Raw genomic sequence first — 54,622 nt, 5'->3', positions numbered from 1 at the left:
AGGTCTGCCTGGACGTAGGTCACGCGCCGCACCCGGGCGACCGGGATCCGTACCGGTGGGTACGGGAGCTCGGCAAGGCGTCGCCGATCATTCATATCCAGCAGACGGAGAAGGACCACAGCCGCCATTGGCCGTTCACCGAGGAATACAACCGCATCGGCATCATTCACGGCGAGCCGCTGCTGGCCGCGTTAGAAAAATCCGGCGCCGAGGAAGCCGAGATCGTGTTCGAGATCTCCCACCGGGAGGCGTGGGGTACGGAATTCCGGATCGTTCAGGACCATATCGAATCGGTGAATTACTGGCGGCAGTTCATTCAGGCATAAGTGCCCAAGGAGGAGAGCGCCATGAAGGCGGCAGTCTTGCATGCGGTCGGCGATCTGCGGACGGAGGAGGTGGCGCGTCCCGCGCCGGGTCCCGGCGAGGTACTTCTCCAGGTACGCGCCTGCGGCGTGTGCGGCTCGGATATCCCCCCGCGTATTCCGTAAGGGCACCTATACGTTCCCGACGATCCCCGGCCATGAGTTCGCGGGCCGCATCGTGGAACTCGGCGAAGGGGCGGATCCGGCGCTTCTGGGACGCAAGGCGGCGGTATTCCCGCTGATCCCCTGCTTCCGCTGTCCGTCCTGCGAGGTCGGCGAATACGCGCAGTGCGAGAATTACGATTATATGGGCTCGCGGCGGGACGGCGCATTCGCCGAATATATCTGCGTGCCCGTATGGAACGTGCTTCCCGCGCCGGATCATTTGAGTTACGAGGAGCTTGCCATGACGGAGCCTGCGGCGGTCGCCGTCCATGCGCTCCGGCAAGCGACGGTCGATATCGGCGACCAGGTGTTTATCAGCGGCGCGGGACCGATCGGCATGATGCTGGCCGCCTGGGCCAAAGCCTGGGGTGCCTCGCGGGTGCTGCTGTCCGACATCGATCCCGATAAGCTGGCGTTCGCGAACGCGCTGGGGTTCGCGGATACGGTCAATGCGCGCGAGGAGGACGCGGCGGCGTGGGTTCGGCGCGTTACCCGCCGGGGCGCCGACGTCTGCGTCGAGGGAGCGGGGAACGCGGTCTCCTGGGAGACCTGCCTCAACGCCGCGCGGACATCCGGGCGCGTCGTGCTCATGGGCAACCCCGAGGGCGAGATGAAGCTCACCCAGAACGGGTACTGGGACATTTTGCGCAAGCAGCTGACGCTCAAAGGCACCTGGAATTCCGCTTATGCCGACCTGCCCAAGAATGAATGGCGGCTCGTGCTGGACAGCATGGCGTCCGGCCAGATCGACCTGAAGCCGCTGACGACGCACCGGGTTACGCTCGACGGGCTGCAGGGCGCCATGGCGATGATGCGGGACCGCAGCGCATTTTACAACAAAGTGATGGTCGTAAATCCAACGGAGGAGGATGAGGCATGAAAGCAGCCGTATTGGAGGAGCTTGGCCGGATGGCGGTGAAGGAGGTACCGCTGCCGGAGCCCGATGACGACGGCATCCTGATGAAGGTCGAGGCGGTCGGCATCTGCGGCTCCGATATCCGCATATACCGCCACGGCAACAACCGGGTGTCGCTGCCGCAGATTCTCGGTCACGAGGCAGCGGGCCGCGTGGTGAAGACGGGACGCAACGTGAGCCGGTTTCAGCCGGGCGACCGGATCTCGCTCGGGGCGGACGTGCCGTGCGGGGAATGTGTCTTTTGCGAAGCGGGGATGGGCAACAACTGCCAGATCAACTATGCCATGGGCTATCAGTTCGCGGGCAGCTTCGCGGACTATGTGCTGCTCAACAAGACGGTCGTGCAGTACGGACCGATCCACAAGATCGCGGACCGCATCTCCTACGAGGAGGCCGCGCTCGCGGAGCCGCTCGCCTGCGTGCTGAACGGGCTTGAGCTGTCCGATGTGCGAATCGGCGATACGGTGGTCGTCATCGGCGCGGGGCCGATCGGCTGCATGCTGGTTGAGGTGTGCCTCAAAATGGGCGCGCGGGTTGTCCTGGTCAACCGGTCGCGCCCCCCGACTGGAGATGGCGAAGCCGCTCGGCGCCCACGCATATGTCTGCTCGTCCGAGGAGAATGCGATCGAGCGGGTGCTGCAGGAAACGGGCGGCCTCGGCGCGGACGTCGTCATTACATGCAATCCATCGCCGGATGCCCAGGTCGACGCGATTCATATGGCGAAGAACCGGGCGCGGGTGAACTTCTTCGGCGGGCTGCCGAAGGGGCAGTCGCTCGTCGCGCTGGACACGAACATCATCCATTACAAAGAGCTCTTCGTGCACGGCGCGCACGGTTCGCTGCCGCGCCATCACCGGAAGGCGGTGGAGCTGATCAATACCGGGACGATCGACATGAAGAAGTACATTTCTCACCGGTTCGCGCTTGCGGATATCGAGGAGGCGATCCGGACGGCGGAAAGCCACGCTGGCATGCGCGTCATCGTGAAGCCATAACCACGGGCAAGGAGGAGATCGCTATGGCAGGCAAAATCGCGCCTTCCATCATGTGCGCGGATTTTCTTCATCTGGGTCAAACGCTGGAAGCGCTCGACCGGGCGCAGGTGGACTACCTGCATATCGACATTATGGACGGCGCGTTCGTCCCGAACTTTACGCTGGGTCCCGACTTCGTGCGGGCGGTCCGGCAGGCGACGCGCACGCCGCTCGATCTTCATCTGATGGTCGAGCATCCGGAACGGCACCTCGGCCTGTTCGCGCTGCGCGAGGGCGACATCGTGTCGGTCCATCAAGAGGCGACGCCGCATCTGCAGCGCACGCTTCAGGAGATTAAGGCGGCTGGCGCCAAGGCGTCGGTGGCGCTGAATCCCTCGACGCCGATTCTATCGCTTGAGGACGTTCTGGACGATCTCGATATGGTGCTGATTATGACGGTCAATCCTGGCTTTGCGGGACAGAAGCTGGTGCCGGCCACACTGGCCAAAATCACGAGGCTCCGCTCCTGGCTTGCCGAGCGAGGCTATGACCGCGTCGAGATCGAGGTCGACGGCAACGTCAGCTTCGAGAACGCGGGGGCGATGCGGCGGGCCGGGGCGGATATTTTCGTGGCGGGCACATCCAGCATCTTCGGGCCGGGACGGGATCTGTACGGGCTGACGCAGCAGCTGAGGGAAGTTATTGCGTAGCGGGCGGATCACCATAGCTTTCAAGGCGGAAAGGGTGTCTCGACATGACCGACAAGGCCTATACTGTTTTTGAAGAACGCCAGAAGGAGCGGGGCATCGACCTCCAAGAGGTGCGGCGCAGGTTGAAAGCGCTTGAGATCGAAACGCCTTCCTGGGGCTATGCCGATCAAGGCACCCGGTTCAGGACGTTTCCTTACAAGGGGGCGGCCCGCACCACGCTCGAGAAAATCGACGACGCCGCGGCCGTGCACCGGTTCACCGGCGCGTGTCCCGCCGTCGCTATCCATATTCCATGGGACAAGGTTGACGATTATGGGACGTTGACCGGCTACGCCGAGGAACGCGGTATCCGGATCGGGGCGATCAATCCGAATCTGTTTCAGGAGCCGGAATATATGCTCGGCAGCGTCACCAACACCGACGCCGCGATCCGCCGGAAGGCGACGGAGCATCTGCTCGAATGCGTCGATATCGCCAGGGCCGTCGATTCCAAGGTGCTGAGCCTGTGGTTCTCCGACGGCACGAACTACCCCGGCCAGGCGCCGATCCGGCAGCGGGTGAACTGGATGCGCGAATGTCTGCAGACGACGTACGGCGCGATGGCGCCGGATATGCGCATGCTGATCGAGTACAAGTTTTACGAGCCCGCCTTCTACCATACCGACCTCGCCGATTGGGGGATGGCGTTCAATATGGCGAACAAGCTCGGCCCGCAGGCCCAGGTGCTCGTCGATACGGGCCACCACCCGCAGGGGACGAACATCGAGCACCTGGTGGCTTATCTGCTGAACGAACGGAAGCTCGGCGGCTTCCATTTCAACAGCCGCAAATACGGTGACGACGACCTGATCGCCGGGGCGATCAACCCGTACGAGCTGTTCCTGATCTTCTACCAGATTGTCGACGCCATGCGCGATCCGGATCCGGCCATCGCGGCGACGGCGAACCGAATCGCCTATATGATCGACCAGAGCCACAACATCGAAGAGAAAATTCCCGCGATGATCCGTTCCGTGCTGAACGTCCAGGTCCAGTACGCGAAGGCGCTGCTGATCAACTTCGACGAGGTGCGCGAGGCACAGGAGAAGCAGGACGTGCTGGCGGCGGAAGACGCGGTACGCTCTGCTTTCGAGCAGGACGTAACGCCGCTGCTGCGCGCGTTCCGGGAGGAGGACGGACTGCCGGTCGACCCGATGCGGGCATACAAGGAGAGCGGGCTGCACGAGAAGGTGCTCGGCAGGGTTAGCAAGCAGGAAACGACGCCCTCCGGATTGAAGTAAAGGGATGATATGCGGACCGTTCTGACGATGTTTAAGATAACGGAAGGAGACCATCATGCTGCAAAGTGAAGCGTTGCTTGCCCACGATACCCGCGACTGGCGCGGACAATGGATCTGGACGGAGGGGCCGGTTCGGGAGATCCGGCCGGGCCGCCATACGATGGCGCTGTTTCGCCGGACGTTCCAGGCGGCCCGCGGTGAGCGATTGACCGTCCTGGTCAGCGCGAACAGCCGATACCGGCTGTTCTTAAACGGCGTATCGGTGTCGATCGGCCCCTGCAAGGGCGACGCGAACCGGCGCTTTTACGAGACGGTGGAACTCGGCGGGTTGCTGCGCGACGGCACGAACGTGCTCGCGGCCCAAGTTGTGCATTATGCCGGGACGGAGCCTTGGACGATGGGCGTCTCGGGGCCGATCTCGATCTGGAGCGAATGGAACGGCGGCTTCCTGCTGGACGGCGCGTTGACGGACGCCGGAGGCCGCATCAGAGAGGAGCTGCATACGGGCGACAGCTGGCGGTGCTTTGCCGCGGAGGGATACGCCAACGAGCCGAGCGAGCTCATCCAGTGGCTGGGCGGGCTGGAGCGTGTCGATGGCTCGAAGCTTCCGCACGGCTGGACGCAGCCGGAATTCGACGAAGCCGGCTGGCCGCAGGCGGTTCCGTTCGCGCCCCTGCGCAATCCGTATGGAGAACGCGTGGGCTGGGCGCTTCAGCCCCGTCCGATTCCACCGCTTTACGAACGGGAGACCGCGTTCGCCGGTATCGTACGTGCCGAGGGATGCGCGATTGAACCGCTTGACGCGATGCGCGGTCCGGAGCGGGCACCCGTGATCGTGCCTGCGGCGGCAAAGATCCGGTTCGAGCTGGACGCCGGCCTGCTCACGACCGGGTATCTGCATGCGGCCTTCAGCGGCGGCGCCGGCGCCGAGATTCGCTTGATCTGCGCGGAATGCTACGAGCCGTATGCGTCGGATATCGGCGAAGGACGGATCAAGGGCGTGCGGAATATGGCCGAAGGCGGCAAGCTGGTCGGCGATCCCGACGTCTACCTGGCTGCCGGCACTGGCACGCCGGAGTGCCCCGAGGTTTACGAGCCGTTCTGGTTTCGGACGTTCCGGTATGTTCAAGTCGAGATCGCGGCCGGGAATGCGCCGATCGCGCTTCACGGCATCGGCTACCGGGAGACCGGCTATCCGCTGGAGCCGACGGGCGCGTTCGACTGCTCGGACGACGAGCTGAATCAGATCTGGCGCATGTCGCTCAACACGCTGCGCCGCTGCATGCACGAAACGTACGAGGACTGCCCGTATTACGAGCAGCTGCAATATACGATGGATACGCGGCTGCAGATGCTGTACACGTACCATTTGACCACCGACGACCGGCTGGCGCGCAGGGCGATCGAAGATTTCCATAGCTCCCAGCTGCCTTCCGGCATGCTGCAATGCCGGTTCCCTTCCATGCTGGCGCAGGTTATTCCGGGCTTCTCCCTCTATTGGATCGACATGCTGGACGAACATTACCGGTATTTCGGGGACATCGCTCACGTGAACCGGTACCGGGCGTCCATGCTGAAGCTGCTTGACTGGTTCGAGCGGTATCGGACGCCCGAGGGCATCGTGGGCATGCTGCCTTACGAGCTGTGGACGCATTTCGACTGGGTCGAGAGCTGGCCGTTCGGCGCTCCGCCGACGCAGGACGAAGGTCCGATGACGCTGCACAGCCTCATGTACGCCGCGGGATTGCGCAAGGCGGCGGGCCTGCTGGACGCCGGCGGCTGGCGTGATGCGGCCGGCGAGCTGCGGGCGCGCGCCCAATCGGTTATTGAAGCGGTTAACCGGCTCTGCTGGTCGGCCGAACGGCAGCTGTACGCGAACTGCCCGGGAACGGGCGACTTCAGCGTGCATGCGCAGATTCGGGCGGTCCTCTCGGGCGCCGTTAACAGCGATGCCGCGGCGGAGCTGCTCCGCCGGACGTTCGCCGACGATACGCTGCCGGTTGCCTCGCTGCCGCAGACATTCGCGTCCATGCGCGCGCTGGAATCGTGCGGCCTGCACGAGCTGGCATTCAAGGAATGGGACCGCTGGAGACTGTTCCTCGGCCTCGAACTGACGACGCTGCCGGAGATGGCGCATGGTACGCCCCGCAGCGATTGCCATGCGTGGAGCGCGCTGCCGCTGTACGAATTTTCCGCGACGGTGCTCGGCGTGCGTCCGGGAGCGCCCGGCTTCGCGCGCATCCGGATCGCCCCGAGGCCGGAAGGCCTGGCTTGGGCGAGCGGGACGACGCCGACGCCGAACGGACCCGTGAAGACGGCCTGGCGGCGGGATGGCGACGTCTTTACTTTATCGGTGGATGCCCCGCCCGGCATTCCGGTGGACATCGTTCTTCCGGACGGGACGACACGGGAAGCGCAGGGCGGAGAAACGATTCGCGCCGCATGCAGGCTGCAGTTGCGGCAGGCTTGACGGAAGACTGTCCAAAAAAACGAGGTATCTCCGTACAGAGATCGCCTCGTTTTTTGTTTTTCACTTGATTTCATTTGTGCATCCATGCTGTTCAAGGTTAACGAGTCGGAAATTTGTTCTGCGCAAAATTCGCCTGACGTCCGGGACCGATTCATAGTATGATTTCATATACGCAAATGCGCAAAGAAGAGGACGACTTAACTTTGGGGGTACGAATGAAGGCATACACGCAGGCGGAACGGCAGGCTATCCATAAGCGGACGCTCGCGATCGTCGTCATCGCGCAGCTGTTCGGCGGCGCGGGGCTCGCGTCGGGCATCACCGTCGGCGCCTTGCTGGCGCAGGACATGACGGGCTCGGACGGTCTCGCCGGGCTGTCGACGACGCTGTTCACGCTGGGCTCGGCCCTGTCGGCCTTCACGGTCGGACGCCTGACCCAGCGGCTGGGCCGGCGGGCCGGGCTGACGGCCGGCTTCCTTGCGGGGGCGATCGGCGCGCTGGGCGTCGTCGCGGCGGCGGTCTGGGACAGCCTGCCGCTGCTGCTCCTGGCGATGCTGGTGTACGGCGCAGGCACGTCCACCAATTTGCAGGCGCGCTACGCCGGCACGGACCTGGCTGAGCCGCATCAGCGGGCCCGCGCGGTCAGCATCGCGATGGTCACGACGACGTTCGGCGCCGTGGCCGGGCCGAACCTGGTCTCGCCCATGGGCAGGCTCGCCGCCGATTGGGGCATCCCGCCGCTCGCGGGACCCTTCATGCTGGCCGCGGCGGCATTCGCGCTGGCGGGCCTCGTGTTCGCGACCCTGCTGCGGCCGGATCCGTTCCTTGTCGCCAGGGCGAGCGCAGCGGAGGCGCCTGCCGCGGGCGAGGGCGGCGGAACCGCCGATGCCGCCGATGCTGCAGCGACCGAGCGCGCCGGCAGCCGAGGCATCGTCGTCGGCGCGTCGGTCATGCTGATCACCCAGATCGTCATGACCGCCATCATGACGATGACGCCGCTCCATATGAAGCACCACGGGCACAGCCTGGACATGGTGGGCATGACGATCGGCGCGCATATCGCCGCGATGTTCCTCCCTTCGCTCGTGACCGGCGTGCTCGTCGACAAGATCGGGCGCATCGCGATGTCCTGCGCCGGAGCGGTGACGCTGCTCTGCGCCGCGCTCGTCACCGCGTTCGCGCCGGGCGATTCGTCGGCCTGGATGATCTTCGGCCTCGTGCTGCTCGGCCTCGGCTGGAACTTCGGCCTCATCAGCGGCACGGCCGTCATCGTCGACGCGACGACCCTCCGCACGCGCGCCAAGACGCAGGGCTCCGTCGACGTGCTCATCTCGCTCGCGGGCGCGGCCGGCGGCGCCTTGTCCGGCGCTGTCGTCGCCCTGTCGAGCTTCGCCGCCCTCTCGCTTGCGGGCGGCGCGCTGGCCCTGCTGCTGCTCCCCGTGATGCTCTGGTATCGCCGGGGTGGCTCGCGCCCGTCGGCGCGTTCGTTGGGGGCTTAGCGGCGACGTTTTCGCAGGGATAAGATTTCCGTTAATGCTTGGTTCAGTACGCCGGGTTCGCTTCGAGGCGAGCCTGTTCTTCAGCTTTATTTTCCCTCTTTTGATCTAGAGTGAAGGACTGAATAAATTCAGCCCCTCCTCATCAAACCGTACGTGAGGTTTTCCCTCATACGGCTTTCCGATGTTCGTCATTCATACGCGTGCGACTTTCAAGAGCGTCTTGAGTCCATGTGTTTGGCTTAGCATCTTAACTTCGTGGCCTGAACCGCGCCAGCGCCTTCGCTGGCGTTTTTTGGCGTACCATTTCATCAGCCGTTGCCGGATGTACCAGTCGAGCTTAGCCATCCACTTCGTGCTGTATGACGTTGTATAGTAGTTCTTCCAGCCTTGGATCTTCGGATTGAGCCATTTCACATGTTCCTCGAACGAGAAATGTCGCATGTTTGGCGGCGCCAGTCGCTCTTTCACCACTTCCCGAATATGCATCTCTGCTTTCTTGCAGAGCCATTGACGGGTCGTGTAGTACACTTGGCTTCGTGCCGTTTCTGCTTTCGTTTTCCGGTGGTGCATGCCGAGGAAGTCGAATCCTTCTTCTCCCGTCCACAGCCCCACAATCCGTGTCTTCTCCGGGTGCAGCGTCAATCCCAGACGCTCCATCATCGCTTGAATTAGCTTTTGCGCATGAAGGGCGTCCCTCCTTGTCTTGCACACCACGACGAAGTCGTCGGCATACCGCGTTAACTCCCCAACTTCTTTACCGTGCTTCCCCCCATAGCCGGTCGAAGTAATTTAGATAGATGTTGGCAAGTAGAAGCGAAATCACGCCGCCTTGCGGCGTTCCCAGGTCGCTTCTTCTCACCTTACCTTCCTCCATCACTCCAGCCCCGAGCCATTGCCGGATCAGCTTGAGTACGCGTCTGTCGCTGATTCGCATTTCCACCAGCTTCATCAGCTTCTCTTGGTTGATGTTGTCGAAGTACCCTTGGATGTCGACGTCGACCACCCAATTGCCTTTGCGGTTGCACGCTTTGCGGATTCGCTCCAGCGCCTGTTTCGCGCTTCGCTTCGGTCGAAAGCCATAGGAACAGTCCTGAAAATCCGCTTCAAAGATCGGTTCCATCACCAGTTTTAACGCCATCTGTACGACTCGGTCCTGAATCGTCGGAATGCCGAGCGGACGCTTGCGTCCGTCTTTCTTCGGGATATAGTGGCGTCGTTCGGGCTGAGGGCGGTATCGTTTCTGGAGTAGACGTTCTCGAACTTCCTCGACGAAAAGGGACTCGCCCTTTTTCTCGATATCTGCCAGCGTTTCGCCATCCACGCCTGCCGCTCCCTTATTGGCTCGTACGCACCTCCATGCTTCCCATAGCACATCCGTCCGACAGACCTTGTCGTACAGCGCATGGAATCTTCTGCTCTTGCTTGTCTTGGCCGCATGACCTAGCTTTTCTCGGAGTTGTTGAACTTTTTCCTTGGGTGTCGTTAGCCGGATGGCATTCACTCACTCGTACCTCCTCCAAAAGCTTGAACAAAGCAGGGCTCCTTCCCTCCCGCCGGTTGTGTTGTCCTGCGTTCCCCGGTACTATGAGCCCCTCGGACTCCCTTCCTGCAGATGGCTCACTTCGCCTTTCGACTTATAGAGCATCTCGCTACGAAAAAAAAACTTCGTGCTGGGGAGGGTCTCCCCAGTTCACTGCATCCTCTTTCAGACCATGCCGCTCCCTATACGCCGGAGAATTCTTCGCTGTCGCTCCAAGTTCCTAACAGCTTCCATGGCCTTCGCCCAATTTCACAAGGCTCAGCTTCCTCTTTTCCCTCTTGATGAGGCCTTTTTTAACGACGCGGCAGGATTCATTTCATGTTAAGGCCTGACCTGTTGCTCGCACCGTCTCTGACGGTTACTTTCGTCGATACGCTTCTGCGCACAGATTTCGCCGTACGCAGGTATCCTAGCTACGCGGGGGCTTGGCCCCTCCCGCAACCGGACTTTCACCGGTTAGAAGATGCGTGCTTCGCTGGGCACGCTGATATATAAAAAGCCCCGTTACGAAGCCCGTAACGGGGCACAACATTTACTTCTGCCTGCCAAGCTTTAATTCCGGTTCCTTCTCTACGAGATGCCACTTCATATCCAAAAATATTGGCGGGATATAAATGGGATCCATCCATGCGTAAGTCAACGTATCCTCCATCAGGTCTCCGATCAGCAAGGAGTCGTTCTCGTCTAACTGAAGCTTCTGCTTGCCGCTGACGGCAGCCTTGTTTTCCTTGCTCATTCGTTCGGTGACCTCAGCGAAGCTATACTCTGGCCCCTTGGTCCGCTCGATCTCGGCGAGTCGCTCCAAGTAGCGCTGACGCTGCATCTCTTTGGCTGCGGGATTTGCTTCCGAATCCCACAGCTCGATGAATCTGAAGCCAGTCAGGTTGTGCTGAAGAACGCGTTCGCGAAAAACGTCGGTAACGAAGGTGTAAGTTGTTATAAATTCAGGGAGCTTAAAGATCGCAGCATCTTTTATGGTTTCTTGTGAAAAGGCATACTGAGTGATCTTTCTTATCCCTCCGTCAGGCCATAACTTCAGTTCGGATCGACTCCTGTCAAGCGCCGGAATAATATTTAAGACGTTGATAGCGAATAGTTCCAAAGAGTCATGTTCAAGCGGAAGAGTCTCAACTTTATCAGCAAGTAAATCCTGAGTTGCCACTATAGCTTTTCTACTGAGCGCCAGAGTTCCAGCTGATAAAGCGATCATATCTAGATCTAGACCTTTATTGGAGTAGAATTTAAGATCCCCCCCAACGTTCAACGGGCACGCCATTAAACTGATTCTCAAAGTAAATAGGGTAATTATGCTCCATATCATCGTAATATAATTGGTCTTGATTATCGGAGCTTAATTGATAAACTCTCACATATACTCCTCGTTTCCATTATACATTTCCTAACTTTAGGACGCCTGTTAGTAATTCTTCTCTTATATCCTCTATTACACCCAATACTTTATTGTAATCAGTTTTTACAGCACGTAACCGAGTTGCAACCTCTTCAAAGTAGTCCCCATTATGGTAGCCATTATGTGTAGAAACATAAACTCCATTAACCTCTACTTCAGGCACGCCTGTTTTTCTAGGTAACCAGACTCCGTTAGCAGCTGAGTTAATATCAATCCCATGAGTGCCTAAGATAGCTTGTGCTTCAGCAATAAAGGGATTATTACCTGCTGTTTTGGCAATTATGTGGTGTGCGGACCACCCCTTAATATTATTGTCTAGATAATCAGGCATATCAAAGCCAGCCTTTTTCATCTCTGCGGCTAATATATTTCCCGTGGTAACAGAAGTTAATCTTTTATCATACTGGCTAATATTCTTTACATTATAGTCAGCAGCGGTAAGACATATTGCATTATGAGTCCAGATGCCCAAACTGGACACGTAATAAGTATGAAAATCCTGTACGGTAAAATTGTACAGCTTAATATGCTGCTGTACAATCTCAACCCGATCAATCGGTACTGGATTGCCCAATGCGTTCTCTAGCAGATCTCCCACTTTCAGATCACTTGCCAACACCCAACCGCGATCCTCCACCCAGAATGGATGACGATCGGTCGTTGTCAGCTTTTCCCCGCCGGCATAAATGTTCCATGTTTCCTCTGCTTCTCGAGCGAAGATCGCTTCTACTGGTTTGTAGGATTGCTCGCCGGTTTGGTCGTTCTTGGAAAGTACAAGATCTCCGATCTGTACACTCTCGATCGGTTTTTCACCAAGAGACGTTTTAACCGGAGTACCGGCAGCAAAGCAGAAGCAAGGATTATCGGCATATGCTCTTCGGAAAAGCTTAGCCCCCATAATGCCATCGCCATAAAATGGAATCATTGCAATAGCAGAAATACCTGCGCTGATTTCATCGCCTTTAGCTAAATACATGACGGTGCTCAATCCATCAGCTGCAATGCCGAAGACAGGTATCATGCCGCCCAAGTCAATTAATTGCTGTAAATTATCCATTGTCGACTTGTTTGGATTGTAAATAAAGTCGCCCGTTACTCTCCAGAATTTTTGTAAACCGTTAAGTCCGTATATCGAACTATACCAAGTATCGTATTGTAACGCTTGCCCAGTACCTTCGGTGCGATCCCAAACATACTTGACAAAGTATTTCCCACAAATCTCGGCACATTTGCTTTTGTTTTGAGAAGTAATTGTAGCGCCATTTTTCAGCTTTGTCGGCGGTGCTGGGATCAGCTTGGTTAAGTAATTAGATTCATTTACGACCGACAAACTTTGTATGGTCGGATGCTTGCTACCAGGCGAGTCGGTAGGAGCAATTTTTACATAATAAATACCAGTAGGCGCCAGCAACTTGTCAGGATAAGAATCACCGTCTGTATCATACTCGTAAGCGAGGCTAGTATTGCGATTAAGGTTGCCCCTCCAACTCCAATTGTAAGTCGATGGGACTGGGTAACCGCCTGATCCGATAACCTTTCCAGAGCGATACCCCAGCGTCTCCTCATACACCAAAACTCCATATTGGGTATAAACTTGAACCAGCGTCGAGTCGTGTGGATCCCAGTAGGAATAATAAATATTGGCGTAATTAGCCGCGTTAGTTCCATCCATATAATTGTAACTGGCTTGAGTTGTCGTACTATCGGAGCCATACAACACACCGGACTTCTTGCTGGAAAGTGCATAGCTTTGAATAGCTTGGGTTCCTACGCCAGCCGCGCTAGCCCCGGCCGTTCCATCATCATAATATTCAACCTTGGCATAATAGACACCAGCGGTTGGCAACGTGAAGCTATCCATGTTATCAGGCAAAAAGATGCCGTTAATGTTGCCCGAACTATCCAAAAGCGTAATTTTATTGGCAGTCACGTTAAGATGAATATCAGTAGGTTCGGATACATCAATCCGATAGAAGTCCACATCAAACTTCGAGCTTAACGTATTGGTATAGATCTGCTCCCATCCTACCGGAGCAGCCAGGGCCTGTTCTGCATCCGAATCCTGTTCGACAGTTACGTCAGTTGCAAGACTTAGAGACGAGGAACCCGGTTGTAACTGAACATAATATACGGTTCCTCCTACGAGATTGTACTCAATCTTCGAGAAGTGTGCGCCATAAGGGTTGTCGGCGATATCATTATTTGTTGCAAGCGGAATAGACAGATTTTGATCCTTGAACAAGGTCAAAATCGTATCATTGTCTGCGCTTCCCCCTTGGTATGGCGATGTAAAGAAGCGATACTTGCCAGATGACGGTGCAGAAAATGAAAAGTATTCGCTCGCCCCGGCTGGCTTGCTAACACTTTTAGTCGCATTCCCAGATAGATCCAACGGTACAAATGAAGTAATGGTAGACGCGACGCCAATTCTTGCATGCACTGCGGTCGTCGTATTGTAGTGACGCAATTTGATGTAGTACGTCGTGCCTGCGTTCATAGTATATACAATCTGAGAAAACAGGGTGTTGCCCCCGGCAATATCATCATTTGCAGCCAACTGGTTCGTCATATCGGAATCGCTGTACAGATGAAGGTAGGTATCGTTAGAAGAGCCCGTGTTGGTTCCGCCGTAGTAAGTGGTGTATATCTTATAAGACCCCGTCACTTGCGGCGTGAATTTGAAGCCTTTAAACATGGATGCGGCAATATCCGTGTCTACTGGTAAATCTAATAATAAGGTCTCATAGGATATTTCTTGAGCAACTTTAAGACGAGCATGAACACCTGTATTAACGCTATAATGTCTTAATTTAACGTAATATGTCGTGCCTCCATTTAAGTTTATTGAAATTGCCGAAAATAGCGTGCTGTTTGAATCGTCATTATAGGCAAGTCGGTTTGTTAAAGCCGAATCTGAATAAATCTCAAGATAAGTATCATTGCTGGCTCCAGTCCCGCCATATGGGCCCGTAGTAATCCGGAAGGCTCCAGATGAAGCAGGAATAAATCGATAAACGTTGTAAATGCCGGCTGGCAGATCCACATCAACTGTACTATTTAGGCTCAGAATTGGTGCATTTGAATTATCAGCGTTAAGTGTAGTGAGAGAGACAATCTGGCTGTTTCCTGAATAGTTAGATGAACTGTCATAGGCTCTAATGTAAATCTGGTATGTGGTTCCTGGCACCAAGTTGGTAATCTGGGCGCTCGTCCCCGTGACGGATCTGTTAATGGATCCATTTAAATAAATTGTATACCCACTAACCGCCACATCATCCGTGGACGCGCTCCAAGACAGATTAACCGAGGATGCTGTAATGTTTGATGCAAATAGATTGATCGGCGCGGACGGTGGAGTCGTATCCGGCGTATTTGTGGTGACATTCAGCGTAACTGAATATGAATAGAAATTATCAGTCCCTGCTTTATAAATGTTGCCCGCATAGGATTGCACCCATTTGCGCGTATCCGATTCCGGACGGGTAACGGTACCGCGGTAGTTTTGATAGTAGAGATAGCTAGTTACTGTGCCCCGGTAGTCTTGCCTCCAGGTTCGGGTGTCAACGGCAGATTTGCTCAGCGTTCCGCCATATGAAGCAGTATAAACTTTAGTTTGGGTGCAGCTGGCAGCCGTCGTAGGACAAGTACCAGAATTAGAGGTCAGGACAGTTCCCGTATTAGGAATATATCCGACATATCCATTGGAATTGATATAGTAGCTAGATGGACACGACCCCGAAGTCGTGTTTTGCAGCACGCCATAACGATAAGTATTTACAATAGTGTTATTGCAAGAGCCAGTAAAGTATTCAGACGAAGCCGGCGTATAAGAACCGCTTATAACATAGGGGCTCCCGGTCGTATATAATGCTCCAGAGTAGGCTCCATCATCAAACGTAATATAAGATGCAAACCCGCCGTTATACGAGCTATCCCTGAATCCCGTTTGTGTCTGTGTCAATTGATACTTGCTGCCAGTCAGATATAATGCGCCACTGTATCCAGCTTGATTATATAATTGATAGGTTGGGAAAGTTGTATTAGCACTTCCCCAGTATGACACAGTTATGTCCTTTGTATCAGCTGAAGTGTACTCCCCTTCATATGGGTAAGGACTCCCGGATTTCGGAATAGCGCCGGCATAGTCCCCATCTGTCACTGACCAAGTATTCGGAAATTCTGCAATCGTATCGCGATATACTTGTATGGAGGCAGGTTTAGCGTACTTATAGGGGTTATACGCAGTTCTAGTTGGGTTGCCTCCCCCCCGCCGTGACAGTTACAGTCGTTCCTGAAATGGTGTAAGTGGCTGTTCCGTTATTGGAGGTAATGCTGTTAACTGATGTTAAATAAGGGATGTTTACAGCAATGCTTCTGTTATAACTATTGTCGAGAGTCTCAGGAAAACTGACAACTTGATTTTTGGTCGCGATGGTTCCTTGACCAATTACACCCTCAGAGCTTATGGCTAATCCCGCAGTTTCCGTAGTAGGATGCTCCAGTATGTTTGCATATTGCTGCAAGGCATTCTGGTATTCGGATTCTAACGCATTAAAAGATTCGCTGCTAAGCCGGAAGTATTCATTTACATCGTATGCCTGCTGAACGGATTCTTCTTTAGAATAGCTTTCAGAAAAATCCGAAGGCAGCGCATGCAGGGCTAAATTACGTGCTCTGAGTTGGTTTAACGTTTCATCAATACGACTTGCCAAGTCTTTGTAGCCCATTGTCTGTGCGCTCTGAAGCAGAGCGGAGAGATCCTGGTCGTATGACAAAACACGTCTATCCCATTGGTTGACGTCGAAATCAGAAACTTCTTCGATAGGGGGTATTGGTCCGTCAATCTCCCCAAGCGCCCTGGCGAGGTTGAGCATACCATGTCCATACTCTTTTACATCCCCCTCGGGGGTAGCTGTTTCAAATAACTTGGCTTTTATTTGTTCCGCTGTCCACTTTTTGTTTTTAGACCATAGCGCTGCAGCAGCACCGGTCACATGGGGAGCTGCCATAGAAGTGCCGGATAGCGTCGCATATCCTTGGTCATACGCAGTGGAGAGTATATCAGTGCCAGGGGCTACAATATCAAGTTCTGCTCCCGTGCTCGAATAGCTGGAACGTCGGAAACTTTTTGTGACAGCTCCGACAGAAACAACCTCGTTATATCTTGCAGGGAAAAGTTCTGTTTCTTCTCCATATCCCGTGTTCCCTGCAGCAGCAATTACTAAGATACCATGTGAGGTAGCCTGTGCGATGGCCTCATGGAGCGTTTCACTCTGTTCGGGCCCGCCAAAACTCATATTGATAATCTCTATATTATTGTCGATTGCCCACTCAATGCCTTGAATCACTTGGCTGTAAGTGCCATTTCCATTGCTATCAAGCACTTTAATGGCATATAAATCTGCTTTTGGAGCCGCGCCAACAACTCCTTGTTTGTTATCAAGCGCAGCAATGGTGCCGGCAACGTGTGTACCATGGCCATTATCATCGCTATAGGTTGCCGAGCTTGGTACGAAGGAAACGCCCCCTTTAATATTCAAATCTGGATGCGCGGAAATACCGGTGTCTAGTACGCCAACTTTAATCGATTTACCATAGTTTTTAATGAGATCTGCGCCAATGGCGTGAATACCCCATGGAACAGTATCATCTGTCTTTTTGACTTTTTTGACTGAAGAATTATTTTTCTCAGGCTTTCCAATGGAAAGGGTCGTGACTGTTGAGTCCGGCTCAATCAACTCTACGTCTGTATCTAAAGAAATGCTTTTAACTCTAGCTCATTAAGTTCGACCTGGATTGAATTTGTATATTTTGAGTTTTTGGTTTGACGTTTCGTCAGTTTACGTTTGCTAATAAAAGTATTTTGGTTTTTGTTCTTTTTTTAATTTAATGAGGTATGATTTTTTAGGGAGTAGTGGGTTGTCATCCCCATATACCGAGTCTTCAACACTAACATCCGGTTGATAAACACTGTCTTGTACCGAAATTACTGAGTCAGTGTCAGAGTTTGAGTCTGGTAAAGAAGCAGCGAGCGCATCTAAGTTAAAGGAAGAAATTAAGATCACAAATAATAATAATGCTGTAACGTTTCTTTTTAATTTTCTCGGATAGCTTTTCATAATCGGAAATACCCCGCCCTTTTGTTAATATTAGAAATTAATAACTGATATTCTCCTTTCCCGGAAATTTGGATAATTATAGAATCAGGCATATTATATGACGGCTCTATTAATTGGTAAATGGGGTCCATGTAAATTTTAAGTAAAACACGTACTAATTTACATTTTGGAATAACTAGAGTCTACCTTGCTTTCTATTGCGTCTTTCTGAACCTTATATTGTCGGGACAACAAATGAAGAGGAGAGGTAAAAGAGAGTTCAATTCGATAGAAGTCCGCGCTCTGGCGGCATTTCGCAGGAATAACCCTTCCCGCCGGGGAATACATCGGGTAGAGTATGATATACGACGCATTCAAAGGAGGTTGCCGCGTGAAGTCCATCACCGTACAGAGTCTCGCGGATCAATTCAAGCTGGAGGTGCTGGCGGGCGCCGGGCGCCTGGACCGGCAGATCTCGCGCTCGCGGGCGCATCGTCCGGGCCTGGAGTTCGTCGGCTACTTCGAGTTTTTCCCGATGGAGCGCGTGCAGGTGCTCGGCCGCAAGGAGATTACGTATTTGCTGCAGCTCAGCGTCGAAGAACGCTTGCTTCATATCGGCAACATCGTCAAGTACCACCCGCCTTGCTTCATCGTGACCGCTGGCCAGCAGGAGTTTCCTTATCTAAAAAAGTTCTGCGACGAAGAGGGCATCCCGCTGCTGCGGACGGGCGATCCGACGACCGAGTTCATCGCGAAGCTGGATAGCTACCTGGTCAAGGCGCTCGCGCCGGAGCAATCGATCCACGGCGTCTGCGTGAACGTGTCGGGCATCGGCGTGCTGCTGCGGGGCAAGTCTGGCATCGGCAAAAGCGAAACGGCGCACACGCTCATCCGCAGGGGCCACCGGCTCGTGGCGGACGACATCGTCGTCCTCAAGAAGCTCGGCCCGTCGTTGCTGCTCGGCTCGCACAACGAGACGACACGCGAGTTCCTCGCGCTGCGCAGCGTCGGCCTGATCAACGTCGTGCGGCAGTACGGCCGCCGGGCGTTCCAGGACGAGACGCGCATCGTGCTCGACATCGAGCTCGCGGCCTGGCGGGACGGCGAGCTCAGCAACGCGCTGGAGCTGGAGCCGAAGTTCTCCGACTACCTGGGCGTGCAGATTCCGTACATCGAGATCCAGCTGCAGCCGGGACGCGACGTCGCCGGTCTCATCGAGGCTGCCGCGAACAACTGGTACCTCAAGCAGCTCGGCTACAGCGCCGCGGAGGAGTTCATGCAGCGAATCCAGAGCAGCATGCAGTAAGACAGGAAAAGGGATGAGACAGGCAAACCTGCTTCATCCCTTTTTGCTTAGCGCGGACGGCCCGAGGCCAATAACGATGTGTTACATCGCTATCCCGCCGCAAATGCCCCATCCAGAGCAAGTAACGATGTGTCATATCCTTATCTCTCCGCACTCACCCTCTCGGGAGCAATTAAAGATTCGCGATATCGCTATCTCGCCACCAAAACCTCATCCCGAGCCGATAATGATGCGCCATATCGCTATTCCTCTCGCTTTGCCGCCCTCTACCTGTCCGTCTCCCATTGCAACGCGATCCTTACGCCTGTCCCGTCTCCCGCAGCGCCTGCTGATGATACAAGCGCAGCACCGAATCCTCCATGGGCGGATTGGACAGGCCGAACCGGATGTCGCGGAAAAGCCGCTGCAGCGGATGCGTCTGGGCCAGCCCGTGCGCGCCGGCGATGCGAAGCGCCTTGTCGGCGACGGAGAGCGCGGTGCGGATCGCGACGACCTTGACCGCGCCGAGCTCGGCGATGCCGGCGGTCTCGTCCTCGGCCGGACGCTCCCATCGAGCGGCGACGCCGTACATGAAGTGCCGCGCGGCCGCCAGCTCGACGTCGATCTCGCCGATCAGCGTGCCGATATGCGGCAGATGGATGATCGGCCGGTCGAGCGTATTGGGCTGATACGAGGCCGCGAAGGCCAGCGCCTCTTCGCGCGCGGCGCGCGCGGCCCCGAGGTAGCAGGCGGGCACATGGAGCAGGTGCGGATTGGCCTGCCCCGCGCGCTTGCCTGCGGCCGCACGGTAGACGAGCGCTTCGGCGGGCAGGACGACGTCGTCCAGCACGAGATCGTGGCTGCCCGTGCCGCGCATGCCCATCATGTTCCAGACCGGATCGACGGAGACGCCCGGCGCGTCCATCGGGATCAGGAAGTCCGCCGGTCCTTCCGAATCCCCTTCGATCAGGGTCGTGTTAACGACGACGAGGTCCAGCACCGGGGCGAGCGACGTGAACGTCTTGCGTCCCCGTACGACGTACCCGTCTCCATGTGGCTCGGCCGTCGTCTGCATTTTGCCTCCCCGCGTCGGGCTGCCCGTTCCTTTTTCCGTCGCCGCGCGATTCATGAGCTTGCCCGCCGCGACCGCCCGCAGGAACGGCGCCAGCTTGTCCTCGCTCCACGTCTTCTTTGCCGACAGATCGGCCACCGTGCCCATATGCCAGCCGATCGCCAGCGCCAGCGCCGGGTCCCCCATGGCGATCCGCTCCTGATAGAGGACAAGCTCGTAGACCGACATGCCTGCGCCGCCATATTCCGCCGGTACCGCCCAGGTCGTATAGCCCGACGCTCTCAGCTTCTCTGCCGATTCGAAGGCGAACCCGCCTTCCTCGTCGACCGCCTGGGCCAGCGGCTTGAACGAATCCGCCATCTCTCCGATCAGCGCGAGACGCTCCCGCTCGGCCGCCGTCCTCGCAAAGGTGTCCGTCATCGTCGATTCCTCCACTTCGTCTCTGCTGTCTCTGCGTTGCTTATGAGCCTAGCATGTTCCGGAGGGCGGATCAAGCGGTTAAGCGTGCGAGGAACCATCCCGCCTTGCGGGCGGGAAGGGTAACGCCCCGGCTAATCCAGCAGAAAACCGCCGGACAAATTAGCAACTGTGCCCGTCATCGAGCCGGCGCCATCGGATGCCAGGAACAAGGCGGTTTCCGCGATTTCTTTTAATGTCGGAAGTTTATGCAGCAGCGTGCTCCCGGCAGCCCCTTCAAGCATCTGGTCTAACGTGATCCCGGCCATCGCCGCATTTTCCTGGAATAAGCCCTTGCTGTGGGAGTCCATCGATATCGCTTCGGGTATCATATGAGATCGGATGCAGACGCTTCGTATGCCGTCCTTCGCCAGTTCTCCCGCCAAGTTCCGGGACATGGCTTCGACGCCTGCGCAAGCGACGCTATGTCCGATGAATCCTGGTCCCGCCATGCGGGATGCCGGGGTGGTCACATGCAGGATAACGCCGGAGCGAGCCCTTTTCATATGATGCGCAACCGCTTGGGAAGACAGAAACGTAGAGCGGATATAGGCAGTGACGGGCAGCTCGAATTCCTCAAGCGAGAGGTCCGCCAAAGGCTTGAACTGGTTGTGCGCGATACCGATTGCGTTCAGGGCAAGATGAATGCCGCCGGCTTCTCTCGCTACCCGGTCGGCATGGTCCCGGACCGCTTGTCCGTCAAGCGCATCCACAACGGCAATGTCCGCCGCCCCTCCCGACTTTCGGATATCCGCTGCGACCCGCTCCATTTTGTTTAAGCTGCGGCCTGCCAGAAAGACCTTGGCGCCTTGTTCCGCGAACAACCGGGCGACCGCGCCTCCGATCGCGCCCCCCTCCTCCATAAATGATTGCATTTTTGTCCGCCAGCTTCATGCCATCAACTCCATTTCTTCGTATTCATTTCACAATAACACCGCATTCGTACAAGGATTTCTCATCGATTGCTGGTTTTTATGCATGCGTATCGTCCTTCCGGTCGTTTTCCCGATCCGCACCCATTTGCATGTTCCAACCGTTTAGGGGTATGAATGTTTATAGAGAAATTCGAACGGGGAAGGGCGGGCGGACCGGCATGGTGCGTGTATTGGTGGTAGACGACGAGGCGAGCATCTCGGAAGCGGTCGCTTACGCGCTGGGGCGCGAGGGATACGAGGTCGATACGGCGGCGGACGGCGTCGAAGCGCTGGAGAAGGTGGAAGCAAGGCGGCCGGACGTGATGGTGCTGGACGTGATGATGCCGCGCATGGGCGGATACGAAGTCTGCCGCAAGCTGGACGGCAGGGATCGTCCCGCGATTCTGCTGCTCACCGTTAAAAACGATATCGTGGATAAGGTGCTGGGGCTCGAGCTGGGGGCGGACGACTATATGACCAAGCCGTTCGACATCCGCGAGCTCCTCGCGCGCGTGAAGGCGCTCGCCCGCCGAATGCAGGATCACGCGCCGCCCGCGGCGCCTGCCGCCGATGCGGAAACGGTGCGCCTCGGCGCGCTCGCGATCGAGTCGCTCTCGCGGACAGCACGCTTGGACGGACATGCCCTCGACCTGACGCCCAAAGAGTTCGATCTATTGAAGCTGCTCGCGGCCAACCCCGAGCGGGTGTATACCCGGGAGGCGCTGCTGGAGCTGGTATGGGACATGGACTTCGCGGGAGGGACGCGGACGGTGGACATTCACGTCCAGCGGCTGCGGCGCAAGCTCGGCGAGGCGCAGAGCCTCATCCAGACGGTGTTCGGCGTCGGCTACAAGAGCGCCAGGCCGTCCGAATGAGCCGCGGCGTGCGCATCGGTCTCCAGGGCAAGCAGTCGCTGCTGCTCGCGCTGCTGCTGGCCGCCGTCGTCGCCGCGCTCAGCATGCAGGTGCTGTCGGGCATTCGGGAAGACCAGAAGGATCGGCTCGAGCAAACCTTTGCCCGCCAGGCGGAGGCCGCGAATCTGCGCGTGCGCGACGCCTTCCTGACTGGCGAACGCGTCGAGGCGAAGCCCTTTATGGAGAAAAACGGACAGCGGCTGGCCGTCGACCTGGGCGAACTAAGCGGCATGCCGGTCACGCTCTACGATACGGACGGCGTCCTGGCCGGCACGTCGCTGCCGATCCAGCCGCGGACGGACGCGTCGGACGCGCTCGCTTATACCGCGCAAGGGATGTCCGCTTATATTACGGAAGGCGACGCGCTCTTATACCTCGCTCCGCTCTACAATGCCGACCAGTTGCTCGGCACGGTGCAATTTCACGCGTCGCTCGCCGATCAGAACGCGTTTTACGAGCGCATCCGCGATCTGTTCCTGTACGCGGGGCTCGCGGTGCTCGCGGGCGGCTTCCTCCTCGGCTATCTCTTCGTCCGCCGGCAGGTGAGCGTCATCCGCCGCTTGAACCGGGCCGCGCAGCAGATCGGACGCGGCGAGTACCTGTCCGCTGCCCCCGTGAGACGCCGGGACGAGCTGGGCGAGCTGGCCGACGGCATCTACGATATGAGCGGCAGCATTTCTTCATCGGTGACGCAGCTCAATGAAGAGAAGCGCAAGCTCATGGAGGCGATCGCGCGGCTGACGGAGCTTGAGCGCCAGCAAAAGCAGTTCATCGGCAACATCAGCCACGAGCTGAAGACGCCGCTGACTTCGATCCGCGCGTACGCGGATCTGCTGGAGATGTACGCGGACGACCCGGCGCTGCTCGGCAGGGCAAGGGAGCGCATCGGCACGGAGGCCGCGCGGCTGTATGAATTGGTGGAAAAGGCGCTGCAGCTGTCCGCGATGGACGTATACGACTTCGAAACGAAGGCGGAGCAGGTCGCGCTCGCGCCTCTGCTCCGGGAAGCCGCCGAGCGTATCCGGGTCAAAGCCGACGGCGCCGGCATCCGCATGACGTTGGATCTCCATGACGGCCACGTCTGGGCGGATCCCGACAATCTCATGCATATCGTGCTGAACCTGCTCGACAATTCGGTCAAGTACAATGTGCCGGGCGGCGCGATCACGCTAAGCAACCGGCAGGCGGACGGCCCCGGCGGCTCGCCTCGCATGATCGTCGAGGTCGCGGATACCGGGCGCGGCATTCCGCAGGACGCGCAATCGCGCATTTTCGACCCGTTCTACACGGTCAGCGGCGACCGTTCCCGCGCCACCGGCGGCACGGGCCTCGGTCTGTCGCTCGTCCGCAGTCTGGCGGAGAAGCAGGGCGGCGCCGTCCGGCTCGCCGAATCCGGCCCGGAAGGCTCCCGATTCGTGCTCGAGCTGCCGGTCCGGGAGCCGAAGCGCGAATCGTAAACGACGCACGGAATTGTTTACAACTTCGATACATGCCGGATATGGCTTCGATATATCGCGATTCTATACTGATCTCAAGACAGGGACGACGGACGCAGGGCAGCGCGGTATGGGCGCCTCGCCGCAGCTGCTCCCTGGCGAGATCCACATCAGTCAGGAGGACCTGTCATGCCGAACCAAAAAAGGAGAGATCGCCGTTAAGCTCACGCTTTTGCTCATGCTCGCATTGGAACTGACGGCCTGCAGCGCCAAAAACGGCGAGCCGGTCCCCGTCGACTCCGGCGCAAGCGCCGGACAGACGGACGATTCGTCCGCCGCGCAAGGCGCGGGCGGCGGCGATCGCAAGCTGACCGTCGTCAAGGAGACGGACGCGCCGAAGCGCGCCGACGTCGCGATCGAACGCATCCACCGCTTCGAGGGCGCGGCGATCGACGCCTGGCTCTCGGACGATGCGCTCCGGATCACGACGACGAAGCTCGAAAAGCCTGGCACCGATACGGAGGAAGCCAAGTTCACCTACACGCCCGAAACCGTCGATCTGACGAACGACGCTCGCCGGCCCGCCAAGGAGCTGGAGACGGAAGGAGACGCAGCTCCTCTCGTAAAGGAGTTGCCGTCTCCCGACGGCAAATTCGCCTTCGTGCAGCAGTGGAAGGATAAATATACGGCCCGCAACTTCGTCAAAAACGTCGCCACCGGCGGCATGACCGAGATCACGGGCGCCAACTATCTCGAGTCGGGCGGCTGGGTCGACGAAGGCACCTACCTCCTCGCGGCCGGCGCCATGGACGGACGCGGCGACATCCTGGCCGTCAAGACGGACGGCACCGTATCCAAGATGACGCTCGACGATCCCAAGACCGAGCAGTTCACGAAGTTCACGGCGTCGAACGGTATCGTCTACTACACGGATCAGGCTCAGAACCTGAAGACGCTGGCGTATGGAGCCGCTTCGAAGCCGACCGTGCTCGCCACCGGCGTATCCGGCTTCGAGGTCGCGCCGGACGGTACCAGAATCGCCGTATCGACGGGCCCCGGCCCGGACGGAACGGCCGCGCGTCTGCTCCTCTACGGCGTGGACGGACGCCAGCAAGGCTCTGCGATCGGCAAGGGAGATCTGATCCCTTACATGAGCTGGTCCGCCGACGCCGTGAAGCTCGCCTTCGCCGTATACGCGGAAGACCGCAGCGGCATGAACGGCGTCTACCTGTTCGACGCGGCTTCGGGCATGGTCGTGCCCGTCGTCCCGAACGCTTTTCCCCAATATCCGCTCAGCTGGAATCCCTCCGGCACGAGGCTAGGCGTCACGGCCGCGGGCAAGGGCGACCTGCCCGTCACGGAAATCATCGATTTTAAAAAAACAACAAACCCCTTAAGGAGATGGAACACATGAATAACAAGATGATGAAAAAATCGGTACTCGGCGCGATGGTGCTCGGCATGACGATCACGGGCGCGGCAGGCGTCTACGCAGGCACGAATATGCAAAAAATCACGGCCTTCCTGAACAGCGGCATCGGCATCAAGGTTAACGGCTCCGCCTATGCACCGACGGACGCGAACGGCAACAAGCTCACCCCGATCACATACCACGACACGACGTATCTCCCGGTTCGCGCGCTGGCCGGCGCCCTGGACGTCCAACTGACCTTCGACCCGAAGACGAATCAGGTTGTGATCACCACGGCTAAGCCGAATACGCCTCCGCAATCTGCGGATCTGGCCAGCATCGGCTATACCACGGCGCAAATTAAGGAGATTCAGACGGCGTTCGCGGCATTCGACGGTTTCACGACGCCGTACATGCCGACGCTGATGGCAGCGAACGATACGTATAAGCAAGCTTCCGCGACCGGCGACGGCGTGAACTTCGTTTTCTCGCACATGGTCGTCAACGTCTCTCCTCGCGATTATTCCTTCGAGTACGACGGCACGAACGTGACCCTGTCGAACGGCGCCCAGGCCAAGTGGTATAAGCCGTCCGACACCGACATGCTGACCTTCAAGCTCGACGACCGCTTCGTGACGCTCAGCTCCATGGACGGCTCGCTGTCCAAGGCGCAGCTCGAGAAAATCGCCGTCGGCGTCGCCAAGCAATCCGACAGCACGGCCGGTCTGGCCATCGTCTCGTACACCGATGCGCAGTTTAAAGCGATCAAGACCGCCTTTGCCGGGTTCGACGGCTTCACGACGGCTTACGCGCCGACGCTCATGGCCGGCGACGACGCCTTCAAGCAAGCCGCGGCGACCGGCGACGGCGTGAACTTCCTCTTTTCCCACATGACGGTCGGCGTATCGCCTCGCGATTACTCGGACGGCTACGACAGCACGAAGGTCACTCTGTCGAACGGCGTTCAAGCCAAGTGGTATAAGCCTTCCGGCACCGACATGCTGACCTTCAAGCTCGACGACCGGTTCGTGACGATCAGCTCCCCGGACGGCGCGCTTAACAAGGCGAAGATGGAGCAGATCGCCGTCGGCGTCGCCAAACTGAAATAAGGCAATCATTTTAAGGAGGCCGCATCATGAAGGCATCTTTCAAAAAAGGCATCCTACGGCTTCGTGCTGGCCGGCGTGCTCGTACTCGCCGCATGCAACGCCGCCGGATCGGCTTCTTCTTCCGGAAACGACGCGCCAAGCGCATCGCCTTCCGCTTCCGCATCGGCATCGGCTCCCGCTTCGCCTTCGGCTTCAGCCGGCAGCGGGACCGATGCGGCGGCCTCCCCTTCGGTCGGCGCGCCGGCAAGCGAATCAGCCTCGGCCTCGGCCGCGCCGACCAAGATCTCCGCGGAGGTCGCGGCTCAGATTAAAGAGCTGATGAAGCTCGCCAAAGAAGGCAAGGCGCCCGGCATCAAGTACGTCGTGCACGATTCGCTCATCGACGACGTGCGGGACGACTGGGGCAAAGCCGACTCGGACGACATGGCGGGCAAGGGCTTTTACGCCGTGTACGGCAAGCACCATGCCGTATTCGGCTACAACAAAGGCAGCCAGCTCTTCGATATCCGCTCCAGCGACGCCAAGCTTCAGAAGCTGACGCTGCTGCAAATCGAGCAGACGCTCGGCAAGCCGTCGTCCACGACCAAAAACGGCGACGACACGATTTACGTCTACGAGACCGGCAAGGAATTTCAGCTGAAATTCGTCATTCCGAAGTCTACGGGCAAGGTCGATCATATCTCGGTCTTCTCGAAGACGGGATCGCGCAACAATATGGCGGGTTAACGTCCCCGCTCATTGGAGAAGCCGCCGGGCGAATGCCCTGGCGGCTTTTTTAATCGTTTTGCGAATAAAACAAAGACGCCTATCGCGCAAAAGTGTCAGACGTCCGTACCGGTCCTCATCGCCGCCGCCTTTCCCCACCGATCTCCCGGCTTTCCCGCGAACTGCTTGAACACATAGTCCCAAGGCACGGTGACGGCGACGACAGCGGCAAACGCGCAGGCGAACACATTCTCCGCGATCGCGTCGGTCATCTGGCCTGAGGACCAGGCCGGGAGCGCCACGACCAGCAGCCAGATCGCCTTCCACAGCATCTCCCATAGCAGCACGGGCAGCATTCGCAAGGGGTAACGCAGCCCAAGCAGCGCCAGCAAGCTCAAAGCCGCCTGCATGCATGGGACCACGCCGTCCATCAGCTCCCTTTGCGGATCCGGATGAGCCATCTGCCGAATGAAGTCCGGCCACATAAAAAAACGCAAGACCGACGGCGACAAATAAATAACCGGCTCTCAGCAAATACAGGCGAAACGGCGATACTTCCCTCATGTGCGCGTCTCCTCGTCTTCTTGTGATTTTTTCATCGCGTACGCTCGCAACCCCTCCGGCGCCTAGACCTCGGGTTATCCCACTTCTTGAAGAACCTTCTCGATCGTTCCGACGCGCGTCTTGAGGTCCGAGAGCGACGCCTCGATGGAAGCTAGCGCGGTCGCGGCCTCCATCTGGCCCGCCACGGCCCGCTCCGCCAGCTGTCGATAAGCCTCGTCGTTCGCGAACCGCAGCTTCGCTTGCTGGATGGCCGAGAAATACCGCATGCCGAAGATTAGCAACAGCGTCGCGAGCGGCAGGCAAATCGTTAACAAATACATACTTCCGGACATGGTGCACCTCTACTGTTCAGATTGGTCGGTCAGCGACTTCGCCGCCTGCGCGATGGCCGCCGGCGTGAGTTCAAGGCCGAAGTCGGTCACTTCGAAGAAATTCAGCGCCTTGCCGTCGGGAGACAGTTCGAGCTGGCTGACGACGAGGCCGGCAGCCTCAAGCTTCTGCAGATGCAGATGCAGCAGCGGACGGCTGATCCCGATCTCGCGCGCGAGCTGGCTGACATAGTTGCGTCCGCCGGTCGCCAGCGCGGCTACGATCCGCAGCCTGTGCGGATTGGCAAGCGCCGACAGCATCGCAAGAACTTCGTCTCCCCCCTGGGTTAACATTATTGTTTTTCATGTGTAAATAATAACTTACAGGTGTAAGAACGTCAAGCGATGCTTCGAACGCACAGAAAAAAAGACCAAGCAGCTTGTGCTCGATCCTTTTTAACGTCGCGCGTCAAGAGCCGTGTAGCCGGCTCCTGTTCTTTTCTAACGTCTAGGCGAGCTCGCGCTTTTCAGACCAAAGCGCGTATCCCAGCCAGGCCAGTCCCAACCCCATCGGCACTGCCGCGAGCCGGCCGAGCTCGTGCGGGAGCACGGCGGCGGCCAGAGAAGCGACGGCGCCAAAGGCGAGCAAGCCGGCCGCCCCGCGCGATAGAATGCCCGCGCGGAACGTGGCGATGCCGAACAGCAGACCGCCGAGCAAATACGCCACGGCCGAGACCGGTCCCGCGGCGGCAAGCGCGCCCAGGTCAACCTCGCTGCCCGCTCCGCTTGAAAGCCCCAGGAATCCCTCCACGATCTTCGGCGCGTCGGTCGCGAGCAGCGGCAAGATAAAAGCTTCGATGAAGGTAAGCGCCATAAGAAGCGCAAACTCGAGGCTGAACAGGAGATAGCCGGCTAAGCCCAGCCATCCGGCCTTCTCCGCTTGCCTGGCGTAGATCCCCGTCATGCCGATCAAGGCGAGGAGACTCATCAAGATGGTTAAGTAATGGGCAATGGCCCATGCGTCGGTAGTGACGGACGAGAGAACATCGGCCGGGTGAATCATCTGGATGACGATGAACAGAATCCCTGCCAGCATCGCCGCCACGCCTGACCAACGAATGAGGCCGGGGGCGGTGATCTTGTTGCTTCCTGCGGTCGTGCGGATTGCGTTCATCGATTCGTCTCCTCTATCATCGAAGTCGTATAGTCTGTCTCTATCTTGAACGCAGGCTCGTTCGCACGTTCGGAGCTCACCCCGACGACGGAAATCAACGGCAAGCCCAGATCGCGTATATTCCTGAGCAAGCCATGAAGAGCCGCCTGATCGGCCACCGGGCCGCGGAGGACGGTCGTTCCGTTGCTGTCGCGGGTAAAACTTAACCCTTCGAACCGATCTCCCCATCTGGGATCAAGATGTCCTTTTACGCGAATCTCGTACCGTCTTGGCTCCCCGTCGCTCTCCGGAGATCCTTGTGACCCTTTCATATTTGCGCTTCCTCCTTTGTGCTTCCGCTAAGGTTAAGATACATGCTCGCGCGAGGAGTCCGCATCACCACAAGTGGTGATTTATGCAGCGCAAAAAAGCCCCGCGCCGGCCGCTAAACCGACCAGGAACGGGGCTATAACGAGACGCGAATGCGCTAGTCTAAATCGAGCTCTTCCGCCCGGCGAACGGCCGCGCGGCGGTTGTTCACCTCAAGCTTGCTATAGATATTCTTCGTATGGGATCGCAGCGTGTTCAGAGAGATATGGAGCATGCGGGCCATATCCGGACCGCTCAGTTCGGTTCGGAACAGCCGAAGCACCTCCAGCTCCCGATCGCTCAACGGCTCGTGCAGCGCCTGCTTGTGCGTCGCTCCGCGCTCGGCTCTGCCGAACGCGGATAGCAGCCGGCGGATATAACCGGAGGAGACTCCCTGTTTTAAAGCAGCTTCAAGCAAGGCGGCCATGGGCGGGCCTTCGTCCGCAAAGACGCGGACGTAGCCTTCCGATTCGGCTAACGCCAAGGCGCGTTCCAGCGGCCCAAGCGCAGCAGGACGGTTACCTCGGGCATCGTGAGCCATCGCCTGCAGGATCAGAATCTCGATCGAGCTCCCCCGTTCTCCCGCCTGCCTCCGCCGCTTGGAGCAAGCGTTCCAGCAGCCTCGATGCCTGACTGATCGAACGGTCCGCGCGATCGCGCCGATACTTCGCCAGGAGCGTCCTGGCGAGCGTGACGTGCTCGAACTCACGCAGATAGGACAGCTCGTCCTCGTCGGACAATCTCTGCTCCCGCACCCAATCGAGGGCATCGTCCAGCTTCCCCATCCCGAGCCAAACCCGTGTTTTCATCGCCGAGACCGGACGCACATTGGGGAAAAAGTGGCCTTTATACAGCCGCTCCGCCTCTTCGAGAAGAGAGAGCGCGCCGCTTAGATCCCCGTTCGCCTCCGCGATCCGGGCCATGGCGACGTGCCAGCGCGAGCCGACTTGCGGGCGAAGGGCGCGCTCGCTCAGTTCCTTGCTTGTCGACAGGCGGTTCAGAGCGGTTGGAAGATCGTTGCGCTCGCGGTCGAGCTCGCTCATCGCCACGTAGATATCGATCGTCCCCCGCGACAGACGCTCGCCATGCGCCTCGGCCAGCTCCAATCCGCGCTCGTAGACCCGCATCGCTTGCCGCAGCCGCCCTTGCGCGATCCGGATATCGGCCAAGGCGGTCGCGCCCCCCGATCGCGTCCGAGATAATCCCGGCAAGCAGCACGCCGGCCATGCCCTCGTCGAACATCCGGTACGCGGTCTCGAGATCGCCGCTCGTCCACGCCGCCAGTCCCAAGAGCGCTGCCGCAGCGCCGCGCCGAAGATGGTCTCCCTCCGGCACGAGCTCGAGGACCCGCCTGGCCTGTTGGATCGCTGCCGGAATATCGCCTAGCACCTGGGCAAGCGCGGCGCGATATCCGGCGATCGTGCCCGGAAGATGACGGAACTCCTCTTCGTCCACGACGACCCTGTCGGCCATGCTGACGGGACTCGCGGTTGTTTCCAGCCAGCGTTCCGCGTCCCGAAGACGCGCCTCGACGGCCCCGAACTCCCCGCCCGCCATTAACGCCCAGGCGAATTCGACGCTCAGGACGGGTCTGCGGCGTATCAGCTCGTCGGGCAGCGCTCTCAACCAGCCCGATACCACGAGCCCTTGTCTAAGTCTCCGCATCTCAGGCCAGGCACGTTCGATCAGGTCTGCCGCTCGCGCGACATCGCCCCCCCGCCAAAGCGTGACGAATCGCGTCGGCCGCCGAGCCATGCTGTTCGTACCACAGACTTGCGCGCCGGTGCAGCACGGCCGCCCGATCCGGCTGGTCCGCCTTTAAATGGACGGCTAGCACCTCGCCGAAGAGTTGATGGTACCGATACCACTCGCGCCTGTCGTCCAGCGGGACGACAAAAAAATTGCCTTTCTCCAGCGCTTCTAACCGCGCGCTGCCCTCCCCTTCGCCGGTGACGGCATCGCACAGCGGCCCGGACAACCTCTCGAGTATGGACGTTTGTAGCAGAAAGCGCCGCATCGATTCCGGCTGATGGCGCAGGACCTCCTCGACCAGATAGTCGATGATGTACCGGTTGTCCCCGGCGAACGCCCGAATAAATGCCGGAATGTCCTCGCGCCCCCGCATGGAGAGCGCAGCCAGCTGGAGCCCCGCGATCCAGCCCTCGGTACGGCTCTCCAATGCGGTTATCTCGTTCGCCGATAGCGCCAGGCCCATCGCCTCGTTGAAGAATGCGGCCGCTTCGGCGGCGGAAAAGCGCAGGTCCGCGGCACGCAGCTCGGTCAAGTCGCCGCGTACGCGCAATCGGCTTAACGGCAGCTGCGGATCCTCCCGGGTCGCGATGATCAGGTGCATTTGCGGGGGGGAGTAGCTCAAGCAGGAAGGCAACCGCATCGTCGACCGGTTTCGCGCGGATGACATGGAAATCGTCGAGAACCAGAACGAAGGGGGTCGGAAAGACCGCGACCTCATTCAGCAGGACGTTCAGCGCGGTTTCGACGGACGACGGTTGGGAGATGCGCGGGAGGCCTCCGTCTCCTCCGATAGACTCGGCCATCCTGTTCACCGCAGCGACGAGATGGGCCAGAAAACGCGCGGCATCGTTATCCCGTTCGTCCAGGGAGAGCCATGCGACAGGACGGCCGCATCCGGCCGCCCACTCGCCGATTAGCGTCGTCTTGCCGAAACCGGCGGAAGCGGAGACAAGGGTGAGCTTGCGGTCCAGACCGTCGTTTAATCGCTCGAACAGACGCGGTCGCTGAACGGTCTCGGACCGGGACACGGGGATATACAGCTTCGTGGTTAGGATCTGCGCATTCATGGTTGAATCGGTTTCCCCATTCTATCGGTTCATATCCAATAGGATAGCTTGAACGGCTTCTTTTCTCCACTGCAAGTTATGCCTGCCAGCGCCACTGCGAGCTGCGGGACGACGGCCAGGAACTTTTCTCCATACATGCGCGTCTAACCATCATATGGAAAATAGGAATGAATCCCGCGCATGGAGGATGCCGCTATGAAGTGGACTGTGCTGCTTTTCTTCGTGCTAGCGACGGCTCTTACGGGATGCAGCAACGACAAAAAGACGGAAAACGTCTTTCAACCGTTGCCGCCGACCCCCGAATACATCGTAGTCGTCAAAAAACAAACGCCGAATGTCGTCCTAGGCCATAGGATCATTCAAAACGAGGAAATGGACCCGATCGTCCAGCAAATAAATGAATCGCATCCGTCGGTCGCATTTAAGAGCTGTCCAGCTTCGGTGAATTTCTTCGACGTCCTTTTGCATTATGCGAACGGTTCTACCGACCGAACCTTGAAGGTGCTGCTCTGTCCGGGCACGGTCGATCAATTAAGCGGAGTCGTCATGGAGCCGGGCGTTCTTTTTTAGCAAGCTGGATCAATTGTTTGAGCCATGACCATTTCCGGAGGAAGGTCCATGTTTAAATGTGCCGTTTTCACCCTAATCGCCCTGATTCTGTGCTGCACGGCTTGCGCCCCTTTGTTCGGATCTTCCAAGAAGGGGATCATGCTCGAGCAGCAAAGCCTCGTGAGATGGAATGCCGAGGAAAATACGCTGGAGGTGTACGCCGCGATCGCGAACCAGGCCGATGCGGACGCTTCTTTTAAAGCCGCCATCGTATTCCTAAACCCGCCGTTGCGCGATGCGGTCGGCTTGGATCGGGTCGAAGTGACCGAGGACGATAGAAACGGAAAAACGCCATTTTTGTTAAAGCCTTATACGGAGACCGTGCTGAAGCACACTTTCGCTACGGCGGGGCAGTTGGAACGAGCATGGCTGTCCAAAGGCGTCGGCATCGAAATAACGACGAAAGGGAAGCGCATGACGCTTCCCATTAAATACGGAGAAATCGGGTGACGGCCTTAAACGGACGCCTTCCCTAAGGCGTCACCGTCTCCTCCCGTCCCGAAGCGCCCGAAGCATAGATCGCCCGCACGACCGCGATCGCGTGCCAGGAGTGCGCGAGCAAATCCGCCGCGTTCCGCCGTCCTTCGATACAGGCGATCAAGTCCTCGAGCTGCAGGACGAAAGGCGACTCCTGCGCCTCCGTCTCCACCCGCTCGTAGTCCCCGCCGCGGCTGATCCAGAGCGCTTTGCCCGTCTCGAGCCGCAGCATGCCATCCGTGAAGACGAGCTCGGTCTCGTTCCGCGCATATCCCTTGTAGCCCGACAGCGAGATCGTAGCCGGCAAGCCGCTTCGCAAGCGCAGAAACGCCATGCCGCCTCCCTCGATATCGCCCTTCTCCCCTGGCCGCTAACCGAGGCCGAGACCTTGTCCACCTCGGACCCTGCTAGCCAGGTGATCTTGTCGATCGAATGGGAGCCCAGATTCATCAGAATGCCGCCTCCGGCGAGCGATTGCTTGAAAAACCAGGACGGGCGGTCCTCCCGGAAATAGTAAACGTTGCGAACGTCGTTGACCATGACCAGCCGGCCCAGGCTGCCTTCCTCGATGATCCGCTTGGCCGCCCGGTTCTCCGGAATATAATGCTGCGTATGCCCGACGAGCAGCGCGGACCCGCTTCGCCGCGCCGCCTCGACGATCTCGTCGCACTCTTCGACGTCCAGCGCCATGGGCTTCTCGAGCAGCACATGGCAGCCTTGCGCCAGGCAGAACATAGCCGCCTCCTTGTGCAAATAATGCGGCAGCGTGACGATGGCGATATCCGGCCGCTCCCGGACGATCATCTCCCGATAGTCGGTGTACGGAGCCGCTCCGTACTTGCCCGCAAGCGCCTCCGCGCGCTCACCGACCAGATCCGCCACGGCAGCGCTTTGAACCTGCTCCATCCGGGCGATCGCCTCCAGATGGGATTCCGCGATGGCGCCCCCGCCGACGACCGCTACACGATAAACCATGCTATTACTTCATGCCCATGCGCCGCCCACCGCTTGCCGAGCGTTCCGCCTATCTGCCCCGATCCGATCGACGCGATTTTCATTTCGCCACAGCCTCCTTATTCAATAGCTCTTGGTAAAAGTCCAGCTTCTCCTTCGTCTGCCCGATCACGTCGGCCAGCGCCCGGTACTGCGCCTCCATGCGGATCAGATGCTCCCCCCCAGTATGCGCGTCCGGCTCTCGATCGCCTCCCGGTCCTCGCCGCTCAGCGGGAACGCGGGATTCGCGAAGCACCTTCCTTCCTGCAGAAAAGCCTTCATCTCCTCCAGCGCGAGCCCCGTCCGCTTCAGGCAATGCAAAGAGGACAGCCGCTTCACGTCGTCCTCGCTGTACGACCGCAGCCCTCCCGGGCTCCGCTCCGCCGGCTTCGTCAACCCGATCTTCTCGTAGTACCGGATCGTATCGATGCTGAACCCGGTCAGCTCCGCCGCTTGGCCGATCGAATACATCCGAACGCCTCCTCTCGTCTCGCTATGCCTATTGTAGAGTCTGGAGCCAACTCCAGGTCAATATTTAGTTGTTTTGCAAGACGAAGATATCAAGCACGATTCCCATATGGTAATATCTAGTTGGAAAACGCAGTTTTTCTATTCACCTTTGGTATGGAGAGGATCTGTCGGATGAGACGAATAGGGTTGGCCGGATTTACGATTGTTTTAGCATTGGTCTTTTTCACGCAGAGTTCTGCGACGGCAGCCTCGGCGGTCAAAAAATCGGGACAGGCGCAGACCGTGCAGGTCGACCCGATGACCGTTACTCAAAAACTTAAACTCAAGGACGACCGGGGAAAAAACTGGGTACTCAAAAACGCAAAAAGAATACAGACTGAAATGGTCTCTTGAGGATTCTAGCCCTTATCAGAATTACGAGGCTGACTTCATTGCAGGCGGCAATCGAATACTGGTCACCTCCTTCGACTCCGCGATGTCGATGGACCTGAATGGAAACGTCCTCTGGGAGATGCCCTTGCAAATTGATTTCAATCGTACCCGGACAGTCGGAGCAGACGGAACGGTCTATTTTCTAAATGAAGGAGACGGTCATATCGGTCTGTCGGGAGAAAGGGACGAGACTTTGCTGCTGCTTAGCGGCATCGAGCGAATCGGCGTCCAGGGCACGCATGTGAGCATTCCGTCCGTAACCGTCCAAAAGGTCGTAGACAAAGGCGGATTTGTGCTGGGCTATCCGAATGCCGGCGATGCCAACGGCAATCTTTTGCTGCTGACGACGGAAGGTCTTACCTCTTACAAACCGGACGGTGCCGTTCGCTGGAATTTGTCTCGATTCACATCTGGCGGCCATACCTACCAAGCCGCGAATCTCTTGGATCTCTTTTGCGATGGAAAGGGCTTTACTTATCTTCATTTTGACGGCGCGCTGCTGCAGATCGATCAGCAAGGCGTCGTCCAATGGTCGGCTGCCGTACAGCCCGATGTCGGTTATTTTATATGGGAGGGCTACCTGATCTCGCATAAGTTCGACTTCAGTACACATAAGCGTACCCTCAAAGCCTATTCTTTTGACAAAAACGGCCGGCTCTCTCCTTTGACTGACAAGAAGATGCTTTATCAGTTCACGGCGGGCGGTCCCCTCGATCAGTCCGGAGGCTTTTACGAGCTGGATGAACCTACGAATACCTTGACGGACAAAGACTGGGCAACCGGAAAAACCAAATGGCGCTTTCAATTGTCCAAGACGGATATAGCCAGAGGTATTAGCCTGGCTTCGTTCACGATGCGTTCGGACCGGAGCGGCAACGTCTACTTCAGCGCCAACGTCGGCAACGTCTATTCGTTTGACTCGCATGGCAAACCCCGCTTTACGGTAACGATGGACAATGGAACGATTGCCTTCCCGGATATCGTTCCCGTCTCTGACAAGCTGACCCTGATCATTAATGGCAACCAAATCGCCTGCATTGAAAAAATCGTTTAATCTTGAAAGGCGAAGAGCCCACTCCGATTCGCATTGGAGCGGGCTCTTTGTCCATATGTGATGAGAAATTCGTTCATGGCGGGATGCCGGCCAATTGAGGTATGGACGCCGACGTTTACCGCTTGACCTTGAACCGCTGGATCGATGCGCTGAGCTGCTCGGCAAGCGTCGCCAGCGTCTGCGAAGTTGCCGCCGTCTGCTCGGCCGCGCCGGCGGATTCTTCGCTTGCCGACGCCACGTGCTCCACCGACTTCAGCACCTCGTTGGCTTGGGCCGATTGCTCCTCGCTGGCTGCCGCGATTTCCGTGACTTTTTCCGAGGTCCGCTGGACGGTATCGATGATCTGGTCGAAGGCTTCACCCGTTTGGATCGACGAGGCGACGCCGTCCGCGACCGCGCGCACGCTCTGCCGGGTGCTCTGCTGAATGCCCCGGATGATCGCCGTGATCTGCTTGGTAGCTTCGCCGCTGCGCTCCGCCAGCTTGCGCACTTCGTCGGCGACGACCGCGAACCCGCGTCCTTGATCGCCGGCCCTGGCCGCCTCGATCGCCGCGTTCAGCGCGAGCAGGTTGGTCTGGTCGGAAATATCGTCGATGACCTCGATGATCTCGCCGATCTTGTTCGAGTCCGTCTCCAGCTTGTTCATCTGCGAGCTGACCGCGTTCATGCCGGCGATGGAAGCGCGGACCACGCCGCCGCCCGTCTTCGCGATGTCGAGCGAACGGTTCGACAAATCCGCCGCTTCCTCCGCGTTGAGCGCGACCGAATAGATCGCCGCCGACAGCTCCTTAAAGAGATGATTCATCGTCAGCGAAGCATCGGCCTGGCTGGCGCTGCTGCCGGCGATCTCCTCCGTGCTCGCCGAGATCTGCTGCGAAGCGGCCGACACGTTGTGGGCGGAAGCCGACGTCAGTCCGATCAGCTGCCTCAGGCTGTCCGTCATAACGTTCAGCGATGCGACCATCTCGCCGATCTCGTCTTTGTTCCGGATGCGGAGCTCGTCCGCGGTCAGATCTCCGCTCGCCACGCTTCCTAGCGTGCGGGTAACGAGACGGACCGGACCGGATATGCTGCGCGTCATCGCATAGGCCAGGGCCAACGTCGCCGCGAGCGCGATGCCGCTGACCACGAACATCAGCGTCTGCGCATTCTGCTTCGCGTTTGAAGCCCTCTGAGAGGCATCGCTTATAATCTTTGCGATATCCTGCTCGATCTTGCCGTGCGTCTCCCGGAAATCGGCGAACAGCGCCTTGCCGTCACCGACCTTCTGCTGCGCTTCCTTGATGTTGCCGGCACGCACGAGCGCAATCTGCGCCTCGAAGTATTGCTCGATCGCCTCGATTCTCGGCTTCGCTTCGTCGATCAGCGCCTTCATCGTAGGATGGTTCGGGAGATGACCGTCGATATCGCGCAGATCGGCTTGCACGCCCCGTACGCCTTTCTGGTAAGTATCCAGATATTTCTCGTCGCCGCCGATCAGAAAAGCTCTCGTCGCCGTCTCTTCGTTGACGAGCGAGGTCATGAGATTGGAAGCGGCCATCGAGACGGGAATCGCGTCCGTGACGATATTGTTCGTCTGGTCTTGGATTTTGTTCATCCCCTGCAAGCCGAAAACGGCGACAAGAACCAGCAGGATCAGGACAAGGAGGTAACTGGCGTACATTTTCTTCGCAACGGTGATCTTCATAGGTGCACTTCCTCATTCGGATTGGTCATAAAGTACTACATTTATGATAAAATCCGACAAAGCCTTTGTAACCGCAATTTCATTGCGTTACCGCGCATTTTTTTTGCGGGGGTGATAGCCGCTTCTTCTATTCAATCAACTCCCTTGCTTGGCCTGGCGTCTGCCGCTGCTGCCCGAACGAATTCGCGAATAAGCGGGTGCACGATCCCCTTAAACGCAGACCGCTCCGGCTGGAACAGCGTGCCGAAGCAGAAGGGATGTCCATCCAGCTCCATGATGCGCGTCTCTCCGTCCTCATCGACCCCTGTGATGCGGAATCCAGCCTGCGATACTTGCGCTGCGAACGCGGGATTGAGCCCGTAGTTGCAGATACCATATTGCTCGATCGTCTCGTTTGTGCCGTAAGCGGAAGCGGTTCGGGATCCGGGCGTCAGCAGGAACCGGTGCGTGTGCTCACGGAAAGCGCACGACAACGGCGTGACGAGCAGCATCGGGCTTTCGGGATGGATCTCTGCGTGGTCGGCCGCTGCCAAGCCCATGACGTCCCGCGTGAATTCGATGATCATATGCTGAAATCCGCCGCAGGTACCAAGTATAGGAACCCGGTTTTCGCGGGCATAGCGAATACTGTTTAACGCGCCTTGCATGCTTGCGTACGGACTCGCCGGGGCGATCCATTAACGTTTCCAAGCGCAAATTATGGTAGATGTTAGGCGATTGCCTGTTGCTCGTCAAGCGTCTTTATATCTATTCAAATTTGAATAGAAAATATATAATGGACATGACTGATTAGGAAAGCGAGCTGATACGATTGTCGTCAGTGAGATTACTCGTTTTGGGCACGATCCGGAGACGGGGGGTCACGCACGGTTACGGCGTTCATCAGGATCTGACCGCCTGGCGGGCCGAGACCTGGACAAATATCAAGCCTGGCTCGATTTATCATGCAATGGATAAGCTGGCAGCCCAAGGCCTGATCCGGGCCGAGGACTCGGGCGATCCCGTCAAGCGCGGGCCTGCGAGGACCGAATACACGCTGACCCCGGATGGCGAAGCGGAATTTAAGACGCTGCTCGAATCGGCGCTGAAAAGCAACGAATTTCAGCAGATGGCGGCGGGCATTGCGTTTATGGAGACGCTGTCCCGGACACAGGTCATCGCGCTGCTTGAGGAACGGCTGGCCGCGCAGGAAGCATCCGCCGTATTTCTGCGGACGCTGCCGACCGAGTCTCAACCGTCTGATCCATCCAAACATCCGGAGCTTGTCGGCATGTGGGCCGGTTATATGGAACACGCCGTAACGGCTACCAGACGGCTGCTGCAGTCGCTGCATGATGGAAAATATACGTTTGCGGATGACGTGGAATAACTTATGGGGAAGGGAGCGGGAAGATGATCGAAGTTGCCATGCACGACGGCCATCCGATACAAGTCGAGGTCGAAGGGGACGGGCCTGCCATCTTATTACCGGTGAATCCCTGGCCGTTAGAAGGGCCGAAGGCGGAAGAAATGCGCAAATGGGGCACGGACCCTGCACTCGGACGAACGTTGATTGACGGTCTTCGCGACCGATATCGCGTCATTGCCTTCGACTACGAAGGCCACGTGCTTAGCACGCCGAAGCAGGATACGCTGACGCCGGGCAATGTGGCGGCAGACTTTCTCGCCATCGCGGACGCTGCAGGTGCGGCTCGTTTTGCTTACTATGGCTACTCCTGGCTGGCGCTTGCCGGCATGCAGCTGGCCCTGCGCACTGACAGACTCTCCGCGCTGATCATGGGCGGCTATCCTCCCATAGGCGGCCCGTATCGGGAGATGCTGCAGGTCACGCAGGCCACGTACGCCATGTCGGGCGAGGGCGGGAGTATCGCCGATGGCTGGGGCGGAAGCTCTGCAGATGCTTCCTCCTGGGAGGATTTTGATTGGTCTACCGTCGAGGTCGCTATGAATCGCGATCAGACCCGGCAGTTCGTCACGCTGTACGAGGCGCTGCAAGACTTCGACGATCGTATGGCACAAGCGCAGATTCGTATGCCGCGTCTCTGCTTCGCTGGCACAAACGATATCATCGCGTACGGAGACGCCTTCGGCGGCGTCACGGTCGATATCGCCGGCGCCTTCGCCAGCAACCGCGCAGCTCTTGAGGCATTCAGCTGGGAAGTCCGAATGCTCGAGGGGCTCGACCATACCCAAGCCATGCAAGCTGCCCAGGCGCTGCCGCTTATCCGATCGTGGCTCGACGCAAAGCTATAATTAGGCTGCTGCCATAGCGGCGATTCATACACCGTGACGGGGCCAAAGCTGCATTTCTCGCTTGCAGCCCCTCGGCTCCTCTGCCGCCAGGACTCTCTCCGCTCCCGGTACTCCCGCGCCTGCACCTGCTCACCGAACAGCCGCATCCGCCGGCGCTTCCTCATAGATCGCGGCAATTTGCGCCCCCATGGCGCGAATCTTCGCCGCCACGGCGGACGGCTCCAGCACCCGAACGTCCGGGCCGTAGCCGAGGATCATGCCGTACATCCAGTGGTTGTCCGGGTAGCTGGCCCTGACCAGCAGCGAGCCGTCCTCCCGCACCTCCACCCGGTCCGCGCCGAACGTCTCCTCGACGCGCACGCGCAGCCGCGGGCGAAACCGCAGCACTAGCTCGATCTCCGGCCCCCGCTCCTGGTTGCCCCAGCGCGCATCGAGCTCCTCCATTCGCACGCCGCGATTCGCGAACCGTTCCATATGCACGCGCAGTCCTTCCACCCGGGATAGCCTGAACGTCCGGTAATCTCCGCGCAGCCTGCAATACGCGTACAGGTACCAGGCATACCCTTTCCACGCCAGGCCGATCGGCTCGACCTCCCGCGCCTCAGCCGCCCCGTCCGTACTCGTGTAAGCGAACGAAACGACCGTGCGGTTTTTCGATGCCTGCCGCAGCTGCGCCAAAATCGTCCGGTCCTTGATCCCCCCCGCCGTGCCACAGGTTCGTATCGAAGATCAGCGTCTCGCCCGCTTCCTCCAGCTGCTTCTGCTCCGACCTGGCGACCAGCGCCTTGATCTTCGTCAGCAGCCCGTCCATCTCCTCGTCGTCCAGCGACGCGCGCACGCCCTTCAGCGCCGTCAGAATCGACTGCAGGTCGTCCAGCGTGACGATCTGCCGATCGATGCGAAATTGCTCCATAATCTCGTAGCCCCCATCGCTCCCCGTGAACGACACGATCGGGATGCCCGCGGCGTTGATCGTTTCCAGATCGCGATAGATCGTGCGGTGCGAGACCTCGAACTTGTCGGCCAGCGTCTGGGCATTCACCCGGCGCCGGCTCAGCAGCATCATCGTGATGCCGAGCAGCCGTTCCACCTTCAAAGAAGCCACCTCCCCCCGATATCCGGTATTTTACTGAATCCGCAGGGGGGCCGTCGATTCCTTTTCCAATGGCCGCGATGCTCTCTGACAGACAGCTGTCAGAATCAACCTATTTAAGCGACTTAAGCTTGTCCGGATTGCGCAAAATATACAGGCTCCGGATGAGCCCGCCCTCAACGCGGAACAGGGCCGCCGTATGAACGACGCCGTCCTCGGAGCGCAAAATCATGCCGGGTTCCCCGTTGATGCGCTCCATGCGGACGTCCGCTTCGCCTTCGAACGTCGCGGTTTTGCGGATGACGCCCATAAGGAACTTGGCCACGCGCTCTGCGGTATGAATCGGGTTAACGGCCGCCTGCACCTTGCCTCCGCCATCGGGCAGCAGCACGACGTCGGGATCGAGCATGGACAGCAGCCGGCTCATGTTCCCCTGTCTGAGAGCGGCCACGAACCCGTCTACCCATTCTTCGGAGGCGGAAGGGGCTTGGAGCGGCGGCGCCTCGGCATCCAGTCCTAATTTCCCGCGCGCGCGGCTGAACAACTTCCGGCAGTTCACCTCGCTCTTATCCATGAGCCCGGCGATCTCTCCGTAGTCGAAACCGAGCGCCTCCCGCAGCACAAAAACCGCTCGCTCCGACGCCGTCAACCGCTCCAGCAGCACCAGCATGGCATAGGACAGCCGTTCGTCGCGCGCGACAGAATCCGCAGGGTCGTTATCCGCATCCGCCAGAGGCTCAGGCAGCCACTCTCCAAAGTATTCCTCCCGCTTCTTGCGAGCAGACTTGTAAAGATCCCGGCAGCGGTTCGTAACCATTTTGTACAGATACGGTCCGGGCACGGTCAATTTCTCCGGGGGCAGCTGATAGGCTTTCAAAAATACGTCCTGCACGACGTCTTCGGCGTCGGCGACAGACCCGGTCAGCTGGTAGGCGAGGTTGAACATCCGCCCCTTGTACTGCCTGTATAACTCCTGCATCTGGTCACTTCCTTATCCGGCTGTTTTCTTCTTGTAACTAACATATAGCTCGCCCGGCATTTAAATCAACCTTGGCCTTGGCGGCTTCCGTCATTCGTCCGTGTCACAGAGCGTCCGGTTCAATCGTTATAAGAATGTCGACAAATTAACAGGCTTTATTCAAACCCAATCGCCCAGCGGGGATACGGGCTAAACCCCAGGAGGTACTCATGAAAATCGTAGTGATCGGCGGCAGCGGACTGATCGGCAAAGGACTCGTACAGAACCTGAACAAGCTTGGGCATGAAGCGGTGGCGGCTTCCCCGTCCCTGGGCGTCAATTCGGTAACGGGCGAAGGGCTGGCCGCGGCGCTGGCCGGCGCGCAGGTCGTCGTCGACGTCACCAACTCGCCTTCGTTCGAGGAGCAGGCGGTGATGGCGTTTTTCGAAACGTCGACCAAAAATTTGCTATCCGAGGCGGCGAAAGCAGGCGTACGTCACTATGTCGCCCTATCGATCGTCGGCACGGACCGGCCGCCCGGCAACGCTTATTTCAACGCCAAGATCGCCCAGGAGAAGCTGATTCAGGCATCCCATATTCCTTACACGATCGTCAGAGCGACGCAGTTCTTCGAGTTTGCCGGCGGCATCGCCTATACGGCGACGGAAGGTCAAACCGTCCGTTTGCCGTCCGCCGCCATGCAGCCGATCGCGGCCGCGGACGTGAGCGCGGCGCTGGCCGACTATGCGCTGGCGGAGCCCGCGAACGGCATGGTCGAAGTGGCCGGCCCCGAGAAGATCGGGATGGACGCGTTCGTCCGCCAATTCTTGAAGGCGAACGGGGATAACCGCGAGGTCGTCACGGACGACGGGGCAGGCTACTTCGGCGGTCAAGTGGACGATCGCTCGCTCGTTCCTGCGGAAGACAGCAAAGCGCGTATCGCGCCGACCCGTTTTACGGATTGGCTCGCGCGTGCCTGAACGCAGTAGCTGAAGCCAAGCCAACATAGCAAAATAATAAATGAGCAGCTGGCCACCGTGGCAGCTGCTCATTTTGTCATGGAAGCTACCAGCCGATCTACTCCGCAGTTCCCGATCCGTACCTCTCTCGAATAAAATCGAGAAAAACCTCGCACACCGGCGTCAGCTGCCTGTCCTTCTTCCAAACGGCGCCCACCGTAAGCTCGCTTGCGGGATCGGTCACATGAACCCAAGCCATCGGGTAATTGCGGACGCCCAGCGTCTTCGGCAGCAAGGAAACGCCGAACCCCGCCGATACCAACCCGGCGACCATATCCAATTCGTCGGCACGATAAAGGGTCTCCGGCTCGACGCCGGCGCCGGCCAGCAGCGTTTCCACCGTATAGCTTAGAGCGCAGGAGGGCTTTAACCCGACATAGGCTTGCCCGCCGAGTTCTTCCAATCGAATGCTCTTTTTTGTCCGCCCACGGATGGTGAAGGGGGACGGCCAGATACAGCTCGGACTTGCCGATCTGCTGCCAATGGAACGCATCGTTCACGGATTCCCAAGTCGTGATCCCGAAGTCGCTGTCGTTATTGTGGATTCGCGCGGCCAGCTCGTCGTTCGAGCATTGATTCAGTTCGAATCGAATATCCGCATAGCGTTCGCGGAAGGCGCCCAGCATCGTGGGAAATAGTTCGGCGCCGACAATATGCGGGAAGCAAAGCGATATGACGCCCGACCACGGATTAATTTCATTCGCGATTTCTTGCTTGGCCTTCTCGATCTCCTTCAAGGCGTTCTGCGCCCGTTCCAAGAAAAGCTGGCCATAGCGGTTGAGCGCCAAGTTGCGTCCGCGTCGTTCGAACAGCTCCACGCCGACTTCCTTCTCCAGCGTGGCGATTGAACGGCTTAACGCAGGCTGAGTGACGGACAGCTGCTTCGCCGCATTCGTCATATGCTGCGACTTCGCTACCGCGATGAAATATTCGATCTGCTGCCACTCCAACGCTATCCCCCCCCTCAAACGATTACAAAATATCATGGTTTTTATGAAAATTATAAATTGGACGCATGATCGAGGCAAGCTTACGATTGAGGAAAGAGAGGAGATTGGCCAAATGGAATCTTATCGAGCGTTAACGGTAGATTGGAAGGATTCGAAGCTGCAATCGGAGGTCCGCGACTTTTCCGTAGACGATCTTCCCGACGGGGAGGTAACGATTCGGGTCGCTTATTCAAGCGTCAACTATAAGGACGGTTTAGCGACCATACAGGGAGCCGGGATCGTCAGTCGATACCCTCATACACCCGGCATTGACTTGGCTGGCACCGTACTCGCCTCGTCCGATCCTTCGTTTAAGCAAGGGGACGAGGTGCTCGTTACCGGATACGGACTTGGCGCATCCCATCCTGGCGGGTTCAGCGAGCTCGCGCGCGTCCCTGCGGCGTGGGTCGTGCCCCTGCCGTCCGGTCTGACCGCCAAGGCCGCGATGGCGATCGGAACTGCCGGATTCACGGCCGCATTATCCATCTACCGCATGGAACAGAATGGCCTCAATCCGGATCAAGGTCCCGTCCTGGTGAGTGGCGCCACCGGAGGCGTCGGAAGCTGGGCCGTCTCGATGCTGGCGAAGTCAGGCTACGAGGTGACGGCCAGCACCCGCAAGAGCGCGGAGATCGCATATTTAAAGAGCATCGGCGCACTGGAGACGATCTCGCCGTCGGAGCTGGTGGTGCCTGAGGCGAAGTCGCTTAACCGCGAGCGCTGGGCAGGGGCCGTCGATCCGGTCGGCGGGCGTTTCCTGACGCATGTCTTGAATTCGGTCCGATACGGCGGCTCCGTCGCGCTCAGCAGCTTCACGGGCGGAGCGGAGTTGGCCTCGACGGTATATCCCTTTATCCTGCGCGGGGTTAACCTGCTCGGCATCGATTCGGTATTATGCCCGATGGACGTAAGGCGTACGGTTTGGAACCGCATCGCCGCCGAATGGCAGCCGGATGGCGCGCTTCTGGACGCGGTCGTGCACGAGATTTCGTTGTCCGAGCTTCCCGCCGCGATCGCTCAAGTGCTGCAAGGGCGCATGCGCGGACGCGCCGTCGTCGCGCTGTCCTGACTGATCTCAATGACGATGAATGGGAAACTCAAGGAGGAAGGTGCTTTATGCCATCGGTTCGAAAGGAAGTTTTCATTGATCGTTCGCCCGAGCAAGTCTGGGATGCTGTTAGAGACGTAGGGGCATTCCACGTTCGTCTCGTCCCTGGCTATACCGAGAATACGCTTCTGGACGGATACGAAAGGACGCTGATCCTGCCGGATGGCGGTTCGGTACGCGAGCTGATCGTTGCTGTCGACGAGGAGGAGCGCCGTATGGTCTTCGCCGTAAAGGAAGGACGCCTGCCGCTTCTTCATCACAATGCCTCGTTCCAAGTGTTCCCGGACGGCGACAGCGGCAGCACGCTCGTCTGGATTACCGACTTTCTGCCCGAGGATCTGGCGCCGCAAATTCAAGCGCAGGTAGATCGGGTGTCGGCGGTTATTAAACAAACGATCGAGAACGCGAATTAAAGCCAAAACAGCGGCAGACCGGGACCTTATTTTAATCCGGGCTGCCTCTGTTGTTTTTACGGAAGTTGCGGCAGCAGCGGGCGCAGCGCCTCCGCCCAATGCCTGTAGCCCCGCTCCGTCAGGTGGCAGTAGTCCGGCGCGGTCTCCTGCGACAACGTCCCGTCCGCTTCTAGCAGCTGCGGGCCGATGTCGACGAACGTATACCCGCGCTCCCGCGCGATCTCCGCATACCGCGCGTTGATCTCCGCGATCGCGAGGCGCCGCGGATGGTCCGGCTCATGTTCGCGCGGGAATACCGCCATGATGACGATCTTGGCGTTCGGCGCCTTGGCTTCCACGCGGTCGCAGATCGCGCGCAGTCCGTCCGCGATCTCCTCCGGGCTGTTCGCCCGCGCGTTCTCCGTCTCGCTCGTATTGTTCGTGCCGATCAGGATGACGACCGTCTGCGGATTCAACCCGTCCAGCTGGCCGTGGTCAAGCCGCCACAGCACGTTCTGCGTGCGGTCCCAGCCGAAGCCCATGTTGAGCACCCGGTAGGGAGCGAATACGGAATTCCAGGCATCCCGATTCCCGTGCACGTTTTCCGACCAAGGCTCGCCTCCCCCAGAAATGCGTGATCGAATCGCCGATCAGGACGATCTCCGGATCGATCGCCTGCTGCTCGCTCAGCACCTGCTCGTGACGGGCCCACCAGTCGTAGCTGTCTTCCTCCAGCTTGGACACCGGCATGACCGCCGTGTTCATCGTTTTGCGTTCGTTCGTCATCGTTTCTCCTCCGTCTTATCCCTCGTCTTAAACGGTCATACCGGCAGCCCGGCGCCATCGATCTCCCGCACCGCCGCGGAGAGCGCCGCGATGGCCTGCTCGGCCAGCTGCTCCGGCGTTATCTTACGGCCCTCCGTGCTCCAATCCTTCGTAAGGCCATATGCGATCCAGCTGAGCATGACGGACATCTTCCGCGCCGCCGTGTCGTCCAGATACGCTTTTTGAATCAGCAATTGGTGGAACACGCCCTTCAACAGCTTGATCAGCTTGTTCTCGATATAGGGCTCATCGCCTCGTAGCTGCGCGCGCATTGCTTGCTGAAGTTCGCGTGAAACTCGCACAGCGTCACGATAATGCCCGTCAACGTCGCCCGGTTCAGCTCGGCATGGCATGACAGCTTCTGCATCAGGCTGTCTTTGAACATCTGCGAGAGCGCGTCTTCCATCAGCTCGTATTTATCCGCGTAGTGGGCATAGAAGGTCGCGCGATTGATCGTCGCCCGCTTCGTGATGTCCCCGATCGTGATGTCCTTGATATCCTTGTTGGGGATCAACGCATAAAACGCATCCAGGATCAGCTGCCGCGTCCGCAGGACACGCGGATCCGTCTTGGTCTCCTCCATGTATCTCCCCCCTCGCAAATCGCCGCTTCTCAGACAATCCGGCGCTTTTGTCGCTTAAGCGATAATCCGAAGCAACTTGACGGTTGTCGGCCGGTTACCGTTATCTTATCATAACCTAAGCAACAGATGTTGCATAAGTTCAAGGCGCAAGAGAGGGGATCGCATTCATGGTTCTGGTTCTTCAAATTCTTCTGGCGTTGTTGTTCGCCGTCTCCGGACTCGGCAAGGTCGCAGGGATTAAAATGCAGGTCGAAAACTTCGGCAAATTGGGGCTGCCGCAATGGTTTCGCGTCGTCACCGGACTGCTGCAGCTGGTCGGCGTCGCCGGACTCGTCGTCGGCTTCTGGCGCGACAGCTGGGCCGCCTGGGGCGCCGTCCTGATCGGCGTCATCATGCTCGGCGCCGTCGCCTTCCACTTGCGCGCCAAGGACAAATTCGGCGCGATCGTGCCTGCGCTGGTGCTGGCCGTGCTCGCCATCGCGCTCGCCGCGCTGCTCGGCTCGGATCTGGGCGACTTCCCGAACTGAATCTGCGGCTGCTCAAAAAAACCGTCAATCGAGGTTGACGGTTTTTTTTGCTGCATATTTTGTCAAAATTTAAGCCCCTTCCGCGAAAAACGATGGTACCATGAATAGTTAGTACTACCAGGTCCGCGCGCGATCCGGCACAATGAACGTAACAACGAAAGCGCCAGTCGGAAAGGAGCAACACGACATGACGTTGCGCAAAGTGAAAATATGCGGGACCGGCGAGTACCTGCCCGGACGTCCCGTCACCGATATCGAGATGGACGATCGTCTGGGCGTGGCGCGCGGATGGACGCGCAAAACGACGGATGTCGCCGTCCGGTACTTCGCGGACGGAGAGACCGCGTCGGAGATGGGCGCGAAGGCCGCCTATGCGGCCCTGGACGATGCCGGGCTTCGCTTCTCCGACGTCGACTGCCTCGTCTGCGCCAGCGGCACGCGCGAGCAGGCGCTCCCTTGCACCGCCGTCTATATTCAGCAGGCGATGGGCCAGGAGCGCTCCGGCGTTCCCGCCTTCGACGTCGACGCGACCTGCCTCAGTTTCCTCAACGCGCTGGACGTCATGTCGTGCATGATCGCGGCAGGCCGTTACCGCCGCGTGCTCATCGTGTCGACGGAGATCGCGTCGCTCGGGCTGGACTGGCGTCACAAGGAGAGCGCCGCGCTGTTCGGCGACGGCGCGGCCGCCGTCGTCTTAGCCCCCGCCGAAGAAGGGGAACGGTCCGCCATTGTCGGCGCGTCTCTGCGCACGTACGCGGACGGCGCCGCCTTCTCGGAGATCCGCGCCGGCGGCTCGCGGCGCCATCCGCGCGGTCCGCAGCCGGCAGAGCCGGACGATTACCTGTTCCGCATGGATGGCCCCGCGATTTTTAAGATGGCCGCGCGGCTGCTGCCCGACTTCGCGGACGATCTGCTGCGCGCGACCGGCTCGCGCATGTCCGACTTCAAGGCGGTCGTGCCCCATCAAGGGAGCGCGATGGCCGTGCGCCTGCTGCGCAAGAAGCTGGGCATCGCGGAGTCGCAGCTCGTCTATATCACGCCCGACCACGGCAACACGATCGCGGCCTCGATCCCGATGGGCCTGCACGAGGCCATCCGCTCGGGACGGATCGTCCGGGGCGACCGGGTGCTGATGATCGGCACGGCCGCGGGACTGACGCTCGGAGGGCTCGTGCTTGATTACTGAGCCGCGAATCGGGAGCCGGCGTGTCCTGCTTACCGGCGGCAGGGCGCCCGCCGCGCTGGAGCTCGCCCGGTTGCTTCGCGCGGCCGGGCATACGGTGTTCGCGGCCGAGAGCGCGCCCTATCATCTCTGCCGGGCGTCCAACGCCGTGACGCGCAGCTTCTCCGTGCCGGCGCCGGCGTTCGATCCCGCAGGCTTCTCGGCGGCACTGGTACGAATCGTGGACGAGTGCCGCATCGATGCGATCGTCCCCACGTGCGAGGAGATCTTCCACGTCTCGCGGGAGCTGGGGCAGTTCGCCGGCCGCTGCGAGGTGCTAGCAGCGCCGCTGGACGAGCTCGACCGGCTGCATCATAAGGGCGCGTTTATCCGGCTGGCGGAGGCCGCGGGCCTTCCCGTTCCCCCCGTCGGCGATCTTCGAGACGCCGGACGGCTGGCTGCCGCTGCTGGCGGACGACGCGTTCGCGGACGGGCTCGTGCTGAAGCCCGCATACTCGCGCTTCGCCTCGCGCGTCATCATGGTCGAGCCGCGCGAGGGGCGCTTATCCCCTTCGGTCAGGGAAGCCGCCATGCGCAAGCTGGCCGAAGCCGAAGCCGGCGGAGGCGGCGTATCGACGCGCCGCCCCTGGATCGCGCAGAAGCTGCTGCGCGGCGAGGAATGGTGCACGTACGGCGTCGCGCACGGTGGCGTGCTCACCGCGTTCGCCGCGTATCGCAGCCGCTTCCGGGCCGGGCGGGGCGCCAGCATCCACTTCGCCGCCGAAGCGCATCCCGCGCTGGCGGATTGGGTCGCGCGCTTCGTCCGCCACGCGCGCTTCACGGGCCAGATCGCTTTCGATTTCATGGCGGAGCCAAGCGGCGCGATCTATCCGCTCGAATGCAATCCGCGGGCCACGAGCGGCATCCATCTGTTCCGCCCCGCGGATGGGCTGGCGGAGGCGCTTCTTGCGCCCGCACGGCTCGTCGCGAGCGGGATCCAAGCGGCGCCTGCGCCAGGCGCGGGCGCCATGCTGTCTCCCGCGATGCTGACCTACGGGCTCGCGCAGGCCGTTCGCGAGCGCAGAATGCGCGAGTGGCTGCGCGCCTTCGCCGGCAGCCGCGACGCGGTGTACCGGCGCGGAGACGCCGGTCCCGCCGCCGAGCAGCTACGGCTGTTCGGCTGGCTCAGACGGACTGCCGCCGGGCAAGGCCTGACGCTCCAGGAAGCGTCGACTATCGATCTCGAATGGAATGGTGAACGATGACCAGAGCGTTAATAACCGGCGCGACCGGCTCCCTCGGGCGGGCGACCGCGCTGCGACTCGCGGAGGCGGGGTGGACCGTGACGGGGATCGGGCGCAACGCTGAAGCCGGACGGCGGCTGGAGGCTGCCGGCATCGCCTTCCGCCGGATCGATATCGGGACGCAGACGGAAGAGACCGCCGAGGCGTGCGCGGACCAGGACTATGTGATTCATTGCGCGGCGTTGTCTTCCCCGTGGGGACGCTATCGGGACTTCGAGTCGGCCAACGTCGCCGGCACCGCGCATGTCGTCGCGGGCTGCCTTCGCCATGGCGTTCGCAGGCTCGTGCACGTATCGACGCCTAGCGTTTATTTCGACTATACCGACCGGCTAGACGTGAAGGAGAATGCAGGATTGCCCCGCCGGCCCGTCAACGCCTACGCCGCGACGAAGCTGATCGCGGAGCAAGTCGTGCAAAAAGCGGTTGGCCAGGGACTGGACGCGGTCATCCTGCGCCCGAGAGCTATCTTCGGCCCCGAGGACGGCTCGTTGTTCCCGCGGCTGATGCGGGTCAACGAACGTCGCGGCATCCCGCTCATCGGCGGCGGTCAGGCGCTGCTCGACCTGACCTACGCGGATAACGTCGTCGACGCGCTGGAGGCGGCCTGCCTGGCGCCGTCCTCGGCGGCCGGGCAGATCTTCAACATCTCGAACGGCGAGCCGGTCCGGTTGATCGACCTGCTGCGGCGCCTGTTCGCCCTGCTGGAGCAGCCGCTTCGCACGCGGGAAATCCCGCTTCGCACGGCGCTGGCCGCGGGCACCTTGATGGAGCGCGCGTACCGGATCGCGCCGTTTCTCGGCGCGGAGCCGCCCTTCACGCGCTATACCGTCGGCCTGCTCGCGTACAGCCAGACGCTCGACATCTCCGCGGCGCGCCGAACGCTTGGATATGCACCGCGCGTGAGCATAGACGAGGGGCTCCGGCGATTCGCCGCCTGGTGGAGGGCGAACCGATGAGCGCAGGATCAAAGATCGTGCCGGTCGAGCTGAAGTTGATGTCGGCCGGCTACTGCGTGCACCCCGAGTTCGTAACGATCCGGGGCGGATCGCTCCGTACGGGCGCGTATCCGGCCGGATTTGCGCTGATCCGCCATCCCGCCCAAGGCTGGATCCTGTTCGATACCGGTTATTCCGCCCGTTTCGAAGCATTGACGCAGCAGCTCCCCCTACTCGCTGTACCGCCGGCTTACGCCGGTCCGCTACCGGGAGGAAGACGCCGCCGTGCATCAATTAGAGAAGCTAGGCATTCGCGCGGACGAGATCGGCACCGTAATCCTTTCGCACTTCCATGCGGATCACATCGCCGGCGCACGGGACTTTCCGAACGCCCGGTTTCTGTATCCCGAAGCCGCCTATGCGCCGCTGCGCCGCCTCGGCCCGTTTCGGTCCACGCGCGCGGGATTCCTCCCGGGCCTGCTGCCGGACGGCTTCGCGGACCAGGCTTCGCCCATCGAGCGGACGGCTGCGTGGACGCCGCTGCCGGGCCCATCGCCGTTAAGCGGCGGTTGGGACCTGCTGGGCGACGGCAGCCTGATCGCCGTCAGCCTCCCCGGGCATGCCGCGGGCCAGATCGGCCTGCTGCTCTATGCTTCTGAAGGGCCTACGCGCTGCCTGCTGTGCGCCGACGCCGCCTGGTCGAGCCTGGCGCTGCGCGAGAACCGCCCGCCGCATCCCGCCGCCGGCATCGTCATGGACGACCGGCGGGCTTACCGCGACACCTTCGCGCAGCTGCGTCGCTGGCAAGCCGCAGATCCGGCGCTCGTCATCGTGCCGAGCCATTGCCGCGAATTTTTCCCCATCGACGACCGGGAGGTGCCTTAGCGATGAAAAAAGCCGCCAGCTTCATCCGCCACTACCTGCTTGCCCGGCGCGGCGCCCGCCGCTGGCAGGATCGCGCCGCGTTCGATCGCTGGCGCGAAGAGCGCGTGCTGCGCCACATCGCACGCGTTCGCCGTGAATCGCCATTCTATCGCGAATTGTGGGAAGGCATCGCCGATGCGGATTGGCGCGCTTTTCCCGAGATCGACAAATCCGCCATGATGGCCGGCTTCGACCGGCTCAACACCGTCGGCATCGCCAAGTCCGAGGCGTTCGCCGTCGCGGAGGCGGCGGAGCGGTCGCGCGACTTCACGCCCGCGCTGCGCGGCATCACCGTCGGCCTTTCGTCGGGCACCTCCGGCAACCGCGGTCTGTTCCTCGTCAGTCCCGAGGAGCAGGCCGCCTGGGCAGGAACGGTCCTCGGCAAGCTGCTGCCGGTCTCGCTGCTCAGCCGGTTTAAGATCGCCTTTTTCCTGCGCGCGAACAGCAATCTATACGCATCCGTCGGCAACCGGCGGCTGGCGTTCGGGTTCTACGATCTGCTAGATCCGATCGAAGCGCATCTGCGGCGGCTGCGGGCCGAGCGGCCGGATCTGATCGCGGCGCCGCCGTCCATGCTGCGTTCGCTGGCGGACGCTTCCCTCGCGGGCAAGCTCGACGGCGTCCGGCCACGCCGGATCGTCGCCGCCGCCGAGGTGCTCGACCCGCTGGACCGCGCGACGATCGAACGGGCCTTCGGCCAGACCGTGCACCAGGTCTATCAATGCACCGAAGGCTTCCTCGGCTGCACCTGCGCGCACGGCACGCTGCATCTGAACGAGGATCTCGTCTATATCGAAAAGGCGAACGTACCCGGCAAGCCCGGCACGTTCGTGCCGATCGTCACCGACTTCTCGCGCCGGACGCAGCCGATCGTCCGCTACCGGCTGAACGACCTGCTCGTCGAGCGCGCGGCGCCCTGCCCCTGCGGCTCGCCCTTTACCGCGATCGAGCGGATCGAGGGGCGATGCGACGACATTTTCTACGCCTCGGCTCTGCAGCCTGGCGCGGCGCCCGTCCCCGTCTATCCGGACTTCGTGACGCGTGCGGTCATCGGCGCCTCTAGCGAGATCGAGCAGTACCGCGTCGTGCAGACGGCGCCGGATCGCTGGACGGTCGAGCTCGACCTTCGGGACGGCGATCTGCGCCAGGCAGCCGAGTCGCGCATTCAGCAGGCGGTCGAGGCACTGTGCGAACGACTAGGATGCGCGGCCCCCGTGCTCTCTTTCACGTCCTATGCACGTATGGCCGGTGACCGAAAGCTCCGCCGCGTCGAACGGAGGTATGCGCCATGAGCGTATCCGTCGTTTTTTACGACAGCACGAATATCGGAGATTGCCCCTGGCCGGACACGGCGTACGGGCGATATGCCAAGCGTTACCTGCTTCCGATCATAGAGGGGGGCAGCGAAGCGTTCGTCGGCAACGTGCGTACGCGCCTCCTCGTCATGAGCGTCGGCGGCATTCCCGTACCCGTCACCGTCAACGAGGCGGAGTACGCGAACTCCTATGTCTGCTCGCCCTACACGCACTATGTGAGTTACGCCAAGGAGGAGCTCTCTCTGCTCCGCAATCGCGCGCTCATCGCCGCCTTGTCCGCGGTGTTGACCGGCATCGGCGGCCTGCTGAAGGCGTCGCGGTTCAACCGCATCGTGCATGTCAACAACTGGCTGCTGTCGACCAACTTGTACCCAGCGCTGTCGGACGAACAATGGTCGGCGGCGCTTGACTGCCTGATCCGCGCGTTTCCCGGCTACGCCATCGCCTTCCGGTCGCTCAACGCCTCGCTGAACGCCCGGGAGATGGATCTGCTCCGCGGGCGGCGGTGCCGCCTCGTGCCCAGCCGGCAGATCTACCTGCTGCGGACCGGCGATCCGGACTTCGCGAATGCCAAGGCCCGCTGGCTTCTGAAGCGCGACCGGGCGCTCGCGGAACAGCATGGCTACGTCCAAGTCGGCCCCACGGATATCGTGACGGCGGACATACCGCGCATCGCAGAGCTGTACAAGATGCTGTACCTGGATAAATATTCGCTGCACAATCCGCAGTTCACGACGCGCCTCCTGGAGCAGGCGCTTGCCCATGGCACGCTCGAGCTTCACGGCTACCGCGACGGCACCACCGGCAGACTCGAGGCGATTCTCGGTTTCTACGCGCGAGAGGGCGCCATGACGACGCCTTTATTCGGCTATGACACCTCGCGCCCGCAGGCGCACGGCCTCTACCGGCTGCTGTCGGCCCTCCTAATCGGCATCGCCCGCGACCGCGGCCTGCTGCTGCACGAGAGCTCGGGCGCGGCGCAGTTCAAACGCAATCGCGGCGCAGTCGCCGACATCGAGTACACCGCGCTGTACGACAGGCATCTGCCCGCATGGCGAAGAGGCAGCTGGTCCGCGCTCGAAGGATTGCTCGGCAAGATCGGCGTACCGCTGATGCAAAAATACAAACTGTAGTCGGACCGGAGGAACGAGGCATGGCGATGCATGGGAAGCAGGAGAGAACGGCGTTGTTAACGGGCGCGTCCAGCGGCTTCGGCCTGCTCATCGCGATTGAATTGGCGAAGCGGGGCTACCGGGTCGTCGCCGCGATGCGGGATCCAGGGAAGCAAGCGGCGCTCGTGCAAGAGGCGGAACGCGCCGGCGCGGCCGATCGCATAGAGGTGGTCAAGCTCGACGTGACCGATGCGGCAACGATTGAGCGTACCGTGTCCGACATGCTGCGGAAATACGGCCGGATCGACGTGCTGGTGAACAACGCGGGCATGGCGGTCGGCGGCTTCGTCGAGGAAGTGCCGATGACGGCGTGGCGGGCGCAGATGGAGACGAACTTCCTCGGTCTGGTGGCGATGACGCGGGCCGTGCTGCCGGCGATGCGGGCGCAGGGGGGGCGG

65 protein-coding genes and 1 pseudogene (2 of these 66 running past the window's edge) are annotated in these 54,622 nt (G+C 59.6%); 33 read left to right on the top strand and 33 right to left on the bottom strand.

Going from position 1 to position 54,622, the window contains the following annotated elements:
• The 9 genes and pseudogenes from OMP38_RS27545 to OMP38_RS27510 form a co-directional block, all read left to right on the top strand.
• A protein-coding gene (locus OMP38_RS27545) for a hypothetical protein (RefSeq protein ID WP_277567937.1) crosses the window boundary here: on the top strand, positions 1–326 show its 3' portion. It extends 58 nt beyond the left edge of the window; only the last 326 of its 384 coding nucleotides appear in the window; the start codon falls outside the window, past its left edge; the stop codon is at positions 324–326.
• A gap of 21 nt (positions 327–347) precedes the next feature.
• A complete protein-coding gene (locus OMP38_RS27540) occupies positions 348–488 on the top strand; it encodes a hypothetical protein (RefSeq protein ID WP_277568420.1) in 141 nt (46 codons plus the stop codon).
• A gap of 52 nt (positions 489–540) precedes the next feature.
• A complete protein-coding gene (locus OMP38_RS27535) occupies positions 541–1,407 on the top strand; it encodes a galactitol-1-phosphate 5-dehydrogenase (protein ID WP_420869757.1) in 867 nt (288 codons plus the stop codon).
• Positions 1,404–1,769, top strand: a pseudogene (locus OMP38_RS36275) (alcohol dehydrogenase catalytic domain-containing protein); the annotation flags it as partial. The gene OMP38_RS27535 and the pseudogene OMP38_RS36275, both read left to right, overlap by 4 nt.
• Positions 1,770–1,887: 118 nt before the next feature.
• Positions 1,888–2,439, top strand: coding sequence for a zinc-binding dehydrogenase (locus tag OMP38_RS36270; RefSeq protein ID WP_420869773.1), 552 nt, complete (start codon positions 1,888–1,890; stop codon positions 2,437–2,439).
• Positions 2,440–2,462: 23 nt separating this feature from the next.
• A complete protein-coding gene (gene rpe, locus OMP38_RS36265; protein WP_277568391.1) occupies positions 2,463–3,128 on the top strand; it encodes a ribulose-phosphate 3-epimerase in 666 nt (221 codons plus the stop codon).
• Positions 3,129–3,172: 44 nt separating this feature from the next.
• Positions 3,173–4,408 carry an L-rhamnose isomerase gene (gene rhaI / locus OMP38_RS27520; protein ID WP_277567936.1) on the top strand — a complete coding sequence of 412 codons (1,236 nt, stop codon included), beginning with the start codon at positions 3,173–3,175 and terminating at the stop codon, positions 4,406–4,408.
• A 55-nt stretch (positions 4,409–4,463) separates the two neighbouring features.
• On the top strand, positions 4,464–6,878 hold the full coding sequence (locus OMP38_RS27515; protein ID WP_277567935.1) for an alpha-L-rhamnosidase-related protein: 2,415 nt from the start codon (positions 4,464–4,466) through the stop codon (positions 6,876–6,878).
• A gap of 215 nt (positions 6,879–7,093) precedes the next feature.
• Positions 7,094–8,377, top strand: coding sequence for an MFS transporter (locus OMP38_RS27510; RefSeq protein WP_277567934.1), 1,284 nt, complete (start codon positions 7,094–7,096; stop codon positions 8,375–8,377).
• Between the two features lie 192 nt (positions 8,378–8,569).
• Here OMP38_RS27510 and OMP38_RS27505 read toward each other — a convergent pair whose 3' ends face one another.
• The 6 genes from OMP38_RS27505 to OMP38_RS27480 all read right to left on the bottom strand — a co-directional run bounded on the left by OMP38_RS27505 (position 8,570) and on the right by OMP38_RS27480 (position 17,447).
• Positions 8,570–9,088: a group II intron maturase-specific domain-containing protein gene (locus OMP38_RS27505; protein WP_277568390.1), complete on the bottom strand. Its 519-nt coding sequence runs from the start codon at positions 9,086–9,088 to the stop codon at positions 8,570–8,572.
• 43 nt (positions 9,089–9,131) lie between these two features.
• Positions 9,132–9,878, bottom strand: coding sequence for a group II intron reverse transcriptase/maturase (gene ltrA, locus OMP38_RS27500; RefSeq protein ID WP_277567933.1), 747 nt, complete (start codon positions 9,876–9,878; stop codon positions 9,132–9,134).
• A gap of 571 nt (positions 9,879–10,449) precedes the next feature.
• The gene (locus OMP38_RS27495; protein WP_277567932.1) at positions 10,450–11,127 is read right to left on the bottom strand and encodes an imm11 family protein; all 678 of its coding nucleotides are present in this window, start codon (positions 11,125–11,127) and stop codon (positions 10,450–10,452) included.
• Between the two features lie 178 nt (positions 11,128–11,305).
• Positions 11,306–15,487, bottom strand: a complete 4,182-nt coding sequence (locus OMP38_RS27490; protein ID WP_277567931.1) for a polymorphic toxin-type HINT domain-containing protein — start codon at positions 15,485–15,487, stop codon at positions 11,306–11,308.
• Between the two features lie 88 nt (positions 15,488–15,575).
• Complete coding sequence (locus OMP38_RS27485) at positions 15,576–17,066, bottom strand: S8 family peptidase (RefSeq protein WP_277567930.1); 1,491 nt, start codon at positions 17,064–17,066, stop codon at positions 15,576–15,578.
• A gap of 111 nt (positions 17,067–17,177) precedes the next feature.
• Positions 17,178–17,447 (bottom strand): hypothetical protein, encoded by a 270-nt coding sequence (locus tag OMP38_RS27480; protein ID WP_277567929.1) that lies wholly within the window; start codon positions 17,445–17,447, stop codon positions 17,178–17,180.
• Between the two features lie 370 nt (positions 17,448–17,817).
• On the opposite strand from OMP38_RS27480, the gene hprK reads away from it, so the two are divergent.
• Positions 17,818–18,732, top strand: a complete 915-nt coding sequence (gene hprK / locus OMP38_RS27475) for an HPr(Ser) kinase/phosphatase (RefSeq protein WP_277567928.1) — start codon at positions 17,818–17,820, stop codon at positions 18,730–18,732.
• A gap of 298 nt (positions 18,733–19,030) precedes the next feature.
• Here the strand turns inward: hprK and OMP38_RS27470 are convergent, their stop codons facing one another.
• Together OMP38_RS27470 and OMP38_RS27465 are read right to left on the bottom strand one after the other, a co-directional pair.
• On the bottom strand, positions 19,031–20,203 hold the full coding sequence (locus OMP38_RS27470) for an acyl-CoA dehydrogenase family protein (protein WP_277567927.1): 1,173 nt from the start codon (positions 20,201–20,203) through the stop codon (positions 19,031–19,033).
• A 131-nt stretch (positions 20,204–20,334) separates the two neighbouring features.
• On the bottom strand, positions 20,335–21,114 hold the full coding sequence (locus OMP38_RS27465) for an SDR family NAD(P)-dependent oxidoreductase (protein WP_277567926.1): 780 nt from the start codon (positions 21,112–21,114) through the stop codon (positions 20,335–20,337).
• Between the two features lie 218 nt (positions 21,115–21,332).
• On the opposite strand from OMP38_RS27465, the gene OMP38_RS27460 reads away from it, so the two are divergent.
• The 4 genes from OMP38_RS27460 to OMP38_RS27445 all read left to right on the top strand — a co-directional run bounded on the left by OMP38_RS27460 (position 21,333) and on the right by OMP38_RS27445 (position 26,023).
• On the top strand, positions 21,333–22,028 hold the full coding sequence (locus OMP38_RS27460) for a response regulator transcription factor (protein ID WP_277567925.1): 696 nt from the start codon (positions 21,333–21,335) through the stop codon (positions 22,026–22,028).
• Positions 22,025–23,524 carry a sensor histidine kinase gene (locus tag OMP38_RS27455; RefSeq protein ID WP_277567924.1) on the top strand — a complete coding sequence of 500 codons (1,500 nt, stop codon included), beginning with the start codon at positions 22,025–22,027 and terminating at the stop codon, positions 23,522–23,524. The genes OMP38_RS27460 and OMP38_RS27455 overlap by 4 nt, the downstream gene beginning before the upstream one ends.
• A 109-nt stretch (positions 23,525–23,633) precedes the next feature.
• On the top strand, positions 23,634–24,917 hold the full coding sequence (locus OMP38_RS27450) for a TolB-like translocation protein (protein ID WP_277567923.1): 1,284 nt from the start codon (positions 23,634–23,636) through the stop codon (positions 24,915–24,917).
• Entirely contained in the window at positions 24,914–26,023 is a 1,110-nt protein-coding gene (locus OMP38_RS27445) for a hypothetical protein (protein ID WP_277567922.1), read from the top strand. The genes OMP38_RS27450 and OMP38_RS27445 overlap by 4 nt, the downstream gene beginning before the upstream one ends.
• 53 nt (positions 26,024–26,076) lie before the next feature.
• Here the strand turns inward: OMP38_RS27445 and OMP38_RS27440 are convergent, their stop codons facing one another.
• On the bottom strand, positions 26,077–26,304 hold the full coding sequence (locus tag OMP38_RS27440) for a hypothetical protein (protein WP_277567921.1): 228 nt from the start codon (positions 26,302–26,304) through the stop codon (positions 26,077–26,079).
• Between the two features lie 37 nt (positions 26,305–26,341).
• On the opposite strand from OMP38_RS27440, the gene OMP38_RS27435 reads away from it, so the two are divergent.
• Complete coding sequence (locus OMP38_RS27435; protein WP_277567920.1) at positions 26,342–26,749, top strand: YjgB family protein; 408 nt, start codon at positions 26,342–26,344, stop codon at positions 26,747–26,749.
• 95 nt (positions 26,750–26,844) lie between these two features.
• Here OMP38_RS27435 and OMP38_RS27430 read toward each other — a convergent pair whose 3' ends face one another.
• From OMP38_RS27430 to OMP38_RS27395, 8 genes are all read right to left on the bottom strand, one after another.
• Positions 26,845–27,240: a hypothetical protein gene (locus tag OMP38_RS27430; RefSeq protein ID WP_277567919.1), complete on the bottom strand. Its 396-nt coding sequence runs from the start codon at positions 27,238–27,240 to the stop codon at positions 26,845–26,847.
• Between the two features lie 126 nt (positions 27,241–27,366).
• Entirely contained in the window at positions 27,367–27,624 is a 258-nt protein-coding gene (locus tag OMP38_RS27425) for a hypothetical protein (RefSeq protein WP_277567918.1), read from the bottom strand.
• Between the two features lie 9 nt (positions 27,625–27,633).
• Positions 27,634–27,921, bottom strand: coding sequence for an ArsR/SmtB family transcription factor (locus OMP38_RS27420; RefSeq protein ID WP_277567917.1), 288 nt, complete (start codon positions 27,919–27,921; stop codon positions 27,634–27,636).
• 187 nt (positions 27,922–28,108) lie between these two features.
• On the bottom strand, positions 28,109–28,774 hold the full coding sequence (locus tag OMP38_RS27415) for a hypothetical protein (RefSeq protein WP_277567916.1): 666 nt from the start codon (positions 28,772–28,774) through the stop codon (positions 28,109–28,111).
• Complete coding sequence (locus tag OMP38_RS27410) at positions 28,771–29,085, bottom strand: hypothetical protein (protein WP_277567915.1); 315 nt, start codon at positions 29,083–29,085, stop codon at positions 28,771–28,773. The genes OMP38_RS27415 and OMP38_RS27410 overlap by 4 nt, the downstream gene beginning before the upstream one ends.
• A 155-nt stretch (positions 29,086–29,240) precedes the next feature.
• On the bottom strand, positions 29,241–29,663 hold the full coding sequence (locus tag OMP38_RS27405; RefSeq protein WP_277567914.1) for a LuxR C-terminal-related transcriptional regulator: 423 nt from the start codon (positions 29,661–29,663) through the stop codon (positions 29,241–29,243).
• Positions 29,641–30,291: a tetratricopeptide repeat protein gene (locus tag OMP38_RS27400; RefSeq protein ID WP_277567913.1), complete on the bottom strand. Its 651-nt coding sequence runs from the start codon at positions 30,289–30,291 to the stop codon at positions 29,641–29,643. The genes OMP38_RS27405 and OMP38_RS27400 overlap by 23 nt, the downstream gene beginning before the upstream one ends.
• 497 nt (positions 30,292–30,788) lie before the next feature.
• Positions 30,789–31,496, bottom strand: a complete 708-nt coding sequence (locus OMP38_RS27395; RefSeq protein ID WP_277567912.1) for a winged helix-turn-helix domain-containing protein — start codon at positions 31,494–31,496, stop codon at positions 30,789–30,791.
• Between the two features lie 43 nt (positions 31,497–31,539).
• On the opposite strand from OMP38_RS27395, the gene OMP38_RS27390 reads away from it, so the two are divergent.
• From OMP38_RS27390 to OMP38_RS27380, 3 genes are all read left to right on the top strand, one after another.
• Positions 31,540–31,791, top strand: a complete 252-nt coding sequence (locus OMP38_RS27390; RefSeq protein WP_277567911.1) for a hypothetical protein — start codon at positions 31,540–31,542, stop codon at positions 31,789–31,791.
• Positions 31,792–32,136: 345 nt separating this feature from the next.
• A complete protein-coding gene (locus OMP38_RS27385; protein WP_277567910.1) occupies positions 32,137–32,511 on the top strand; it encodes a hypothetical protein in 375 nt (124 codons plus the stop codon).
• 138 nt (positions 32,512–32,649) lie between these two features.
• The gene (locus tag OMP38_RS27380; RefSeq protein ID WP_277567909.1) at positions 32,650–33,000 is read left to right on the top strand and encodes a hypothetical protein; all 351 of its coding nucleotides are present in this window, start codon (positions 32,650–32,652) and stop codon (positions 32,998–33,000) included.
• A 22-nt stretch (positions 33,001–33,022) separates the two neighbouring features.
• Here the strand turns inward: OMP38_RS27380 and OMP38_RS27375 are convergent, their stop codons facing one another.
• The 4 genes from OMP38_RS27375 to OMP38_RS27365 form a co-directional block, all read right to left on the bottom strand.
• Positions 33,023–33,199 carry a hypothetical protein gene (locus OMP38_RS27375; protein WP_277567908.1) on the bottom strand — a complete coding sequence of 59 codons (177 nt, stop codon included), beginning with the start codon at positions 33,197–33,199 and terminating at the stop codon, positions 33,023–33,025.
• The gene (locus OMP38_RS27370) at positions 33,148–34,002 is read right to left on the bottom strand and encodes a Gfo/Idh/MocA family protein (RefSeq protein WP_277567907.1); all 855 of its coding nucleotides are present in this window, start codon (positions 34,000–34,002) and stop codon (positions 33,148–33,150) included. Before OMP38_RS27370 ends, OMP38_RS27375 begins: the two co-directional genes overlap by 52 nt.
• Positions 33,987–34,085, bottom strand: a complete 99-nt coding sequence (locus OMP38_RS35175; protein ID WP_338130672.1) for an NAD(P)-binding domain-containing protein — start codon at positions 34,083–34,085, stop codon at positions 33,987–33,989. The genes OMP38_RS27370 and OMP38_RS35175 overlap by 16 nt, the downstream gene beginning before the upstream one ends.
• Before the next feature lie 103 nt (positions 34,086–34,188).
• Positions 34,189–34,491 (bottom strand): MerR family transcriptional regulator, encoded by a 303-nt coding sequence (locus tag OMP38_RS27365; RefSeq protein ID WP_277567906.1) that lies wholly within the window; start codon positions 34,489–34,491, stop codon positions 34,189–34,191.
• A 186-nt stretch (positions 34,492–34,677) separates the two neighbouring features.
• Between OMP38_RS27365 and OMP38_RS27360 the strand changes: the two genes are divergently transcribed.
• Positions 34,678–34,884, top strand: a complete 207-nt coding sequence (locus OMP38_RS27360; RefSeq protein WP_277567905.1) for a hypothetical protein — start codon at positions 34,678–34,680, stop codon at positions 34,882–34,884.
• 331 nt (positions 34,885–35,215) lie between these two features.
• Positions 35,216–35,977, top strand: coding sequence for a hypothetical protein (locus tag OMP38_RS27355; RefSeq protein WP_277567904.1), 762 nt, complete (start codon positions 35,216–35,218; stop codon positions 35,975–35,977).
• A gap of 115 nt (positions 35,978–36,092) precedes the next feature.
• Here the strand turns inward: OMP38_RS27355 and OMP38_RS27350 are convergent, their stop codons facing one another.
• On the bottom strand, positions 36,093–37,664 hold the full coding sequence (locus OMP38_RS27350) for a methyl-accepting chemotaxis protein (protein ID WP_277567903.1): 1,572 nt from the start codon (positions 37,662–37,664) through the stop codon (positions 36,093–36,095).
• A 131-nt stretch (positions 37,665–37,795) separates the two neighbouring features.
• A complete protein-coding gene (locus OMP38_RS27345) occupies positions 37,796–38,338 on the bottom strand; it encodes a glutamine amidotransferase-related protein (RefSeq protein WP_277568389.1) in 543 nt (180 codons plus the stop codon).
• A 146-nt stretch (positions 38,339–38,484) separates the two neighbouring features.
• On the opposite strand from OMP38_RS27345, the gene OMP38_RS27340 reads away from it, so the two are divergent.
• Both OMP38_RS27340 and OMP38_RS27335 read left to right on the top strand, forming a co-directional pair.
• Complete coding sequence (locus OMP38_RS27340; protein ID WP_277567902.1) at positions 38,485–39,033, top strand: PadR family transcriptional regulator; 549 nt, start codon at positions 38,485–38,487, stop codon at positions 39,031–39,033.
• A 23-nt stretch (positions 39,034–39,056) separates the two neighbouring features.
• Entirely contained in the window at positions 39,057–39,917 is an 861-nt protein-coding gene (locus OMP38_RS27335) for an alpha/beta fold hydrolase (protein WP_277567901.1), read from the top strand.
• Positions 39,918–40,046: 129 nt separating this feature from the next.
• On the opposite strand, the gene OMP38_RS27330 is transcribed toward OMP38_RS27335, so the two are convergent.
• The 3 genes from OMP38_RS27330 to sigJ all read right to left on the bottom strand — a co-directional run bounded on the left by OMP38_RS27330 (position 40,047) and on the right by sigJ (position 41,989).
• Complete coding sequence (locus OMP38_RS27330; protein ID WP_277567900.1) at positions 40,047–40,595, bottom strand: helix-turn-helix transcriptional regulator; 549 nt, start codon at positions 40,593–40,595, stop codon at positions 40,047–40,049.
• Positions 40,519–41,007 carry a helix-turn-helix transcriptional regulator gene (locus OMP38_RS27325; protein WP_277568388.1) on the bottom strand — a complete coding sequence of 163 codons (489 nt, stop codon included), beginning with the start codon at positions 41,005–41,007 and terminating at the stop codon, positions 40,519–40,521. The genes OMP38_RS27330 and OMP38_RS27325 overlap by 77 nt, the downstream gene beginning before the upstream one ends.
• Before the next feature lie 115 nt (positions 41,008–41,122).
• Complete coding sequence (gene sigJ / locus OMP38_RS27320) at positions 41,123–41,989, bottom strand: RNA polymerase sigma factor SigJ (protein WP_277567899.1); 867 nt, start codon at positions 41,987–41,989, stop codon at positions 41,123–41,125.
• 209 nt (positions 41,990–42,198) lie between these two features.
• Here sigJ and OMP38_RS27315 point away from each other — a divergent pair, with 209 nt between their 5' ends.
• Positions 42,199–42,948: an SDR family oxidoreductase gene (locus tag OMP38_RS27315; RefSeq protein WP_277567898.1), complete on the top strand. Its 750-nt coding sequence runs from the start codon at positions 42,199–42,201 to the stop codon at positions 42,946–42,948.
• A gap of 68 nt (positions 42,949–43,016) precedes the next feature.
• On the opposite strand, the gene OMP38_RS36690 is transcribed toward OMP38_RS27315, so the two are convergent.
• On the bottom strand, positions 43,017–43,973 hold the full coding sequence (locus OMP38_RS36690; RefSeq protein ID WP_277567897.1) for a LysR family transcriptional regulator: 957 nt from the start codon (positions 43,971–43,973) through the stop codon (positions 43,017–43,019).
• A gap of 76 nt (positions 43,974–44,049) precedes the next feature.
• On the opposite strand from OMP38_RS36690, the gene OMP38_RS27305 reads away from it, so the two are divergent.
• The gene (locus OMP38_RS27305) at positions 44,050–45,045 is read left to right on the top strand and encodes an acrylyl-CoA reductase family protein (RefSeq protein WP_277567896.1); all 996 of its coding nucleotides are present in this window, start codon (positions 44,050–44,052) and stop codon (positions 45,043–45,045) included.
• A 47-nt stretch (positions 45,046–45,092) separates the two neighbouring features.
• The gene (locus OMP38_RS27300) at positions 45,093–45,497 is read left to right on the top strand and encodes an SRPBCC family protein (protein ID WP_277567895.1); all 405 of its coding nucleotides are present in this window, start codon (positions 45,093–45,095) and stop codon (positions 45,495–45,497) included.
• A 56-nt stretch (positions 45,498–45,553) separates the two neighbouring features.
• Here OMP38_RS27300 and OMP38_RS27295 read toward each other — a convergent pair whose 3' ends face one another.
• From OMP38_RS27295 to OMP38_RS27280, 4 genes are read right to left on the bottom strand one after another with little or no spacing between them, the layout of a single operon-like run.
• Positions 45,554–46,018, bottom strand: coding sequence for a GDSL-type esterase/lipase family protein (locus OMP38_RS27295; protein ID WP_277567894.1), 465 nt, complete (start codon positions 46,016–46,018; stop codon positions 45,554–45,556).
• Positions 45,972–46,262, bottom strand: coding sequence for an SGNH/GDSL hydrolase family protein (locus OMP38_RS27290; protein ID WP_277567893.1), 291 nt, complete (start codon positions 46,260–46,262; stop codon positions 45,972–45,974). Before OMP38_RS27290 ends, OMP38_RS27295 begins: the two co-directional genes overlap by 47 nt.
• A gap of 35 nt (positions 46,263–46,297) precedes the next feature.
• Positions 46,298–46,495, bottom strand: a complete 198-nt coding sequence (locus tag OMP38_RS27285) for a hypothetical protein (protein WP_277567892.1) — start codon at positions 46,493–46,495, stop codon at positions 46,298–46,300.
• A gap of 29 nt (positions 46,496–46,524) precedes the next feature.
• Positions 46,525–46,884, bottom strand: coding sequence for a TetR/AcrR family transcriptional regulator (locus OMP38_RS27280; protein WP_277567891.1), 360 nt, complete (start codon positions 46,882–46,884; stop codon positions 46,525–46,527).
• 167 nt (positions 46,885–47,051) lie between these two features.
• Between OMP38_RS27280 and OMP38_RS27275 the strand changes: the two genes are divergently transcribed.
• Positions 47,052–47,411, top strand: coding sequence for a DoxX family protein (locus OMP38_RS27275; protein WP_277567890.1), 360 nt, complete (start codon positions 47,052–47,054; stop codon positions 47,409–47,411).
• Positions 47,412–47,598: 187 nt separating this feature from the next.
• The gene (locus OMP38_RS27270; protein ID WP_277567889.1) at positions 47,599–48,597 is read left to right on the top strand and encodes a beta-ketoacyl-ACP synthase III; all 999 of its coding nucleotides are present in this window, start codon (positions 47,599–47,601) and stop codon (positions 48,595–48,597) included.
• A gap of 120 nt (positions 48,598–48,717) precedes the next feature.
• On the opposite strand, the gene OMP38_RS27265 is transcribed toward OMP38_RS27270, so the two are convergent.
• Positions 48,718–48,849: a hypothetical protein gene (locus OMP38_RS27265; protein WP_277567888.1), complete on the bottom strand. Its 132-nt coding sequence runs from the start codon at positions 48,847–48,849 to the stop codon at positions 48,718–48,720.
• Between the two features lie 61 nt (positions 48,850–48,910).
• Positions 48,911–49,114, bottom strand: a complete 204-nt coding sequence (locus OMP38_RS27260) for a hypothetical protein (RefSeq protein WP_277567887.1) — start codon at positions 49,112–49,114, stop codon at positions 48,911–48,913.
• Between OMP38_RS27260 and OMP38_RS27255 the strand changes: the two genes are divergently transcribed.
• From OMP38_RS27255 to OMP38_RS35170, 6 genes are all read left to right on the top strand, one after another.
• Positions 49,113–49,838: an ATP-grasp domain-containing protein gene (locus OMP38_RS27255; protein ID WP_277567886.1), complete on the top strand. Its 726-nt coding sequence runs from the start codon at positions 49,113–49,115 to the stop codon at positions 49,836–49,838. The two genes, OMP38_RS27260 and OMP38_RS27255, sit on opposite strands and share 2 nt — an antisense overlap.
• Entirely contained in the window at positions 49,835–50,833 is a 999-nt protein-coding gene (locus tag OMP38_RS27250) for an NAD-dependent epimerase/dehydratase family protein (protein WP_277567885.1), read from the top strand. The genes OMP38_RS27255 and OMP38_RS27250 overlap by 4 nt, the downstream gene beginning before the upstream one ends.
• Positions 50,834–51,097: 264 nt before the next feature.
• A complete protein-coding gene (locus OMP38_RS27245; protein WP_277567884.1) occupies positions 51,098–51,697 on the top strand; it encodes an MBL fold metallo-hydrolase in 600 nt (199 codons plus the stop codon).
• A 2-nt stretch (positions 51,698–51,699) separates the two neighbouring features.
• Entirely contained in the window at positions 51,700–53,028 is a 1,329-nt protein-coding gene (locus tag OMP38_RS27240) for a F390 synthetase-related protein (RefSeq protein WP_277567883.1), read from the top strand.
• The gene (locus tag OMP38_RS27235; protein ID WP_277567882.1) at positions 53,025–54,185 is read left to right on the top strand and encodes a GNAT family N-acetyltransferase; all 1,161 of its coding nucleotides are present in this window, start codon (positions 53,025–53,027) and stop codon (positions 54,183–54,185) included. Before OMP38_RS27240 ends, OMP38_RS27235 begins: the two co-directional genes overlap by 4 nt.
• 20 nt (positions 54,186–54,205) lie before the next feature.
• Positions 54,206–54,622: the 5' portion of an SDR family NAD(P)-dependent oxidoreductase gene (locus tag OMP38_RS35170; protein ID WP_338130671.1), read on the top strand. Its footprint extends 111 nt past the window's final position; 417 of the gene's 528 nt are visible here — the first part of the coding sequence; it begins with the start codon at positions 54,206–54,208; its stop codon lies off the right edge, out of view.

The organism is Cohnella ginsengisoli (assembly GCF_029525555.1).
GTDB classification, from domain to species: Bacteria; Bacillota; Bacilli; order Paenibacillales; family Paenibacillaceae; genus Cohnella; species Cohnella ginsengisoli.
This window is presented reverse-complemented; position numbering and strand designations above follow the sequence as displayed.

Excerpts from the sequence above, each read along its gene's own strand:
- OMP38_RS27385 (WP_277567910.1), top strand. The coding sequence starts at position 32,137 with ATGAAGTGGACTGTGCTGCTTTTCTTCGTGCTAGCGACGGCTCTTACG.
- OMP38_RS27235 (WP_277567882.1), top strand. The coding sequence starts at position 53,025 with ATGAGCGTATCCGTCGTTTTTTACGACAGCACGAATATCGGAGATTGC.
- OMP38_RS27445 (WP_277567922.1), top strand. The coding sequence starts at position 24,914 with ATGAATAACAAGATGATGAAAAAATCGGTACTCGGCGCGATGGTGCTC.
- OMP38_RS27405 (WP_277567914.1), bottom strand. The coding sequence starts at position 29,663 with ATGGCTCACGATGCCCGAGGTAACCGTCCTGCTGCGCTTGGGCCGCTG.
- OMP38_RS27390 (WP_277567911.1), top strand. The coding sequence starts at position 31,540 with ATGGAAATCGTCGAGAACCAGAACGAAGGGGGTCGGAAAGACCGCGAC.
- OMP38_RS27260 (WP_277567887.1), bottom strand. The coding sequence starts at position 49,114 with ATGATGACGCGCGAGGCGAAGCGCGAGTATGCGGGCTTCAGCACGAGC.
- OMP38_RS27410 (WP_277567915.1), bottom strand. The coding sequence starts at position 29,085 with ATGAAAGGGTCACAAGGATCTCCGGAGAGCGACGGGGAGCCAAGACGG.
- OMP38_RS27305 (WP_277567896.1), top strand. The coding sequence starts at position 44,050 with ATGGAATCTTATCGAGCGTTAACGGTAGATTGGAAGGATTCGAAGCTG.
- OMP38_RS27280 (WP_277567891.1), bottom strand. The coding sequence starts at position 46,884 with ATGGAGGAGACCAAGACGGATCCGCGTGTCCTGCGGACGCGGCAGCTG.
- OMP38_RS36690 (WP_277567897.1), bottom strand. The coding sequence starts at position 43,973 with ATGATATTTTGTAATCGTTTGAGGGGGGGGATAGCGTTGGAGTGGCAG.
- OMP38_RS27540 (WP_277568420.1), top strand. The coding sequence starts at position 348 with ATGAAGGCGGCAGTCTTGCATGCGGTCGGCGATCTGCGGACGGAGGAG.
- OMP38_RS27270 (WP_277567889.1), top strand. The coding sequence starts at position 47,599 with ATGACGTTGCGCAAAGTGAAAATATGCGGGACCGGCGAGTACCTGCCC.
- OMP38_RS27255 (WP_277567886.1), top strand. The coding sequence starts at position 49,113 with ATGGTCGAGCCGCGCGAGGGGCGCTTATCCCCTTCGGTCAGGGAAGCC.
- OMP38_RS27380 (WP_277567909.1), top strand. The coding sequence starts at position 32,650 with ATGCTCGAGCAGCAAAGCCTCGTGAGATGGAATGCCGAGGAAAATACG.
- OMP38_RS36270 (WP_420869773.1), top strand. The coding sequence starts at position 1,888 with ATGTGCGAATCGGCGATACGGTGGTCGTCATCGGCGCGGGGCCGATCG.
- OMP38_RS27515 (WP_277567935.1), top strand. The coding sequence starts at position 4,464 with ATGCTGCAAAGTGAAGCGTTGCTTGCCCACGATACCCGCGACTGGCGC.
- OMP38_RS27415 (WP_277567916.1), bottom strand. The coding sequence starts at position 28,774 with ATGAACGCAATCCGCACGACCGCAGGAAGCAACAAGATCACCGCCCCC.
- OMP38_RS27480 (WP_277567929.1), bottom strand. The coding sequence starts at position 17,447 with ATGAAAAGCTATCCGAGAAAATTAAAAAGAAACGTTACAGCATTATTA.
- OMP38_RS27465 (WP_277567926.1), bottom strand. The coding sequence starts at position 21,114 with ATGCAATCATTTATGGAGGAGGGGGGCGCGATCGGAGGCGCGGTCGCC.
- OMP38_RS27250 (WP_277567885.1), top strand. The coding sequence starts at position 49,835 with ATGACCAGAGCGTTAATAACCGGCGCGACCGGCTCCCTCGGGCGGGCG.
- OMP38_RS27275 (WP_277567890.1), top strand. The coding sequence starts at position 47,052 with ATGGTTCTGGTTCTTCAAATTCTTCTGGCGTTGTTGTTCGCCGTCTCC.
- OMP38_RS27335 (WP_277567901.1), top strand. The coding sequence starts at position 39,057 with ATGATCGAAGTTGCCATGCACGACGGCCATCCGATACAAGTCGAGGTC.
- rpe (WP_277568391.1), top strand. The coding sequence starts at position 2,463 with ATGGCAGGCAAAATCGCGCCTTCCATCATGTGCGCGGATTTTCTTCAT.
- OMP38_RS27470 (WP_277567927.1), bottom strand. The coding sequence starts at position 20,203 with ATGACGGACACCTTTGCGAGGACGGCGGCCGAGCGGGAGCGTCTCGCG.
- OMP38_RS27450 (WP_277567923.1), top strand. The coding sequence starts at position 23,634 with ATGGGCGCCTCGCCGCAGCTGCTCCCTGGCGAGATCCACATCAGTCAG.
- OMP38_RS27295 (WP_277567894.1), bottom strand. The coding sequence starts at position 46,018 with ATGGGCTTCGGCTGGGACCGCACGCAGAACGTGCTGTGGCGGCTTGAC.
- OMP38_RS27370 (WP_277567907.1), bottom strand. The coding sequence starts at position 34,002 with ATGGTTTATCGTGTAGCGGTCGTCGGCGGGGGCGCCATCGCGGAATCC.
- OMP38_RS27350 (WP_277567903.1), bottom strand. The coding sequence starts at position 37,664 with ATGAAGATCACCGTTGCGAAGAAAATGTACGCCAGTTACCTCCTTGTC.
- OMP38_RS27365 (WP_277567906.1), bottom strand. The coding sequence starts at position 34,491 with ATGTATTCGATCGGCCAAGCGGCGGAGCTGACCGGGTTCAGCATCGAT.
- sigJ (WP_277567899.1), bottom strand. The coding sequence starts at position 41,989 with ATGCAGGAGTTATACAGGCAGTACAAGGGGCGGATGTTCAACCTCGCC.
- OMP38_RS27315 (WP_277567898.1), top strand. The coding sequence starts at position 42,199 with ATGAAAATCGTAGTGATCGGCGGCAGCGGACTGATCGGCAAAGGACTC.
- OMP38_RS27240 (WP_277567883.1), top strand. The coding sequence starts at position 51,700 with ATGAAAAAAGCCGCCAGCTTCATCCGCCACTACCTGCTTGCCCGGCGC.
- OMP38_RS27420 (WP_277567917.1), bottom strand. The coding sequence starts at position 27,921 with ATGCTGTCGGCGCTTGCCAATCCGCACAGGCTGCGGATCGTAGCCGCG.
- OMP38_RS27425 (WP_277567918.1), bottom strand. The coding sequence starts at position 27,624 with ATGTCCGGAAGTATGTATTTGTTAACGATTTGCCTGCCGCTCGCGACG.
- OMP38_RS27300 (WP_277567895.1), top strand. The coding sequence starts at position 45,093 with ATGCCATCGGTTCGAAAGGAAGTTTTCATTGATCGTTCGCCCGAGCAA.
- OMP38_RS27460 (WP_277567925.1), top strand. The coding sequence starts at position 21,333 with ATGGTGCGTGTATTGGTGGTAGACGACGAGGCGAGCATCTCGGAAGCG.
- OMP38_RS27495 (WP_277567932.1), bottom strand. The coding sequence starts at position 11,127 with ATGATCGCTTTATCAGCTGGAACTCTGGCGCTCAGTAGAAAAGCTATA.
- OMP38_RS27435 (WP_277567920.1), top strand. The coding sequence starts at position 26,342 with ATGAAGCTCGCCAAAGAAGGCAAGGCGCCCGGCATCAAGTACGTCGTG.
- OMP38_RS27455 (WP_277567924.1), top strand. The coding sequence starts at position 22,025 with ATGAGCCGCGGCGTGCGCATCGGTCTCCAGGGCAAGCAGTCGCTGCTG.
- OMP38_RS27290 (WP_277567893.1), bottom strand. The coding sequence starts at position 46,262 with ATGACGAACGAACGCAAAACGATGAACACGGCGGTCATGCCGGTGTCC.
- rhaI (WP_277567936.1), top strand. The coding sequence starts at position 3,173 with ATGACCGACAAGGCCTATACTGTTTTTGAAGAACGCCAGAAGGAGCGG.
- OMP38_RS27510 (WP_277567934.1), top strand. The coding sequence starts at position 7,094 with ATGAAGGCATACACGCAGGCGGAACGGCAGGCTATCCATAAGCGGACG.
- OMP38_RS35175 (WP_338130672.1), bottom strand. The coding sequence starts at position 34,085 with ATGAAAATCGCGTCGATCGGATCGGGGCAGATAGGCGGAACGCTCGGC.